The organism is Empedobacter sp. UBA1574 (assembly GCF_002322895.1).
In the GTDB taxonomy this organism is placed as follows: Bacteria; Bacteroidota; Bacteroidia; order Flavobacteriales; family Weeksellaceae; genus Empedobacter; species Empedobacter falsenii_B.
This window is the reverse complement of the sequence record NZ_DCOI01000037.1, coordinates 57,672-115,342: the sequence shown is the minus strand read 5'-3', so window position 1 is coordinate 115,342 and position 57,671 is coordinate 57,672. Positions and strand designations below refer to the sequence as shown.

The window sequence follows — 57,671 nt, the reverse complement described above, 5'->3', positions numbered from 1 at the left end:
ACCAAAATTATTAATTAAATTAATACGTAAAAATTAATCCATAGAAAAATTGTTTTTCCCCCTTATAGTCTTATAACTCATCATTACAGCGATAAGCGAAATAATTGTAACCGAGAAACTGATGTTCAAGATAAAATCCGCATGATCTACATTTAACATTTTTAAAAAGACAGAAACAAGAAGTAAAATACTACTTACAAGGAAGAACTTAATTGTGTTCTTAAAAATCAATTTATTCATATTGTGTTAAATTTTGGTTAAATAAAAATAAATAAAAAATTATATAATCCAATTTTTTTTTGACTTATTCAATATTAAATTTTAAATAACAAACGTTAGTAAAACTTTATTTATCTGCACATTACATTAACTGAATTAAATCTAAATTCCTTATTTTTGATCATATAAAACTATAAATGGATCTTTTTAACGATTTATTTGACGGACAACAAAATCTACTTCCAAAAGATGGAACTGTAAATTATTTTGGACAAATTATGACCGATGAAAAAGCGCATCATTATTATTCTATATTATTAAATGAAATTGAATGGAAAAACGATCAAGCAATAATATTTGGAAAATTGATAGAAACTAAACGAAAAATTGCTTGGTATGGAGATTTTCCATTTGCTTATACCTATTCCAAAATCATGAAAACAGCTTTGCCTTGGACTGATACTTTACTTGAATTAAAAAAATTAGCTGAGGAAAAAACTGGCGAAACTTATAATTCTTGTTTGGTAAATTTATATCACGATGGTTCCGAAGGGATGGCTTGGCATAGTGATGGTGAAAAACAATTGAAACGTCATGGCGCAATTGCCTCGCTAAGTTTCGGCGCTGAACGTAAATTTGGTTTTAAACATAAAGAAACTAAAGAAGTAATTGCTTTAAATCTTGCAAGTGGTAGTTTATTAGTTATGAAAAATGAAACACAAGATTATTGGCTGCATCGCTTACCTCCTACTAAAAAAGTAAATTCGCCACGAATTAATCTAACATTCAGAACAATAGATTTGGAGCAATAATTATTTTTGCTTGGAGATTTCAGCTTTATAAAAAGTCAAACTTTGTTGATTAAATTTATTCAGAAATGCATCATTAAAATCATTCAAAGAAATAACATCCAAATCAATTTTAGTTTTTAGCGTTGGTAAAGCAATCACTTTATTTGATGATTTATCCAAACTATTCCATTTCGCAATAAACTCTTTTGTAGCTGTAATAAAAGTTGATTCGCCATTTTCTTTCGAATAATCATCCGAAACTATTGAACGTTTTATGGCAGATAATTCAATCTTTTTTGTCTGACGATTGTATCGAAAATAAGATGTAAACAAAACATCTCCTATTTTATTGATAATCTTGAAACCTTTCTTTGTTTCCTCAATCTTCGTATTACGATCCAATTCATTAAAAGCTAAACTACTCTGCTTTTTATATTCAGTATCAGAAAGTAAAAACTCTATTTTATTCGTTTCAAAATTAATTGAAACCTTGTCAAACTTTCCATCGCCATCCAAATCTTTCACAATCGATTGTTTGGCAAAAGTTAGTAAACTCATGCTCAAAAATAACGATATGAAAAATGTTAATCTCATCAGAAAGTATAATCTCTTAAATTTTATTTAAAGATACCACAAAAAAAGCTCCAAAAAGGAGCTTTAACTATTTAATAACAGGATTTATATCCAAAATATTTTCTTTTCGATATTTTTCGATAAAATCATCTGTAAAATTTTCGCTTCCTAACAATTTATTTTCTTGTAAAACCTTTTTAATATCAAGCTTTTTATAAGCTTGTAACATCGGTTCAGAAATCGCTTTATACGTAAAATGCCACGGTTCATATTTGAATCCTTTTCTCGCTGAATTATCCGTGTACACCAAATAAAAACCATATTTAGATGCATTTTCATCTAACCAAAGTTTAAATTTATGCATTGATCCTCCTTCGTTAAAATGTTTCTCATTCAACGGATCTGCTGGTATTCCGCGCGTTCCGTCTATAATATCCAAATCAGTTCCCCAATGGTGACGAGAAGTTCCTGGAATGGTAGAATATTCAATAATCTTTTCGATGTTTTCTTTCGCTGCAATTTTCTTCGCTTGATTTGCTTTATACTTGCGCTCCCAAATTCCGTTTTGATACGTATAATTTCTATAGCTCGAAATCACTTGTATTTTAAAACCTGCTTTTTGTGCATCAGCTTTCATTAATTCAAATTGTTTTGCAACTTCTGGCAACAATTTATACCCATTTCCAACCATCGTAGGGTTGCCTTTACCAATCAATTCAGCCGTTGTAAAAGTAGGTAAAATAGTATCTGTTTCTTCTGGAGTTTGATCGCTGTTACCGAAAGCACAACCAGCATTTAGCATAAAAGCAAGTAAAATTAAATAAGAAAATTTCATAATATTAAATTGAGACATTATGGTAAGTATTAGATTTTGGTTTATTTTTATCAAAATTAAAGAATAAAAGTGGAGATTGTTATAATAATCGTATTGATTTTATTGAACGGAATTTTTTCCATGTCAGAAATGGCACTTGTTTCGTCAAGAAAATTCAAATTAGAAAATCAAATGAAGAAAGGAAGTTCTGGTGCTAAAACGGCTTTAGAACTTGCTGAGAATCCGAACAAATTTTTATCAACCGTACAAATCGGAATTACCCTTATTGGTATCTTATTAGGGGTTTTCTCGGGTGATAAACTAACTGCAAATTTAACAGAATTTTTAACATCTATTTCTTTCATTGCACCTTACGCCAAAACACTTTCTCCAATTATTATGGTAGTAATCATCACTTATTTTTCGATTGTATTTGGCGAATTATTACCAAAACGTTTGGGAATGAAATTTCCTGAAATGGTTTCTACTATTGTTTCGAAACCGATGAAATGGTTATCTATCATCACTTCTCCATTCGTTTGGTTGTTAACAGTTACCAATAATTTTTTCTTAAAATTGTTTGGTATTAAAGACGATAGCAGCGAAGTTGTTTCGGAAGAAGAAATTAAAAATATCATCAAAGAAAGTACAGAAGGTGGTGAAATTCAGGAAAAAGAACACGAAATCTTAGAACGTGTTTTCGAGCTTGGAGATCGTCGTGTGAACACGTTAGCAACGCATCGTTCGGAAATTGCTTCATTAGATATTTCGGATGATTATGAGAAAGCACGTGCAAAAGTTAAGAAAAATAAATATTCAGCCTACCCTGTTACGAAGAACAATAATCTGGACGAAATCGTTGGTATCTTGAAACTAAAAGATATGTTTGGTGTAAGTAAGGAAGATTTTAGCCTGAAAAAATTTATACACAAACCTATTTTTGTCAATGAAAATTCGTTTAGTTATCCTTTGTTGGAAATGTTACAGAATTCACAAGCACATTTTGCCATTATTTTAGACGAATATGGTACGACGGCTGGAATTGTAACAATAAACGATATTTTGGACGAATTGGTTGGTGATACACCAGAGAACCAAGACGAAGATTACGAAATCGTAGAACGTGAAGATGGTACATGGTTGATCGATGGGCAATTTTCGATCTATGAATTCGAGAAGTTTTTTGAGATTGATATCGACGAAGACATCGAAAATAGATATGTTACCGTTGCTGGAATTTTCTTAGATAAATACGAAACCATTCCAAATGTTGGTGATAAGGTAGAAGTAGAAGATTTGACACTAGAAATTGTAGACAAAGACGGTAATCGTATTGATAAAATATTGGCATATCGTAAGAAATAAAAAACTCAACCAAATGGTTGAGTTTTTTATTAACTCACTAATTTATTTTTTGAGCAGTAATATAATTTTCTCCATTAGCACTAATCCCTAGACCAGTAAATAGATTTATAGCGATGCTGTCTGGGTAGTGGTATTTGAATTATTCTAATTAGAATATTTTCTAGAACCTTGTCAAAATGTTGTAATTTGTTGTTTCTCTTGTCCCTTCACCTATTATATTAATTCAATAACTGAAAAGGCTGTTTTATAATAAATTATAAAACAGCCTTTTATTAAATTACTAAATATTAAATCTTCCTAATGTCCTCCTTCAGATTTAACTTCACCAAGATTTATTCCTTGTTTTTTAAGAATTTTAGGCGTTGCAATTGCATAAAATACAAGATACACAAAACATAAAATACAAACAATATAACTAGAATGAACAGTTGATAAATCTGCAATATACCCTTGGAATATACTTACTAATCCTCCTCCCATAATCATCATAATTAAGAAGTTACTTCCTTGCGAAGTGTTTTTTCCTAAACCATTAATTGCTAATGCAAAAATACAAGGCCATAATGTACTACAGAACAAACCAACACTTGTAATAGAATAAATAGAGACTAAACCAGTTGTATTCATTCCGATTAATAATGCTACAATTCCAATAATTGAGAAAGTTAATAACATTTTAGCAGGGTTTCCATTTGTCCATAAAGAAGCTAAAATCATTATTAAAATAATTACACTATATAGATAAAATGGTTTCAAATCATGCCCTGCAATGTAATTAACTAATAAGAAAATCCCAAAAGCTAAATAAGGTGCTATAAATTTAAGAGCCAATGTTTTTGTCTTATCTAAACCAAATGCTTCTGCTGCACCACCCCAACGACCAATCATCATACTTGCCCAATATAACGAAACATATGGTGTTACTCCTTGTATATCGAACCCTAATTCATTGTGCATATATGCTGGTAAATTACTTACAGTAGAAACTTCTACACCTACATATAAGAAGATCGCAAGCATTCCTAATAATAATTGAGGATATTTTAAGGCTGATGATTTATCATTTTTTGAAGTTGCAATCGCACTATCCTCTTCTTGTTCTGGATGATTTGGTAAAGACGAAAATTTCAAGAAAATAGCAACAGCTAAAAAAGCAACACCCAAACACAAATATGGAATTTTAACTGCTTCTATACTCAAAGTTGTTTCTCCTTCTCCTCCTGCACCAAAAATTGCATAAGCAACAATTAAAGGTCCAATTGTAGTTCCTAAGTTATTAATACCTCCAGCTAATGTTAAACGTTGAGATCCAGTACTTGCATCTCCTAAAGCAATTGCAAGCGGATTAGCAACAGTTTGTTGCAACGAAAAACCTAGACCTACAGTAAACAAACCTGTTAACATTAAAGGAAATGATCCTGTATTGGCTGCTGGAATAAAAAAAAGCGTTCCAATAGCTGATAAAAGAAGTCCAAAAGATAATGAATTCTTATACCCAAATTTATTGATTAAATCTTGTTTAGCTAATAATGAAACGCCCATATAAATTAAAGCTCCAACCGTATAAGCGATATAATAAGCTACTGCGACTAATTGACTTTCGGCTTGGGATAAATCAAATGATTTTTTAAAAACTGGAATTAAAATTTCATTACTTGCCGCTACGAATCCCCAAAAGAAGAATACTGTAACCAGTGGGATAAATTGACCCCAATTAGTTTTTTGTGATTGACTCATGTGTTTTGATATAATTTTTTTTTAAATATTGGTTGATGATTGCCTAAACAACCAGCTTATAAATATAGGTTATTTATAGTTTAATTTACAAATAGGTGAATGCTTAAATATTATACAGCACAAAGAAAAAAACTATATATTCAATAAATAAATATTATTTTTTTACAGATCAAATAATAATTAATAGATTATTTTTAACAAAAACATGTTAAATGTATTTAAAATTTAATTTCTCACTTTTTTATAAATCAAAAAAAAACTGTCCGATTAAGACAGTTTTCATTGTGTATTTATTCTTTATTTCACAGGAGTTTCTCTCGCAGCTTCGTATATAATCGAATCTCTTTGCTCTTGCGTCAAGTCATATTTGTAATCAAATATTGCAGATTCCCAATCTCCATATCCAACATTCGGCAATACAATAAATCGTTTTCCAAATTCAGATTTTAAAGTTTCTACAGCTGCCGCTCTTTCTTTTTCAGATTTATGATTATCAAATAAAGAAGAAAAATCTGTTAAACTATCTCCTAACAATAAAACAATGTCATAATCTTTCGAAATATTTTGACGACGTGCTTCTTTGCTACTTTCTTTACTTCTCAAAATCAAATTCTGAGCACTTTGAATTGGATAATTGTATTTTTCTAAATTTGCCAAAGTTCCAGGACGCTCTACTTCGTATCGATTTGTAACGTAAAAAATCTGAACACCTTTACTCGCTGCATACTGAAAAAACTCTTGAGAACCAGCCAAAGGAGTTGCAATTCCTTTCGACGTCCAATTTGCCCAAGTTTCTTGCGACCACGTTTTTCCTTGACGCGCCATTTCTACTGCATAGTACGAATTATCCAAAAAAGTTTCGTCAATATCCGTTACAATCGCTAAAGGTTTTGCGCCTTTTGTCGCAATTGCTTCATCCAATCTCATTTTAGCAACATTATAAGCTTGCTGGCTTAAGGCTTGATATTCAGCAGCACGTTGTTGAAAAAATGCAGCATAAATTTTACCATCAACTTGTAAACTTTTTTGCTGAACTGGTTGTTGTTCAGTAACTATTTTTGGTGTTTGACAAGCTGTTAATCCAAAAAGCATCAAGCTTCCAAGCATCAATTGTATATGTTTCATATCTCTAAATTCTGAAATGCAAAATTAAGCCTTACAATTCAAATCAAAAAATCAGATTACTGAATGTATTTAATCGATTCGAAAGTTGTTTGATGAAAATAGTTTTTGAACTGATGATGTTCTCCATTAATTTCTATATCAATTTCCAGATAATCGTTTTGATTAAAATGAATTAAATCTGTTTCGAAAAAATAAATATTTCGGATAACGTGAGAATCAGGTAAAATGGTATTTTTCAATAAAATATCATTTGTCCCCATTGCCAATTCTCCATAAAATGTAACATCAGCTTTGATTTTTTTTTGAGAAAAATTTGAATAAAAATCAGCTTCAACGATATTTATACGAACTGTTTTTTCGGTATTATTTTGAATAGAAATTAAGAATTCTAATGTATTTTTTTTCTTTGTTACCGAATCTATTTTTACTTGAAATTCTGAAATTTGTTGATTAGAATCATCAATCAAATCATCATTTTTTTCAATTTTTAAAAACGATATTTTTGGTTCTTCTTCTTTCGGAAGTGGTTTTTCAATTGGAACTGTTTTTAATTTTTTGTAAATAACAAACAGCACTAACAATACAAGTAAAATGAATAAATATTTCATTTTACAAATTTAGAAATTAAATCGTTTTTCTGATTTCGAAAAAATGATTTGTTTCGTTTTAGACAATTTTTTTTCTGAAACGAAAAGCACAAAAAGCTAAAACAAATACACTTCCTGCTACAGCAAAACTAATAGGATTTGAAGATTTAGAGCTATTTTCAGTAAAATTTGTTTGTATTAATTGACTATTTAAACCAGAAGATTGAGCAAATGAAATAGTTGTACTTGCAATGAATAGTAATAAAAATTTGAAGAGAGTTTTCATAATAATGAATTAAATAAAAAGTTTGGTTTTGATATTAAGAATCGATAAAACAAATACAATGCCTAATTTTCTTAAAATTAAATAATTTGCAATTTAGTAATGCCACTCAAATTCAATAATCAATTTTTTGGAGCATAACAATTAGGAGATAAAATATAAACTATTTATCAAAACCCTATAAACAAAATAACTCAATTCATTTTCAGAATTGAGTTATTTATTAATGATGTAAAAACTTTAATCTAGTTCTATTTTCACGAAATGATTGTCCAATAAATGATCAATTAAATCTTGCGATTTATAATCAATCGGATCTTTTATTTGTTCTTTTGCTTTTGTATGTTCTTCAATTCGATGCAAAGCTTTATAAAAGCGTCGAACTTCGTTCAGATTCTTCAAAATTAATTTTGGAGCTTCTGCTTTTTCACCATTTTCTTCTTTGCATATCATCGTAAAATAAGACGAATTACAATGTTTAATTTCACTTGTTTGGATATTTTGACTTTCTACTCGAATTCCTACGACGATTGACGTTCTTCCGACATAGTTTACCGATGCTTTTAGCGTTAATAATTCTCCTACTTCTACTGGCGTTAAGAAATCTACTCTATCCACAGACGCCGTAACACAGTATTTTCCAGAATATTTGGAAGCACATGCGAATGCAATTTGATCGAGTAGAGAAAGAATGAATCCACCGTGTATTTTTCCACTAAAATTGGAATGTGACGGAAGCATTAATTGCGAAAAAGTTACCAATGAACTTTTTACCGTTTTGTAAATCATTTTATCTATTGTTGTGTGTGTGTTCAATTTGTAGTAATTAAGTTTAGACTGTAAAATTCATCTGCAATTTCGCGATTATTAGACAAACGAGGAACTTTATTTTGTCCACCTAATTTCCCTATCGATTTCATATAATGCTGAAAACCTTCTGTTTTAACTTCAGAAACGACAAGCGGACGCAAGATATTTCCCGTAATCAAATCATCGTAATACGTATTTTGGCGACGCATTTGTGTATCTAATTCTTGATTAAAAATAGTTATATCTTGTGGTTTTTGATCAAATTCTATTAACCATTCGTGATATGGCAAACCTTCTGCTGGATTAACTTGAGGCGCAACTGTAAACTCATTTACACTCGCTGGATATTTTTCTAAAGTTTTTTGCAACGCCTGTTCCACTTCGTGACCAATTACATGCTCACCAAAAGCAGATGTATAATGTTTAATTCGACCAGAAACAACAATTCTATAAGGTTTTATCGAAGTAAAACGAACTGTGTCACCAATATTATATCCCCACAAACCTGCGTTTGTATTGAGAATTAGAACATAATCTTTTCCTACTTCAACATCTTTCAATGAAATTCGGGTTGGATTTTCATCAAAAAACTCTTCAACTGGAACAAATTCATAAAAAATTCCATTATTCAATAAAAGTAATAAATCATCATTTTTTTGAGAATCTTGATACGCAATAAACCCTTCTGAAGCTGGATATGTCTGAATACAATCTATTTTTCGACCAATTAGTTGATTCACTTTATCGCGATAAGGTTCATAATTTACACCTCCTGTTACCATTAGTTGTAAATTCTTAAAAATCGACTGAACGTTTTCTTTTTCAGAAACTTTAATCAATCGTTCAAAATACATAATCAACCAAGGCGGAATCCCAGAAATCAGCGTCATATCAGCTTTCACCGTTTCATCCACTACCCTATCCACTTTTGTTTCCCAATCTTCAATCACATTTGTTTCATAAGATGGTAAACGATTTTTTTGCAAATAATTTGGAACAAAATGTGCGCTAATTCCAGAAAGTCGACCTACTTTCAATCCATTTTTCTCTTCAAGAATTGGACTTCCTTGTAAGAAAATCATTTTTCCGTCAACAAAATTAGAATTCTTTGTTTCATTAATATAAAACAATAAAGCATTTCGAGCAGAATTTATATGAGATGGAACAGATTCTTTTGTAAGCGGAATATATTTGGCTCCAGAAGTAGTTCCTGAAGTTTTAGCTAAATAAAGAGGTTTTCCAGGCCACAGAATATCAGGTTTCCCTTCAATTACTTCATCAAAATAATGTTTCAAACCTTCATAATCATTGATTGGAATTTGCGATTTGAAATCTTCATAATTTTTGATTGATTCAAAATGATGATCAACTCCAAACTTTGTATTTTTTGCAGCAATAATCAATTCATTTAGAATTTTGTCTTGTGTTTCTAGCGGATTATTTATCCACTTTTGTTCTTTGTTGACAATGTATTTTGCAAAAATTTTCGCTAAAAAAGCTTTCATGCTGTTCCTTTAAAACATTATTATTGGTCGAATTTAAACGAATATTCTAAATAATTTAACAACAATTGCAATGATTTTTCTTAGTCAAATCACTAATTACATTAAAGCTAAAACGTTAGCTATCATTTTATAATCATCCCGTAAAAAGTCGCTTCTCTATTATTTCTATTCCACATAAAATTATCTTATTTTTTCGAAGGATACAAGATTTTTTCTAATCGAACGTTTTATTGTAGATTTGTTTTTATTCGCTATCATGAAAAAGATTGTACTGAGTATCTTCGCCGCAAGTTTTTTAATCGGCTGTTCTACGCAAAAAAATAGTTTCAAAAACCGACAATATCACAAGATGACATCGTGGTTTAATGGAGTATTCAATGCTGAGGATGAGTTAGAAAAAAAGAACACAGAACTACAAACAAATTATGTAGAAAATTACTCGAAGATTTTACCTGTTGGAATAGAATATTTTTCTGTTTCGGACTCTGCTAATTTAGGTGAATTTAATACGCCCAATTTTGGTATTGGAAGTGGAAATCGAAATAATCAAGATAAAGTAGAAAAACCTGTTGGATTTGCTGCTGTAGAGGCAAAAGCTTCGAAAGCAATCGAAAAACATTCGATGTTAATTAAAGGAAAAGAAAATAATCCTTTGATGGGTCGCGCTTATTTATTGATTGGAAAATCATTATTTTATCAAAAAAAATACTTTGAAGCGCTTGATGCTTTAAACTATGTTGTCAAAAATTTCAAAGATTCTAAATACGCGCAAGAAGCGCATGTTTACAAAACTGTTGCCGAAATAAAAGGTGGAAATTACTTTGATGGAATCGAAACTTTACAAAAACTTTACGAAAACGATCCGTATAAAAGTAAAGAATTAAAAACAATGATTGCGCGTACCTATGCTCAATTTTTAATTGATCAAAAAAAGTACGAAGAAGCACTTGATCCATTGCAAAAAGCCGAATATTTTTCTACAAATAAAGATGAACGAGTTCGAATATTTTATACGTTAGGACAAGTTTTTTCTAAATTAGGAAAACAACAAGAAGCTGGTGAAGCTTTCACGCAAGTTTATAAAATGAAGCCTGGATTTGATATGGAAATCAAATCGCAGTTGGCGATTGCAGCTAATTTTGATCCAAAAATTAATAATTACGGAAATTACAAGCAAAACTTGTTGGACATCTCGAATAAAGGAATTTATGCATCGAAGAAAAACGAGTTATATTACGGAATTTCTGAAATGGCTTTTCGAGCTGACAAAATGGATGATGCTGTAGAATATGCAAAATTGAGTTTGAAGGAACCAATGTCTGATCCTTATATTCGTGGGCGCGCTTTCGAAAATTATGGTGATATAAAGTTCAAGCAAAACGATTATGTTTACGCATCGGCTTATTATGATTCGGCACAAACAAGTTATAATTTGCCAGAAGATCAAACGCGTATTCAGAAACGAAATGATGTTTTGAAAAAATTGATGGAAAAACATTATTTAGTTCAGAAAAATGATTCAATTCTAAAACTTGCTGCACTTCCAAAAGAAGATCAATCAAAATTCTTCACAGATTATATTGAAAAATTAAAGAAAAAAGAAGAAAAGCAAGCTATAGAAGAGCAAAAAGAAATGGAAACTTTTCAGTTAGAGAATAAAACAGCAAGTTTTACGACGAGTTTCAATAATGCTGATAAAGGAAAATTCTATTTCTATAATCAAAATTTAAAATCGACTGGACAGCAAGAATTCCAACGTATTTGGGGAGGAATTTCGTTGAAAGATAATTGGAGAAATTCGAATGCGATAAGTACTGTAATTGAGGACAAACAGAATGAATTGACAGGGCAAATTGCTGCTGGCGATCCAAGACGTTTTGAACTTGATTATTATTTAGATCAAATTCCAACTTCTCAAAAAGCATTGAATGAGTTGAAAGTTGTGAGAGATACAACGCAATTGTCTTTAGGTACTGGATATTTTGATATTTTCAATAACTCAGAATTAGCTGGAAAAGAGTTGAAAGCCTTGGTTGCTTCGCCTCCAAAATCGGAAGATGTGTTATTAAAAGCGACTTATCAATTGTATCGTATTTATAAAAATCGTGATCAAAAATTAGAAGATGAATACAAAAATATCATTCTAACAAAATATCCAAATACGATTTATGCAGGTTATATTCTTAATCCAGAAGTTGAATACATCACTGCTGAAACAAAAGAAGCTTTAGAAGCCTACAAAGTTGCATACACGTTGTATCAAGATAAAAAATATGATGACGTAAAGAAAAAAGTACAAGAAGCAATTGTGAAATTTCCGACAGAAATTATCGTTGCTAAATTTGCTTTATTAAATGCTTATGCAATCAAACAAACTGGAAAAGATAGCGATTTTGAGCAAGCTTTAGAAATTGTAGTTACCGCTTATGACGGAACTGAAGAAGCTAAGCAAGCAAAACGTTTGTTGGATAAATTGCGTAACACCAACCGAAAAACTACTGAAAATCAAAAGATTGAAGAAAACCAACCACAAATTAATGCTGTAGATAGATCACCTACACAAATCATTGAAAAAGAAATAAATCAACCGAAGAATAACAATGATGATAAAAATGTTCTTAAAAAAACTGTAAAAGAATCAAATACAGTTAGTCTTGAAGGAGGGGATACGAATTATTAAAATATAAATTAAATTAACACCATGAAAACAATTCATTACATCTTATTCTCTCTTTCCGTTTTGGTTGGAGGAAATGTAATCGCACAACAAACAAAAACTTATGACATTCCTTTGGTTGGAAATGCTTTTGAAGTCGGTCATAAAGAAGGATCATCTTCTACAGTTACAAAAGTGAATGCTTTAATTTCTCCACAAACTAAAAATGTAACAAAAACGTATTTCAAAGTTTTAGGAACTGGAAATGTTAATATTCAATTAAAGGGTGAAGCTAAAAATGACGCTCAATTAAATGTTGGTTTCAATAAAAAAACAAAAAAATACAATTGGAAATCTACTGATAAAACTATTTCTGTAGGTACATTCGCTATTTCAAAACCGGGTTATGTTTCTGTTGATTTAAGCGGATTGAAAGGCGAAATCCCTATTACAGATTTGATAGTTAGTGGAACTGCAGTAGACAACGGAATTATTTATAGCAACGATCCGCAGTACTATTATTGGGCGAGACGTGGACCTTCTTGCCATTTGGCTTACGAAATCCCTACAGAGAAAAATGTTTCATATTACTACAATGAAATCGTTGTACCAAAAGACGCTGATATAATTGGTTCTTATTATATGGCAAACGGTTTTGGAGAAGGATATTTCGGAATTCAAGCTAATTCACAAACGGAAAGACGTATTTTGTTTTCAGTTTGGAGTCCTTTCGTAACTGATGACCCAAAAAGTATTCCTGATGATGAAAAAATCGTTTTGTTAAAGAAAGGAGACAATGTGAAAACAGGAGAATTCGGTAACGAAGGTTCTGGTGGACAAAGTTATATGAAATACAATTGGAAAGCCGATACAACGTATAAATTCTTATTGAAAGGTGTTCCAAATGGTGATAATTCGACAACTTATACAGCTTGGTTTTTTATGCCAGAAACGAATAATTGGCAAATCATCGCAAGCTTTAAACGCCCTAAAACAAATACATACCTAAAAAGATTTCACTCTTTCCTATAAAATTTTATGCCAACACAAGGTTACTTAACTAGAAAAGTAAACTTCAACAATCAATGGGTTTATGATGGAGAATGGAAAAAAGTAAATGGAGCAAAATTAACTGTTGATGCAACTTATAAAGCAAATCAACGTATTGATGCAACTGGAGGAACAACATCTACTGGATATTTCTTGAAGATGGGAGGCTTTTTTAATGAAATTGAACAACCTGGAACAGCTTTCAAGTTTGATAACAAACAAACTGCACCACAAATTGATTTTTCGAAATTACAATAATCAATATTGTATAAACTAAATAAAAAATCGGTTGGAATTATCCAACCGATTTTTTATTTACCTCAACTTCATATCACCATCTTTTATCCAGTTTTTCTTTTTCATGAAAATGTAAATTAAATATGAAATAATTGCTGGAGCAATGATTTGCAAAATTAATATTGAAGTTAAAATATATGAAGTATCATATTTAGATTTCATAGCATTGAAAGTTCCTATTTGTCCAACCAAACCACAAGAACCCATCCCCGATTCTAGAGCTGTATTTTCCATATTGAAATAAATAATTGCAATTGGACCTATAATCGCTGAAGCTAAAGTTGGTGGAATCCAAATTTTCCAATTTTTATAAATGTTCGGAACCTGTAACATACTTGTCCCTAATCCTTGTGCTAAAACACCTTTCAAACCATTATCCTTAAAACTGATTGTAGCAAATCCAATCATTTGTGCACAACAACCTATTGTTGCAGCTCCAGCTGCTGAACCGTCTAATTCTAACATTAGACACAAAGCAGCTGATGAAATTGGTAAAGTCAAAACCATACCGACAATTACAGCAATTACAACTCCCATTATCAAAGGATTAGAATCGGTTGAAAATATAATTATTTCACCAATCCATTTCATCATTTGTTGAACAGAAGGACCAATGATTTGTGCTAAGATTACTCCAACCAAAACAGTAATAATCGGTGTAATTACAATATCTATACGTGTTTCGCCTGCTACCATTTTTCCCACTTCAACCGCTACAATTGTCGCTATAAAAACACCTAAAGGTCCACCTAATTGATATGCTGCAATTCCTATAACTGCTGACGAAAATAACACCAATTGAGGTGCTCGTAAACTATAAGCAATAGCCAATGCTATCGCAGGTCCTGTCGCTTGATTCGCAACTGGCCAAACAATATCAGTTAAAAAAGAAATATCTAACTCTTCACCAATAGTTTTCAAAATTGTACCAACCAATAAAGTCGCAAATAAACCATAAGCCATTGCGCCCATTGCATCGATAAAATATCGTTTTGCAGAAATTTGTATATCTTTTTTGAGTAGGAAATTTTTCATGTTTGAAATTAAAAAAATCTATTATTTGTATAAAAAACTAATCTATTTCATTCTCTTTTTTACACCAATCAAGCATATATTCATATAAATCAGTCATATTAATTGATGGATTTTCTTTGTACTTTGCAAGCATTACTTGATTAAAATCTGTAAATTTCGCAAAACCTCTCATATTACTCATCATTCCATTCAATTCTGGCAAATATTTATCCAAATCTGTTTTGCTATAATTATCATGAACATATAATATATAAACAGCAAAAGTCATGTATTCGTTAAAAACCTTGTAAGGTGATTCATACATATCAGTTATTGTAGGTTTCGCCCACTTTTTACGATTTGACAATGCTTCATTGATTTGTTTCACATATTTATCAGAAACAGGATTTACATAATTATGATCGATTTCAGTAAATACAACACGTGATTCTAACAATTCATTTTGCGTAGGAGTCAATTTTGAATCAAAATCTGCACGAGCAATGAACATAATAGTTTGTGTAAATCCGTTATCCTCAAAACGCGATGTAGAATGCGCTCCATAAATTAACGGCGAAAAATATACTGCGTATGAACCATAACCAAATCCGAACTTTTTATCCAACCAATTTTGCATTTTCTGAATTGGATTTAATTGATTATACCTTTGCAAAAGTTCTGTATAATACGGTTGGTTGTTCTTATAGAATACTCTAAAATTACTCACTTTTGCAAAATCTTGGAACACTTTTGCATCTTTCATCGGATCAAACGTATACCAGCCTTTTGCCATTTGACCTATGTTTCCATTATTTTTAATCTCTCCGTTTTTATCAAAATTATATGCACAAGCATTCATTTTCAAGGCATAATAATAGCGATAACTTGTATTAGAAAACATATTTCCTTTGTAATCCTCAATATACTGTAAATCTGTAATATATTTTTTAATCGTATCTATCGCAGGATGATTCAAATAAGGCTTAAAGTACTCTTTTACTTGTTTATAATATTCTGTTTTGGTGTCAAACATATTAATTTCTTTCTCAGCATCGGGATGCAAAGCCATTAAAATATTGACCAATTCACTCACTTCCGGAATCGCAACTTCAGTTTTTCCTTTATATTTATTGATATAATCTTTTGTAAAATTTACGTTAGGTGCAATTCCAATAATACGTTGATAAGCGGTATCTTTCTTATTCTGAATGATTAAAAAATCAATCGTTTCACCTTTTTTTAAATCAAAAGAAAGATTATTCTTTCCATCAGAATAAATCACTTCACTCTTTTCATTTGAAACTTCTGCCATAAAAACATCTGGCTTAATTTTAGAATTAATAGCCCAAGATTTGCTTGATATTTTACCATTTACTTTTATTTCAAGCATTTTTTCATTGGTATGTAAAACTTTTTGTGCAAAACTTGGCATTGCTAACAAGGTGAATAAAGCTACAATTACATTTTTTTTCATATTAGTTTATAAGTATTTTTAAAAGAAAACAACCCCATCAAAAGATGAGGCTGTTAAAGTATTATTAATAAAAAAATTACATATTTCTACGGTACTGTCCGCCTACTTCGAATAAGGCAGAAGTGATTTGTCCTAATGAACAAACTTTGGTTGCTTCCATCAACACTTCAAAAATATTTTGATTGTTAATAGCCGCTTGTTGTGCAGTTTCTAATGCACTTTCAGCTTGTTGTTCATTAATTTTATTCAAGTTTTCTTTAGTTTTAATTTGAAATTGTTTTTCCTCTTCTGTTGCACGAATAACCTCCGCAGGAACCACTGTTGGCGAACCTTTTGAACTTAAGAACGTATTTACACCAATAATTGGGAACGTTCCGTTGTGTTTCAATGTTTCGTAATACAATGATTCTTCCTGAATTTTAGAACGTTGATACATCGTTTCCATCGCTCCTAAAACGCCACCACGTTCTGTAATACGATCAAATTCTTGTAAAACTGCTTCTTCTACTAAATCCGTTAATTCTTCAATTATAAATGAACCTTGAATTGGATTTTCGTTCTTCGCTAAACCTAATTCTTTATTGATAATCAACTGAATAGCCATTGCACGGCGAACCGATTCTTCTGTTGGCGTTGTAATTGCTTCATCGTACGCATTGGTATGTAACGAGTTACAGTTGTCGTAAATCGCATATAAAGCTTGCAACGTCGTACGAATATCGTTGAAATCAATTTCTTGCGCGTGTAACGATCGACCCGAAGTTTGAATATGGTATTTCAACATTTGTGCACGTTCGTTAGCTCCGTATTTATTTTTCAAGGCTTTTGCCCAAATTTTACGCGCCACACGACCAATTACTGAATATTCTGGATCGATACCATTGGAGAAGAAAAACGATAAGTTTGGCCCAAACGCATTGATATCCATTCCGCGAGATAAATAATACTCAACATACGTAAATCCGTTAGCTAACGTAAACGCTAACTGCGTAATAGGATTCGCTCCTGCTTCAGCAATATGGTAACCCGAAATAGAAACCGAATAAAAATTACGTACATTTTGATTGATGAAATATTCTTGCACATCGCCCATTAAACGCAACGCAAATTCTGTTGAGAAAATACACGTATTTTGTGCTTGGTCTTCTTTTAAAATATCTGCCTGAACAGTTCCACGAACCTGAGCTAACGTATTTTTCTTAATTTCAGCATAAACTTCTGCAGGTAAAACCTGATCACCAGTTACACCCAAAAGCATTAACCCCAAACCATCATTTCCTTCTGGTAAATCGCCATTATAACGAGGTCTTTCCAAACCTTTGTCTTCGTAAATAGCTTTGATTTTTGCTTCAATTTCAGTTTCTAAACCATTTTCTTTGATGTATTTTTCACAATTTTGATCAATTGCGGCATTCATAAAGAAACCTAACAACATAGGCGCAGGACCGTTAATCGTCATAGAAACCGAAGTAGCTGGATGTGATAAATCGAAACCAGAATATAATTTCTTCGCATCATCTAAACAACAAATCGAAACTCCAGCATTACCAATTTTTCCGTAAATATCAGGACGATGACCTGGATCATTTCCATACAAAGTTACCGAATCAAACGCTGTAGACAAACGCTTTGCTGGCATTCCTTTCGATACATAATGGAAACGACGATTGGTACGCTCTGGTCCACCTTCACCCGCAAACATACGCGTTGGATCCTCACCTTCACGTTTAAATGGATATAATCCCGAAGTAAAAGGAAACTCACCCGGTACGTTTTCTTGTAAAACCCAACGTAAAATATCGCCCCAAGCTTCGTACTTTGGCAATGCAATTTTAGGGATTTGTAAATGCGATAAAGACTCAGAATGTGTCTGAATTTTAATTTCTTTATCACGCACTTTAAATGTATAAACTGGATTTTTATATTTGTTTACCTTTTCGTCCCAAGTCGTGATTACTTCCCAGTTGAAAGGATCTAAATTCATTTTTAATTTATCAAATTCAGCTAAAAGAATTTTAACTAAATCTGCATTTTCAGTTCCAGAAATATCAATTCCGTGTTGAGAAATTGTTGGCTTTTTTCCAGAAAGTGTTTCAATTGTTTTAAAGAAACCATATAGTTTTTGAGCTACATCTCTCTGTGCATTTGCACGAACATCATATCCACGATTATTTTCAGCAATCTCTGATAAATAACGCGTTCTTGATGGTGGAATAACAAAGATTTTCTCTGACATTTCTTTTGTAATTTGAAAAGAAGATTTCAAATCTGCATTTGTTTTTTCAACCACTTTATCAATGATTGATTGGTATAATTGATTGGTTCCTGGATCGTTAAATTGTGAAGCAATTGTTCCAAAAACAGGCATTTCATCAGGATTTATATCCCAAAGATTATGATTACGTTGGTATTGTTTTTTTACATCGCGTAAGGCATCTAACGCACCACGTTTATCGAATTTATTAATCGCCACAATGTCAGCAAAATCTAACATATCAATCTTCTCTAATTGCGTTGCAGCACCAAATTCTGGCGTCATGATATACAATGAAGCATCAGAATGATCTAAAATTTCGGTATCTGACTGACCAATTCCAGAAGTTTCTAAAATAATCAAATCATATTTCGCAGCTTTCAACACCTGAATCGCTTCCTCCACATATTTCGATAACGCTAAATTTGATTGACGAGTAGCCAGCGAACGCATATAAACACGAGGATTGTTGATAGAATTCATTCGAATACGATCTCCTAACAAAGCACCACCCGTTTTCTTTTTTGATGGATCGACAGAAACCAAAGCAATTGATTTTTCTGGAAAATCAATCAAAAAACGACGCACTAATTCATCTACCATAGACGATTTTCCTGCTCCTCCTGTTCCCGTAATTCCTAAAACCGGTGCAGATTTATCAGCTACTTTATCGAAATCAAATGCCTTCAAAAAATCTTCTTCACGATTTTCTGCCAACGAAATTAGTCGCGCAATCGTCGTGATATCTTTATCTTCTAATGATTGATAAACATCTTTTCCTTCTGGCAATTCTAATGGCCCTGTCGGAAAATCTGCTTTCTCCACCATATCATTAATCATTCCTTGCAAACCTAATTCGCGACCATCATCAGGAGAGTATAAACGTGTAATTCCGTAATCCATCAACTCTTTAATTTCTGACGGTAAAATTACTCCACCTCCACCTCCAACGATGCGGATATGACCCGCTCCTTTTTCTTGAAGCAAATCGTACATATATTTGAAATATTCGTTGTGACCTCCTTGATAAGATGTCATTGCAATTGCATTTGCATCTTCTTGTATCGCAGTATTTACAACATCTTCAACCGATTTATCGTGACCTAAATGGATTACCTCGCAACCCGTTGCTTGAATAATGCGACGCATAATATTAATCGACGCATCATGCCCATCAAACAAAGCAGCAGCAGTTACAATACGTACTTTGTTTTTAGGAGTGTATACTTCTTGTATTGGATGTACAAACTTTTCTTTCTTTTCTTCTTGAGTAATTTGTGACATTTATTTGTGATTTTGATTTTTTATGACTCTTGCTAAGATAACATAAATTTCAATGTTTTTCGTGCAGATGAAATTATCATATTCAGTAAAATATTGATGTTTTATTAATAAATCACTATAGTTTATATTGATTTATTTACAATATATTATTAACTTTAAAGAGAACTATTTTAGAATTCTACTTATGAATACTTATTCTCTAAAAGATCTATCAGATCTGTCAAGACTAGATGAACAAATAATTGTTTTATGGGATAAAAAGTTCAAATTGTTTAACGAGGATAAGATTGATAAAAATTCATTATTTAACCACGATCACTTAAAAAAAATTATTATTATTTCTTTTTTAATTGAATCAAACAAAAAATATACAGTAGAAAATTTAAGTGTAAAATCACTTTCAGAAATACAAATTTTATCCGAATTTGAAATTCAAAATTATATCCAGAAAAACAAAAGTTATGAACCAATTATTGTGTTATTAATCTGTTCTTGTTTTTCATATGATACACGTTTCTTTGACGCTATTCTTACACTTTGTTTCAATAAAATTGGAATCGAAAAATGTTGTATAGATATTGTTTTTCCTTTTTTAAGCAAAATGTCTATCATTATGGAAAAGTATACTATTCAAGAATCGGTTATTTCGTTTTCTAAAAACCTAATTAGAAAACATCTTTTTTATTTGATTAAATCAATTCCATATTCAGATCAAAATTCTCGTAAATGGCTTTTATTTTTACCTGAAAAAGAAAATGAAGATTTAGAATTAATTTATACCTATCTTCTTTTAAAAATTAATAACGAAAAAGGAATTTATTTAGGGGAAAATCAGAGTTTAAATTCTATTTTAGAATGTATTGAAAATACTCAAATAACACATATTTTTATTTATATCTCTAAAAATTATGATTCCACTTCTCTTGAAATTTATCTCGAATCAATCACGAAAAATCTTCCAAATGTTACCATTTTTGTAGCTACTTATACTATTCTAAAAGAAAAAATAACCGAAAAAGTTCCGTATATAAACGTAAACACCCCAACAGCTTTTAATTCTTATTTACAAAAAATTATGGCGATGTAAATTATTTACTTTTGATTTCCCAATTTATAGGTTGTAGATTCTTACTTTTCAAAAAATTATTAGTTTTCGAAAAAGGTTTACTTCCCCAAAAACCTCTGTAAGCTCCTAATGGAGAAGGATGAGCAGATTCTATAACAACATGCTTATTTCGGTCAATTTTTGCTCCTTTTTTTTGAGCATAAGCTCCCCAAAGTATAAAAACTAAATTTTCTTTTTGATCAGAAAGCTTCTGTATTACAGCATCTGTAAATATTTCCCAACCTTTTTTCTGGTGCGAACCTGCCTTAGAAGCTTCAACCGTCAATGTTGCATTTAATAATAATACACCTTGTTTAGCCCATGTTTCCAAATTTCCAGAAGTAGAAATTCTTATTCCTAAATCATCATTCAACTCTTTATAAATATTTTGCAAACTTGGAGGTAATTTAATTCCATCGACAACCGAAAAAGACAAACCATTTGCTTGTCCAATCCCATGATAAGGATCTTGACCAATCAAAACCACTTTAACATCATCAAAAGGCGTATAATCTAATGCAGAAAATATTTTGGATGCGGGAGGATATATTGTTTTTGTTTCATACTCATTTCGTACAAAATCTGTCAATATTTTAAAGTAATCTTTTTCAAATTCATTCTTTAAAACTTCTTTCCAAGAAGCATCTAATTTCACATCCATTTTCATATATTTATACAGAAACAAAATTAACCAATTTTAACCTCTATGAAAAAGTTTCTTTACCTAATTCCCTTTTTTATACTAAATTCTTGTATAGATTTTGCTGATGATGATCCTTATGATTTAGGCCGGAAAATTGAAAATAATATAAAAGTTTTGAATACAGATATGATATATAATGCAGACCGAACATACAACATAAGCACTGAAGTGAAGAATAAAAACAAGGATTTTTCAGTAAAAGTTAAATTAACTTTTGAATTTAAAAATCCAAATCCGACAATCAATTCCGAAACTTTAACTATTGATTTAAAACCAAATGAAACTAAAAAATCAGTTTTCAGAAGTAGCAAAGCAAATACTAACACAGATCAAATGACATATATTAATAAGGTCAAAATTAATGTCATTCACTTTGATCGGTCATAAAAAATCACGGATTTCAAAGTATTTTATGATTTTGAATTTGTCGAAATTTTATCCGTAATTTTGCGTTAATGCAAATATCAGAACAAACTTTAAAAGATTTAGAATTTAATGCGGTTCAAAAAGAAATCGCAGAATTTGCTTATACAGAAAAGGTTGAGGCACTTATTTTTAACTTAAAACCTTATCAGGATCACCAACTTTTGGTACAAGATCTACAAACGACAAACGAATATTTAACAAGTTTCGAGACGGGAAATCGTTTTCCGTTTTCAGAATATTATATTTTAGATGAAAATCTAAACCGATTAGAAATTGAGAATTATTATTTGCCTGCAGAAGAATTCTTCAAAATCAAGGCAAATACGCTTCAAGTGAAAGAAATCTTGAAATATTTGACAGCTTTCAACGAATATGCACCTGTTTTGTTTGAGAAAGCTTCAACGATTACTTACGAAAAAAATATCATAAAATTAATCGATCAAGTATTCAATAAATTTGGAGAAATCAAGGACGACGCAAGTCCTGAACTGAAAATTGTACGCGATCGTTTGCGTCATTTGAATGGACGAATTACCGAATTATTCAATAAATCGATGTCTTATCATTCGGATTATTTGGATGACATTCGTGAATCTGTTGTTGGAAATCGTCGCGTTTTGGCCGTTAAATCTGCTTTGAGAAAACGTGTGAAAGGGCAATTTTTAGGTACTTCTAAAACTGGATCGATTACGTTTATTGAGCCAGAAAGTGTACAAAATCCTCGTCGTGAATGGGAAGAATTAAAAGAAGAAGAAAAACATTTGGTTATTCAGATTTTATTAGATTTAACTGCTCAAATTGCAGAATACAAACCAAATCTTGAAGAATATCAAACGTTTTTAGAATACATCGATTTTACACAAGCGAAAGCAAATTATGCTTTTTTGATTAATGGAATTTTACCTCAACTTTCTGAGAATCGAATTATAAAATTAGTCGATGCTTATCATCCTGTTTTATTCTTAAACAATAAAAGAAAAGCTCAAAAAACGATTCCGCAGAGTTTAGAAATTAACGAAGATTGTCGTATTATCATTATTTCTGGTCCAAATGCTGGAGGAAAATCAATTACGTTAAAAACGATTGGTTTGCTTCAAATTATGATCCAGAGCGGTCTTTTAGTTCCTGTAAAAGATGAAAGTCAATTTGGATTCTTTAATCAAATTTTCACAGATATTGGAGATAATCAATCCATTGAAAATCACTTATCAACATACAGTTATCGTCTAAAACAAATGTCGTATTTCTTGAAAAATGCTGATGATAAAACATTATTGTTAGTTGATGAATTTGGGACAGGTTCTGATCCAGAATTGGGTGGAGCTTTGGCCGAAGTTTTCTTTGAAGAATTTTATGAACGTAATTCTTTCGGTGTTTTTACGACGCATTATACCAATATCAAATTGAGTGCAGAAAGTTTGCCAGAAGCGATCAACGCATGTATGTTGTTCGATAAAAAAAGTTTGGAACCGCTTTATCGTTTAGAAATTGGACAAGCCGGAAGTTCGTTTACATTTGAGGTTGCAGAGAAAAATAAAATTCCGTTTCGTTTGATTAATCGCGCAAAGAAAAAGGTTGAAAGTGAAAAAGTGAGTTTGGATAAAACCATTTTGAAACTTCAACAGGAAAAATTTGAGATTCAGAAAACAAAAGATCATGTTGAAGAGTTGCGCGAAACGAATATTGAACACAATGAAAAATTAGAACAAACAAACGAAAAAATTCAACAAAAACTATACGATTTTCAGCAATTATATGATCGTGAACAAAAACGTTTGAAACTTGGAGAACGTATTTCAGACATGGCGGATTCTTACTTGAAAACGAAAAATAAAAAGCAAATGATTTCGAATTTCTTGAAATTAATTGAAATGGAAAACTCGAAAAAAACGAAAGAAGTTCAACAATTAAAGAAAATCGAAAAGATTGTAGAGAAAGAAGTTAAACGCGAATTAAAAGAAAATTCAGAAACAATTTCTCAACAAAAAGAAGTCATCGAAAAGAAAGAAAAAGCAGCTACTCAGAAAAAAATTGATGCTTTGAAAGTTGGTGATCGAGTAAAAATTCATGGTTCGTCGAGTGTTGGAACAATTGATAAAATCAAAAAAGAAATTGTTTTTGTAAACTATGGTTTATTTACAACACAGATTAATGTCAATGAAGTTAATAAAATCTAATATGATCAATCAAAAAATAATAACATTCCTCCTATTCCTTATTTTTTCTAATTTAGGTTTTGCACAAACAAATCAAAATTGGAATTGGTTAATCGGAAATTGGGAAGGTATTGGAAACGGAAAACCAGGAGAAGGAAAAGGTGTTTTTTCTTTTGAATATCAATTAGATCAAAATGTAATTGTTAGAAAAAGTCGTTCCGAGTATCCTTCGCGAGATTCTAAAAAAATGACCGTACATGATGATTTATTGGTTGTTTATTTAGATGAAAATAAAAATTTATCGAAAGCCATTTATTTTGATAACGAAGGTCATGTTATCAATTATTCGATTACTTATACCGAAAAAACGATTACATTTCTGAGTGAAACAAAACCCGATCAACCTACATTTAGATTGATTTACTCACTACTCGAAAATAATGAAGTTAACACAGCTTTTGAAATTTCAATGGATGGAAAAAATTTCAAAACATATATCAAAGGAAAAAGTAAAAAAATATAAAAACGAAAAAGGTTAGTGAATTCACTAACCTTTTTCGTTTTATCTCTTAATCTTTCTCAACTACTTGAGAACGTAATTACTTTTGCCTTTCATTGATTTTTTAGCTTTTTCTTGAAAAACTTCTTTCTCAACTACTTTAGTATTTTTTGGTATTTCTATTTTCCCTGCGTATGGTTTTAAATCAATTGCCGTAAAACTAACATTTGTATCCATATCACTTGTAAATGGTAATTTGAATTTAATTTTTAAAATCAAACCTGGTAATCCATTAAAACGAGAAGGTCCATCACGAAAAATTAAATCTGGAGCGTACCATGCTTCTACTGTCTGTGTTGGATTTATAAGTGTTGCTTTTCTAACATTATAACCTAAAATTGTTGATTCTTCTTCACTCAAAATCCATGGAAAAGACTGAATTGAATCTTTAATAAACAACTTCGGTTTCATTATACTATTTTTCATATAACTCTTTTGCATTGAAATCTTTAAAAATAGTTGCGCTTATATTAGTTGTCAATCCAAAAGAAGTTCCTCGATTTTGTTCATTATTGATCCGTTCAATTTCTGTAAAATTAGAATTTGTAGCATTTACAAATAACTCAAAATAATATCGTTTATTTTCTGAATTGACAAGCATTTCTTCCATTCTAGCAGATGTTTGTTTTAAATTACTTCTATCAAATTCTTGACGAACTTCATATTCTACACGAACAGCATCTTGGGCAAATCCAATTATTGGAAGTATTAAAAATAAATATTTTAGCATTCTATAGTGTTTATTATTCTACTAATATAGAAATAAAATTTAATTCATTTTAAATAATCATCAACATAAGGAATATCATTCTTTAAGGTAAATAATCTTCGTAAATTAGCGTAGAGGTAAGATAAAAAGGCTTGTTGTATTGAATTTCAATAAAATATTAACTCAATAATTATTATTATTAATCATATATCATAAATATAATTTATAGTTTAATCTATATTTGAAATTGAAAATATATGGACAGTTTAAAATATCAGTCTAAATTTGCATCAGTAAAAGAGATAAAAACTATTATAAGTTTTATCTAATCGAGAAGTAAAAAACAAAATATAAAAAATTAAAATTATGTCATTAGTAGGAAAAAAAGCGCCTTTATTCACAGCGCCAGCAGTAATTGATGGAGACGAAATCGTAGAAAACTTTTCAATGCCAATCGGAGAGAAAAACATCGTTTTATTCTTCTACCCAAAAGATTTTACATTTGTTTGTCCAACAGAATTACACGCATTCCAAGCTAAATTAGCTGAATTCGAAAAAAGAGATGCTGTTGTAATCGCTGCTTCTTGTGATTCAGAAGAAACTCACTTAGCGTGGTTAAACACTGCAAAAGATAACGGAGGTATCGAAGGTGTTACTTACCCAATCGTTGCTGACTTAGCAAAAACTATCGCTATGGATTACGGAGTTTTAGCTGGTGAGTATGTTTACAATGAAGAAAATGATTCTTTAAAATTTGAAGGAGCTCCAGTTGCTTACCGTGGTACTTTCATCATCGACAAAAATGGTGTTGTTCGTCACGAAACAATCAACGATTTACCATTAGGACGTAACATCGATGAGTATGTACGTTTATTAGATGCAATTTTACACGTTGAGAAATATGGTGAAGTTTGTCCAGCAAACTGGGAAGAAGGAAAAGATGCTATGAACGCTACTAAAGATGGTGTAGCTTCTTACTTAGCTTCTCACTAAAAATAACTTGAAAATCTTTTGATTTTCAAAATTCACGAAGAGGCTGTCTAAAAAATTTGACAGGAGATTTTAACGAATTCATTTTCAATAAAAATCACTAAGCTCAACACTTAGACAGCCTTTTTTATACCCAATTTTTAACTTATAAAAATTAATAAAATGTTTGCAGAATTAGAACAAGATAACTTAGCACAAGTAGTTGCTGATAACAATATAGTAATTGTACAATATGGTGCTGGATGGTGTGGAAACTGCCGTTTAGTAAAACCAAAATTCAAAAAATTAGCGGCTGAATATGAAGGTCAAGCTGAGTTTTTATATGTTGATGCTGAAAAATTAGTAGAATCAAGAAAATTAGCTGAAGTTCCAAATTTACCAACTTTCGCGGTTTTCAAAGGAGGAGAAAATGTAGGACAAGTAACTGCGTCTAAAATTGATGCTGTAAAAGAATTGATCAATGAAGTTGCCGGTATTTAAGAATTTAGCAAAAAACGTTTCTATTGAAGCAATGGAAACAGCTTTAGAAGTTTTGGAAGTTTATGCTGATTCTCCAGCTGTAAAGGAGCCAGAACAAGAAGTAATTGGAGAAATGATTTCTAACATTTGTGGAGCTATGGAAATGAAGCAAATGATGGAAGAAGAAGGATTGGACGAGCGTACTGCTGCCAATACTTTTATGCAACGCGTAATGGGTTCGATTGATAAATAATTTTATCAATTAGTTAGTATAGAAAAAGGATTTCAATTGAAATCCTTTTTTGGTTTTATATAATTAATGTTGAATCCTATAAATAATCTTCAATATCACCCTTACCTTCACGTAAAACCTCTACTCCATCCGTCATATCAACAACAGTAGACGCAATATTATCTCCATAACCACTATCAATGACAGCATCTACAAGCTTCTCCCATTTTTCAAAAATCAATTCAGGATCTGTTGTATATTCTACAATTTCATCTTCATCATAAATAGAAGTTGAAGCAATAGGATTTCCTAATTTTTCGACAATCATTTGCGGAACAGCATGATCTGGAACACGAATACCAACCGTTTTTTTACCTTTGTAAGCAACAGGTAAATTGCGCGATGCATTCATGACAAATGTAAAAGGACCTGGTAAAGCGCGTTTCAAAATTTTGAACGTACTGTTATCAATTGGTAAAGTATATTGTGACAAATGGCTTAAATCATTACAAACAATAGAAAAATGAGATTTTTCAAGTTTAACACCTTTCAATCGAGCAAGTTTCTCCATTGCTTTAATATTCGTAATATCACATCCTAATCCATACACAGTATCGGAAGGATAAATAATTAAACCTCCATTTTGTAAAATCTTAACCACTTGATCAATCGCTTTTTCTTGTGGATTTTCTGGATGAATTCTGATATAATCTGCCATTTGTAAATCTTTATTCAAAGATACGAAATAGTTAACAATTCTTTTCGAAATCTATTCTATCTCCTAACCTTTAGCTAAACCTATTATTTTCTTAACTATTGTGACAAGTACCACAACCAATAATCCTGCAATCAAAGCAATCAAAGCTTCGCTAATCATCATTGGAATTGCTGTAGGTAAATGATGATGAATATAATCGATGTTATGAACAAATATCCCACCTGAAACCAATAAAAGTGCAACAGTCCCTACAAATCCTAAAATTTTGATCACATAAGGTAATGCGTCAACCAAAAAATGTCCTAATTTAGAAACAGCTCCTTTGTCGTGTGATGCTTTTATCAGTTTAAAACCTGCATCATCCATACGAACAATTAAGGTTACAATCCCGTAAACACCAATGGTTGCTAAAATTGCAATAAACGAAACTGTAAAAACTTGTGTCAACATTGGTTGTTCCAAAACTGTACTCAATGCAATAATCACAATTTCTATCGAAAGAATAAAGTCCGTAATAATTGCAGATTTCACTTTTGATTTTTCCGAGACTTGCTTCTTATCTTCTACTTTATCTTCATGAATAACTTCTGAACCTTTTTTTGGACGGTGAAAAATAAACTCGATTATCTTCTCTACACCTTCAAAAGCTAAATAAAAACCTCCCAAAATCAAAACATATTTTATGACCTCTGGCATGTAATGATTTAGTGTCAAAACAATTGGAACAATGATCAATTTATTGATAAAAGAGCCTTTTGTAATTGCCCATAAAACTGGTATTTCGCGCGAAGATAAAAATCCCGTTGCTTTCTCAGCATTTACAGCCAAATCATCTCCTAAAATCCCTGCTGTTTTACTCGCTGCTACTTTACTTGTAACCGCTACATCATCCATCAATGCTGCAATATCATCTAAAATTGCAAATATTCCTGAAGCCATATTATTGTTATTTTTTGGTTCGTAAAAGTAAAAAATAATGTCAAATCTTTATAGATTATTTTTATGTTCTTTCGACGATTCATTTCAAGCAAATTGCACTCCAAATTCTGACTATAAACCTGATTAATTTTAAACTAAATTAAGTCCTTTCGGAAACTAATCATTAATTTTAAAGAGAAATATATTAAGCTTATAAAATGGAAAATTCTTTCGGTCAGTTAAAGAAACATATTCAAATTTTCACTTCAATTTCTGAAGAAGAATTTCACGATTCAGTCCAATATTTTGAAAAATTTTCGGTGAAGAAAAAAGAAATGATTCATAAAGCTGGAACAGTTTGTACGTACAATTATTTTATTATTTCTGGATGTATTCGATTATTATTCATCAATGAAAAAGGTGTAGAACAAACCATTGATTTTGCTATCGAAAATTGGTGGTTGACAGATTCGTTTTCTTACATTAATCAACAAATTTCTGAGTTTTATATTCAAGCTGTAGAAAATGCAATTATTATGAAAATGAGTAAAACAAACGAAGAAATTTTATGCGAAAAACATCCTATTTTCAATTCGTATTTCAAACAAATTTATCAAAAAGCAAATGCTGCTGCTCAAATGCGTTCCAAATATTTGAAAGAGTTTTCGAAAGAGGAGTTTTATCTTCACTTCAAGAAAAATTTTCCTGAGTTTTTACAACGTGCTCCTCAATATTTATTATCTTCTTATTTAGGCTTCACACCCGAATATTTAAGCGAAATCCGAAAGAAAGAGTTTTCTTAAACCAGTTTAATTTTTTTGAATAAATAATCGACGAACTTAGTTAAAAATTAAGAAATGAAATCACGATTAAACATTCAAAAATTAGAACCAAAAACTTACGAAGCAATGTATGGTTTAGAGAATTTTTTAGCAAATTCTGAATTAGATAAATTGCATTTAGAACTTATTAAAATTAGAGCTTCACAAATCAATGGTTGCGCTTTTTGCATTAATATGCACACCAAAGACGCGATGAAATTAGGCGAAACAAATCAACGTATTTTTTTGTTGAATGCATGGCGAGAAACGACACTTTTTACAGAAGAAGAACGTGTAATATTGGCGATGACCGAAGAAATTACAAATATCAGTCAACATGGTTTATCAGAAGAAACTTATCAAAAAGCATTAACACTTTTTTCTGAAAATTATATTGCGATTATCATTATTGCAATTACCACGATTAATGCTTGGAATAGAATTGCAATCAGTTCTCATATGACGGTTTAAAATTTTAGCTTCAGAAATCTGAAGCTTTTTTTGTGCTAAAAATCGGCTTTCGGATTAAAATAGTTTATTTTTGAGTCTTGAAGTAAAATTGATATGAATATTTACGATTTAATTGTTGACGATAAGGAAGAAATTTCTTTGAATGATGTTTTTTTAGATGATCAAAATCTTGCTCAAGTAAAACAACTTATCAAAGAACATAGATATATAGAGGAATTGAGTAAATATAATTTACCTGTCAATAATAAAATTTTGTTGCATGGATTTTCAGGTTGTGGAAAAACAACAACTGCAAAAGCAATTGCAAATGAAATCGGAAAACCAATATTGATTTTGAATTTAAGTAATATTGTTTCATCAAGAATTGGTGAAACTTCGCAAAATATTCGAATGCTTTTTGATAAAGCTGCTCGTGAAAAAGCAATTCTATTTTTGGATGAGTTTGACCAAATCGGAAAAGCGCGTGGAAATGATGACAAAGATGTTGGCGAAATGCGTCGTTTAGTGAACACAGTAATTCAATTAATTGATTATTTGCCACAAAATTCGTTGTTGATAGCCGCAACAAATCATCCACATATTATTGATGTTGCATTGTTGAGAAGATTTCAATTAAAAATTGATTTCAAAATGCCAACTTCTGAAATGTTAGATGTTTATTATGATAAACTTTTAAACGATTTACCAAAAGATATTCAATCACTCAAACGAAAATATAACGTTTCATTTGCAGAAGCTAAAGATTATGCACTTACAAACGCAAAAGCATTACTGATTGAAAAATTAGAACGTCAAGCAAATTCTTAAAACCAAAATATGGAAGACGAATTAATTTATTTCAGAGAACTTTTGGACACTGATGTAGCACGACTTTTCGAAATTTATTCGAATGCAAAAGCCATGAAATACCGCGAAACCGCTCCAATGAAAACAATCGAAGATTCGTACAAAATGCTGGAAAGAGATAAAGAAAAAAAGAATTCTGGATATGAATTTCGTTTTGCTGTTATCGAAAAATCTTCTGAAACCTTGATTGGTACTGTGATGTTTCAACCTGTTCACGACAAAGCGATTATTGGCTATTCGATTGATGAACAATTTTGGAACAGAGGTTACGCAACACGAATCATCAATCTGATTTCGAAAGAGTTGAAATCGAGAAAATATATGCTGATTGAAGCTTGGGTGAAAAAAGAAAATATCGCCTCGTCTAAAGCCTTATTAAAAAATAATTTTCAACAGATTTCGCAAACAATTTATCCGAAAAATCATCTTTTTCAATTAAGATTTACTTATTCTTAAGTTTTACTTAAGATAAGTCTTTAAGCATTAATTTCTAAAATCATCGTCCTAATTTTGTAACAGAATAAAATTTCTGGTCATGATTTTTACTATTTTTCTCCTATTTATTGGAGCTATTTTAGCATTTTGGATAAGTGCAATTTGTGGCGGTGGCGCAAGTTTAATCTTAATTCCAATCCTCAATCTTATTATTCCAACTTCGTTAGTCCCTTTTTCTTTAACAATCGGAACATTTACAAGTTCTGCCTCTCGAATAGCGGCTTTCAGAAAATCTGTACATTGGAAAATCTTCTTTTGGTTCGTGCCATTTTCGATTCCAGCAGTTTTAATGGGCGCTTATTTAATCAAATTTATCAACCCAATTTATTTACAAATTATTGTAGCTGTATTATTGATTTCAAATGTTCCACAATTATTTCTAAACAAAAAACAACAAGACAATGAAGAAAAACCTTCACCAAAATATATTTTGGCCATTGTTGGTTTTTTAGCTGGATTCGTTTCTGGAATAACAGGAGCAATAGGTTTATTATTCAATAGATTTTATTTAAAATATGGATTAACAAAAGAAGAAATTATTGCAACGCGAGCTGCCAACGAAATTATACTTCATATCATAAAATTAATCATTTATATTGTTCTTGCTTTATACTCAAAGAACGCATTATTACTTGGATTGACGATTGCAATTGCCTCAATTATTTCTTCTTATACGGTCAAATATATTTTACCTTATTTTAGCGATTTTATTTTCAGAAAAGTTGGCTATGCAGCGATGGTTATTTCTGGAATTACACTTTTTTATACAAGTTCCCAAAAAATCATTCAAGAAGATAAAGTTCAACTTACAACAACAAGTAAAGGTGACGAAAATGAAACCACTTTAAAATGGCGAAACAGCGATTTTGTGATGGAATATTCGTTAGATGGTGAATTTGAGATTGAACGTCCAATTCAACCGAATGAATTACCTAAAAATTTATTAAAGAAATACAATGAAATTTTACCTAATTACGATAAAATCCATCTCGAAAAAGTATTCAGAATTGGAGAAGATAGTTATGAGTTTTATTGTTACAAAGACAATAAACTGACCAAATTTGAACTGAAAGAATAGAAGATTGAACAATTAATTTTTACGAAACATTATTTTTGATAAATTATTCTTAAGTTTAACCAACATTACTATAAAAAATTTATGAATACAAAAGATAATCCCAAACTAATACGAGCTTGGATTTCTTACGACTGGGCAAATTCTGTTCATTCTTTAGTTATTGCCTCTGCTATTTTTCCGGTTTATTACACTTTAATGACCTATGATGCGAACGATCACCCAATTAAATTTTTAGGATTATTACCAGAGTCCGCATTCAATTTTTCATTGGCAATTGCTTTCTTTTTTGTGATTGTTTTGTCTCCTGTTTTATCTTCAATTGCAGATTTAATCGGAAATAAAATAAAATTTCTTCGCTTTTTTTGCTATTTAGGATCTTTCTCATGCATCGGAATGTTTTTCTTTACATCAAGCGATTTAGTTTGGTTAGCTTTATTACTCAATATCACTGCAAGCATAGGTTTTTGGGGAAGTTTAGTTTTTTACAACGCCTATTTACCAGAAATTGTCTCAGACGAAAAAATGGACAAAGTTTCGGCGCAAGGTTATATGTTTGGTTATATTGGTTCTGTCATTTTATTGACGATTTGTTTGGCAATGATACAATTCGCCCCAGAAGAACAACAAGCAATGTTTACTCGAATAAGTTTCTTATTAACAGGAATTTGGTGGTTAGGATTTGGACAAATTGCATTAAGTAAATTACCAAACCACAAATATGATCGCGAAATTCCAAAAGATATCATCAAATCGAGTTTTAGAAATTTAAAACATACCTTCAAAGATCTTAATCAATACAAAAATATTCGTGTTTTTTTGGCTGGATTTTTCTTTTACAGTTTAGCAATGCAAACTATCTTTTTGATGGCGGCAATGTTTGGAAGTTCAGAAATAGGAATGGAATCTTCAGAATTGATTATGACCATTTTATTAATTCAAATTGAAGCTGTTTTAGGTGCATGGTTATTCTCTTTTCTATCAGGAAAAATAGGAAATAAGAAAACCTTATTAATCGGGATTTTTATCTGGATTATTACATGTATTATTGGTTATTTGATTAATAAAAATGATCCTAATGTAAAAACTCAATTTTACGTAATGGCTGCAATGGTTGGTCTTGTAATGGGAGGTTTGCAAGCTTTATCACGTTCTACATACGCCAAATTATTACCAGAAACAGAAGATACTACAACCTATTTTAGCTTTTACGATGTTTTCGAAAAATTTGCCTTATTTTTAGGTTTAGTTATTTATGGATTATTGATTGAATATTCTGGCGGAATGAAAGCTTCGGCACTTGCAATGGGCGTTTCGTTTGCGATTAGTTTCGTTATTTTATTGTTCTATAAAATGGAAAAGAAGTAAAGTCATTTATATCAAATAAAAAAATAAACCCCAATATTTTAAATCAATATTGGGGTTTATTTTTAACAATTTACAATCTTCCTTTTTCCGAACTACTTTTTGATTGTTCTATTGTGAATGATTTTCCGAAATTGTATCGAATTCCAACACGATAATAGCGAGCGGATTGTCCTGTATAAACAAATTTTGTATCGTTACTAAAACTTTGATCTTGCCAAGCTCTATCTTTAAATACATTGTTCACATTAAACGAAACCTCGAATTTTTTATCCAAAAATAACGCTCTCAAACCAAAAGCTGTACTCCAATTAGCGCGACTTCTTGACATGGCATCAATTGTTTTTGTTGTATAATTTGTGGTATGATTAAACAATAATGTTTTCGATTTATTCAATTCTAAATTATTTGTCAAACGAAATTCTCCATTAAATCCATCCAATACATAATTGTATTCAGGAATAATTCCTTTTGTTTTCTTGTAATACAAATCAATCGTTCCATTGACTTTCCACCATTTTACAAGCTTGAAATTTAGATTTTCACTAATTCCAAAACTCTCCGAATCAGCATAATTATATGGAATCCAATTTTGTGTATTTTCTGTTGGATTTACAACCACAATTTGATTGATTTCATCCGTAGAATTTCTGTAATATAATGTTGTAACTGCCAAATCTTTGTATGCATATTCCAACTCATAATTATACGAATAAGAAGGTTTTAATTTCGGATTTCCTTCGGCAAAAGAATAAGGAGAATAAATGGTACGAAACGGATTCAATTGTCCCATAAAAGGTCGATCAATACGACGCCCAACATTAATACTTAACGAATGATTTTCAGCAGGTTTATACATCAAATAAGCGGTTGGAAATAATCCATCATATTTATAGGTATCATGTTGATTTTCTTGCGGAGAAAAACCTTTTGCATCTGTATTTTCGTATCTCAAACCAACTTTTGCAGACCATTTTTCTGAAATATCTTTTTCAATACTCGCATAAAAAGCCAAAATATTTTCGTCATAATAAAAACCATTACTCAACTTTTCATCATAAACAGGCGACCCAGAAGATGTGTTGTAAAATAAATTATCGCTATTATTTTTCGTCCAACTATAACGTCCACCATAATTTAGTTTCCAAGTATTAACGGGATGTTCCATATCAATATTCAAACTATAATTATTTGCTTTTTGGTCGGACAAACTTTTATTTCCTTGATATTCTGTTTTATTTTCAACATCTTCTGAATTAAAAAATCGGTTTGAAGTTACACTTGTATTGTTATTATTAAAATTTACCCAATCAAAATCAAATGTCAGTTTTTTTCCGATCGTATCCATTTTATAAATCACATGATAATTCAGCGTATTGTATTTCGTGTTTCCTTTGCTTCCATTTCGATCATTCAGAATATAACTCAACAATTCATTTTTATCCAAACTATTTATCGTTGTTTTCGTGCCACCAGTTCCTTTTCGATTTCCAGCATATAAATCAACCGTAAAACCAGTCGTCAATTTATCTGAAACTTTATAATCCAATCCTAATTTTCCGCCAATATTTCTATTTTTTCCACTATTTTTTTCTCTTTCAGTCCAAACTTCATTAGTCTTTCTAAAATAAATATCAGATTGTCCAATTCCATCATATTCACCAAAACCACCAAAAATATTCGAAACTAAAGTCCATTTATTTTTTCGGTAATTAAACGATGCACTATTGTTCCAATATGGTTTGTTATAATGTTGCAATGATGACGACAAACTTCCATTCCACGAGTCTTTTTTGCCTGATTTCAGTACAATATTGAGAATTCCACTATTTCCTATTGCTTGATATTTTGCGGGTGGATTTGTAATTACTTCAATTTTCTCAATATCATCTGCACGAAGCGTTTTTAAATAATTTGTCAATTGATCACCAGACATTTCCAATAAACGATCGTCCACCATCACACGCAAATTACTTTTACCAATTATCGAAACTACATCATTATCAACCTTTACACGAGGCGCCAATTTTAGCAAATCTAATGCATCTCCGCCTTTTGCTCCCTCCGCTAAATCAGCATTAAAAACAAGTCGATCAACTTTCTTTTCTATTAATTTTTTCTGACTCTTTACAACTGTTTCATTTAATGTAATATTTTCAGTTTTAGGAAGAATAATAACGCCTAAATCCTGATTTTTTCCACATAAAATCGTTTGAGTATGAAGCAAAACACCAGCTTCTTCTATTCGAAACATATAATTTCCTTCGGCTAAATCAACTGTAAAACTTCCTTTATCATCAGTTGAAATTTCTTCAATAATTTGATCATCTTTCAGAATAATCACATCTGCTAGACTAACAGGCATTTGATTCGTATATTGCAAGCTTCCTTTATATTGTTGTTGCGCAAAAATCGAGGTCGAGGCAAATAATAAAATTGGTATATATAATTTAGACATATTAGGTTTGTTTACTATAATGACGTGTGAATTACAGAAAAGTTACATAGAAAATGAATAATAATTGAATTTGTCTTTAAAAAATAAATTAACAATGATTTAATATTTAAAGAATTTTACTACATTTCAAAAAATAATTTTAACCGATTAAAAAAATATAAATGAATGGATTTTAATGAATTAAAAAACAAATTAGTGCAATCAACCAAACAAGCCTTTTTGAAAATTTATAACGAAAATCCTTCCCAAGACCTTTACGCTTTTGCCTTGTGCAATAACGACTCGAAAATAGCTATTCATCCTTCGGCAAATTCTGTAGAACATTTGGAAAAAGTTTCGGATGAAGACGATTTTTGTTACTACAAATACGAGCCTTCTGAATGGAAATATGATTATTTAGGAGCTGAAAATTCTTTTCAAGAAATCAATCAAATGTGTAAAGAAATCGTTGATGAACACGACGATGACGAAGATTGGTTTTATCAATTTCAGAATAAAATTAATGAAAAATGTATCGAAGTTTTAGAAGAATTAAAGAATGAAAATTTCTTTTCTAAATTAATTGGTAAAGATATTTTCTTAAACTTTTCTGTAATTGATGATGATTTGAACAAAGAAAAACAACAAAAAATTATTACGCAATTGAATGATAATTCGTACAAAGAAGATTATTTTGAATGGATGACAACTTGGGGTAAAAACAAAAAAAGAGCTTTATAAAAAGCTCTTTTTTTGTTTGATAATATTTCTTCTAAAAGTTTAGATTTCTTTTCTCAATCTCGCAACCGGAATATTTAGTTGTTCGCGATATTTTGCAATTGTACGACGAGCAATTGGATAACCTTTTTCTTTTAAAATTTCGGTTAATTTTTCGTCTGTCAAAGGTTTACGTTTGTCTTCATCTGCAATTACATCTTGTAAAATTCGTTTAATTTCGCGCGTCGAAACTTCTTCACCTTCATCATTTGTTAACGATTCTGAGAACAAATCTTTTATCAAAAATGTTCCGTAAGGCGTTGTGACATATTTAGAATTCGCTACACGAGAAACTGTCGAAATATCCATTCCAATTCTGTCTGAAATATCTTTTAAAATCATCGGTTTAATTTTCGTTTCATCTCCTGTTAAGAAATACTCTTTTTGAAATTTCATAATCGCTTCCATCGTGTATAAAAGCGTGTTACGGCGTTGCTGAACCGCATCAATAAACCATTTCGCAGAATCTAACTTTTGTTTGACAAACATCACAGCTTCTTTCTGTTGATTCGATTTATTTTCGGTTTTTTTGTATGTATCTAACATTTCTGCAAACGCACTCGAAATTTTCAATTCTGGTACATTACGTCCATTTAACGACAATTCTAAATCGCCATCGTTGATATGAATCGTAAAATCTGGCGTTATTTGCTCTACAATTTTACTACTACTCGAAAATGATTTTCCTGGTTTTGGATTCAAACGTTCAATCTCCGAAATTGCATCACGCAACTCATCATCATCCGCATCATATTTTGCCATCAATTTCGAATAATGCTTTTTCGTAAATGCATCAAACGATTCTGAAATTAATTTTTCTGCTAACTCTACTGCTTCTGTTTGATTTTTATTTTCTAATTGAATCAATAAACATTCTTGCAAATCACGCGCACCTACACCAACTGGATCCATTCGTTGAATATAATTAATCAACAAATTTTCGACCTCTTCTGGCGAAGTGTAAATATTTTGCGAGAATGCTAAATCGTCAACCAACGATTTAATATCACGACGCATATAACCATCATCGTCAATATTTCCTAAGATAAATTCAGCAATTTGAAATTGTTCCGAAGTTAATCGATTCGTATATAATTGTGATGTCAAAAACTCGATAAAGCTCTCTCCTTGAGCGTAAGGAACAGATTTATCTTCGTCATCATCACTATAATTATTCGTATACGTTTTATAATTTGGGATGTCATCATCGCTCAAATAATCATCAATATTGATGTCACTTGTGTCAATCACTTGCTCGTCGCCAAAATCATCACTCTGATTGTCCCATTCTTCCTGTTCTCCTCCGTAATCTTCATCATATTCAGAAGATTGATCATCCAAAGCAGGGTTTTCTTCCAACTCTTCCTTTACGCGTTGTTCAAAAGCAACCGTAGGAAGTTGAACCAACTTCATTAATTGGATTTGTTGTGGCGATAGTTTTTGTTGTAATTTTAAATTTAATTCCTGCTTTAACATATTTTGGGTTTTGGCTTATATAAAAAACGGATTTAGCTTAAAGTTACAATTTTTAAGCATAAATCCGTAAAAATATTTTGATTAAAATTCAGCGTTATTCGGTGTTCTAGGGAAAGGAATTACGTCACGAATGTTACCCATTCCTGTAACGAATAATACCAAACGCTCTAAACCTAAACCGAAACCTGAATGTGGCACAGAACCGAAACGTCTTGTGTCACGGTACCACCATAATTCTTCTTTATCAATTCCGAATTTTTCCATTTTTTCGTCTAAAACTTCTAAACGCTCTTCACGTTCAGAACCTCCGATAATTTCTCCGATTCCAGGGAATAAAACGTCCATTGCGCGAACTGTTTTTCCATCATCATTCATACGCATGTAAAATGCTTTGATTTCTGCAGGATAATCAAATAAAATAACTGGCGTTTTGAAATGTTTCTCAACTAAATAACGTTCGTGTTCTGATTGTAAATCTGCTCCCCAACCTTCGATTGGATATTTGAATTTACCTTTTTTATTTGGTTTAGAATCTTTTAAGATATCTATTGCTTCTGTATAAGTTAAACGAATGAATTTGTTATTTAAAACATATTCTAAACGCTCAATTAAACCTAATTCAGAACGCTCTGCTTCTGGTTTTTGTTTTTGTTCTTTGTCAAAACGTTCAGCTAAGAATTTCAAATCATCTTTACACGTTTCCATTGCATAAGTGATAACAGATTTCATAAAATCTTCTGCCAAATCCATATTTTGATCTAAACGGAAAAACGCAACTTCTGGCTCAATCATCCAGAATTCAGCTAAGTGACGAGAAGTATTCGAGTTTTCTGCACGGAAAGTAGGTCCAAATGTATAAATTTTCCCTAATCCCATTGCTGCTGTTTCTCCTTCTAACTGTCCAGAAACCGTTAAGTTAGTCGATTTACCAAAGAAATCTTGTGTATAATCTACTTTACCTTCTTCATTTTTAGGTAAGTTTTCCATATCCAAGTTTGTGATATGAAACATCTCTCCTGCTCCTTCAGCATCAGATCCTGTAATAATTGGCGTGTTGATGTAAACGAATCCATTTTCGTTGAAATACTTGTGAATCCCGAACATTAACGCGTTACGAACACGCATAGTTGCAGCAAAAACATTTGTTCTGAAACGTAAATGTGCTTGCTCACGCAAAATCTCTAAACTGTGTTGTTTTGGTTGTAAAATTGTTCCTTTTAAATCATCAGATGGCGCAGTTCCTAAAATTTTGATTTCTTTCGCAACAATTTCAATCTCTTGACCAGCTCCTTCACTTTCTACCACTTCTCCTTTTACTTGTAAAGAAGCTGCTGTAGAAATTTGTTTTATAATTGATTCGTCAAAATTTTCGAAATCTACTACTACTTGAATATTATTAATTGTAGAACCGTCATTCAACGCGATGAAACGATTACTTCTGAACGATCTTACCCATCCATTTACAACTACTTCCTGTAGCAACAAATCCTTGCCTTTTTCTAATAAGGCTTTAATTCCGTACGATTGCATAATTTTTTAATTTATCCTTACAAATTTAGTTATTATTTAAAGTTATAAAAATTATAGGCATAATTTTTGCGAATATTTTTCAACCAACCTAAAAATCCTTTACAATTTCAATGAAAATGTAAAGGATTTTTGATTTTAGTTTATTTTTTGAAGTGAAATTATTCTAGTTCTTAGATTCAAAACGCAAAAGAAGTTCATTTATTCTTTGAATAAGAACTTTATCAGAATTATTATTTTGAATTAAATAATCTACATAATTTTTTAATTCGTAAAATTGACTATCAGTTTTAATTTGATCTTTCTCAATTATCTTTTCGATTCTTTTAAAATATGATTCAAAAATATCAATGTCATAATTGGTTGTCTTTATCAAATATTCATTAAAACCAAAATCTCTATCTTCGATAAAATCAGACGTTAAATCTTTAAACCAGTTTTTTAAAATAGTTAATTTTCTTTTTGAATAATACTCCTCTGTTTGAGTTTTTAGACGAATATATTCATCTTTCATTTCATTATTAAAAGCAAGATGAACAATATAATAATCTATAGTCGCAAGTACTAAATCTCTATATTTTTTAAGTTCAAACTCTTTATTCATAAATTTAAATCAATATATACGATTCTGAAACGAGTCCAGAATGACAAAATCTAAATACCTACAAAAAATTCAAATTTACAGTTAATTTTAAATAGAAATTATCTTGGAATTTTTCTTCTGAATAAGCACCTAAACGGTAAAATGCTCCCAATCCAAATGTTTTGAAAATTAAATTATTTACTTCAACTCCTGTTTCGTGGTAATAATGATTCAATGTTTTGAAATCTAAATTTTGATGATCTGTTTTATCTTTCATATCACCTAAAACTCCACGGTAAACGAATTGTGGGAAAATAATTTTGTTTCCGACTTTAACGCCAGCAAAAATATGTTTCAATTGAAAGGATACAAATCGATCCGAATAAAATTCTCCAGGACGCATTGTTTCGAAATTTGTTAAACCTCCTACTCCAAAGTTTGCAAAATCATTACGTTTTGCGTTTCCTTGTCCTTCGAACAAGTTCATCAACGGCATTTTTCCTTCAACCCAACCCGCATTTACATTGAAATTTGTTTTACCAACTCGCGTATCGAACACATCAAAATAAGAAATATTGAAACGAAGTGGATCATAATCAGAATTGAAAATATCCCAATATTTCGTCAACATTGCATAGAAAACAGATTTCCCGCTATTCACCGTCACTTTTCCGTAAGGCGTGCGGATAAACTTGTCTTTTGGTGCAAAACGGATCGCTAATTGCGTATTATACAAATCGTACCAACCTATATTATTCAGGAAAGAATAATCAAATTCTGCTTGTTGTTTTTCATAATTTGCCGAAATATTGAAGGTTACATTCTTGAAAATATCTTGCTCATATCCAAAAGAATAATGTTTATACGAAAAATATTCGTGATTATAAATATTACTAAAAGCTCCAGAAATTAGACGTGTATAATTCGATTGTAATAAAATTGGCGTTTTCCCAGAAGCCGAAACATCTTGCGAGTATTTTGCAAAAATTCGACCCGAATAAGGCTTATTTACATAATAATCTCCACCAAATCCAAACTTGAATGTTTCATCTTTGAAACCATAAGCTGAATACGCATTCAACGAATATTTATCGCTCCAATTTTCATTTGTATTAAACGCGGCACCAAGTCTAAAACCTTCGTAATCATTAAACGCTAAGATTTTTGTTAAATCTAAATCAACTTTTCCTAATGATAATTTCCCACCAGAATTGATGATTCTCATCAATTTCATTTGACGTTCTAACTTATATTTATCGCCAATACTATCAATTGTCGTATAAGTATTTCGCTCTTTGTTTGATAATGACGAATCGCGGTAATCTTCCATCACATTGTCCCATTTCTTTTCGTTCATATTTTGAAAAGAAATTTCGTCTTCGTAACCTAAAAATTCGTTGCGTTTGAAATGTGCTGGATTTTGAATATCCTTGAAAGTTGTTTCAAGATTAATCCAAATTTTTTCTTTTTTATCAATAAAATCATCATCGGATAATTTCTCTGTAATCTTAAAATTACCAGCTTCCATGCGATATTTTTGTTGATTTGGAATCCAAGAACCATTATTCAATTTCCAATCTGCTTCTAATTCTGCAACATAATTTGAAATCGTATTTTCTGCTTCAATTTTGATTAAAGCATACGTTCTATCATCAATCCAAAGTGTTCCTTTAATTTGTCTTTTATCCGTTTTGATTGAAGGGAAAAAGCTAATAACAGCCGTTTTTCGCCCATCAATAAAAATATCCTCTTTGAAACCATAACGGTAATGCGAAAGACCTTCTCGACTTACTGGATTAATAATTCCTTTGAAGAAAAAATTGATTTTATCTTGATCAAAATTGAACGCAATTGGTTGCATCGCCAAATATTCGTACAAAGGCGAACGCATTCCAGAAATACGAGAAGATTGCACGATATTTTTTAGTCCAAAACGCTTCGAAACTTTATGATCCATTGCACGTTCTCCCAAAAATAAATGACTGTTGTCTAACAATTTTTTCCATTGATTATTGACAGAATCTTTGTGATTTTGAGGTTGAATGATAAACGGAATCGAATCGTTATTTACTGTACTCCAAAATTTAGTGTATGATTTTAGGAAAATATTTCCTCCGTTTCTGATTGTATTTTTGGATTGATTGCGAATTGCTTTGATAATCAAATTACGACCAACAGAATCATTTGTCGTAAAACTAACCTCATCCAAACTAATGAAAGAAGGTTTCATCATAATTCCCACCAACTTTTTACCATCAGTCTGAATACTTTCTGAGAAATATCCGTTTTTGATTATATCAATAAAATGAACAGAATCATTGATATCCAATTCTCCTAATTCGTCTGTTTGACCAAGAAATTGTTTGGTATCGCTGTAAACATTAGCACCAGTTAAACGAAATTCGTCTTGAGCATCGAATACTCTCACTTTAATTTGAGCAAATGTGGCAATTGAAATACAGAAATTTAGCAGGAATATATAGTTCTTCATCTTTTGAAATTGATTATGCAAATAAATAAAAAAAGCAGCGAAACGCTGCCTTAAAATATTTTTTTTTCAAGAAAGATTAAACTTTCATGATTTCAGCTTCTTTTTTCGTTAAAGCTTCTTCTAATTTCTTAGAAAACTTGTCTGTTAATCCTTGAACACGTGTTTCGTAATCTTTCACCATGTCTTCAGAAGCTTCTTTTACAGCTTTTAACGCTTTGTTCGCATCTTGACGTGCATTACGAAGAGAAATTTTAGCAGTTTCCATATCCGATTTGGCCATTTTCACCAACTCTTTACGACGTTCTTCTGTTACTGGAGGAATACTGATAATAATTGTATCTCCATTGTTAGAAGGTGCAAAACCTAAATTAGCATTGATGATTGCTTTTTCAATTTCATGAATTAAATTTCTCTCGTATGGTTGAATGCTCAATGTCATTGCATCTGGTGTATTTACATTTGCAATTTGAGTTAACGGAGATAAACTTCCGTAGTAATCAACACGAACTGAACTTAACATTGCAGGAGTAGCTTTACCTGCTCTTAATTTGTCGAATGCAACCTCTAAGTGACTTACAGTTCCCTGCATTTGCTCCTTAGCCGTTTCTAAAATAATATCTAATTCTTCCATTTCGGGATTTATTTATTTGTTACTAGAGTACCTACGTTATCTCCTAAAATTAATTTTTTCAAGTTACCATCTGTATTCATATCAAATACAATAATAGGTAAATTATTTTCTTCACTCAAAGTAAAAGCTGTCATATCCATTACTTTTAAGTTTTTATCGTAAACTTCTTGATAAGAAATTGTTTCGAATTTCTCTGCTGTTGGATCTTTTTCTGGATCTGCAGTATAAATTCCATCAACACGAGTTCCTTTCAAAATAACATCAGCTTGCGTTTCAATTGCTCTCAAAACGGCTGCTGTATCTGTTGTAAAATATGGATTTCCTGTTCCTGCACCAAAAATTACGACACGACCTTTTTCTAGATGACGCGTAGCTCTTCTTTTGATAAATGGTTCTGCGATTTGCTCCATACGAATAGCCGTTTGTAAACGTGTATTAACACCAGCATCTTCCAAAGCTCCTTGCAATGCCATACTGTTAATCACAGTTGCCAACATTCCCATATAATCTCCTTGTACACGATCCATACCAGAAGCAACACCTTGTACACCTCTAAAAATATTACCACCTCCGATTACGATTGCCACTTCGCAACCAAGTTCAGCAACTTCTCTAATTTGTTGCGCATATTGTTTCAGCATATTTGGATCAATACCATATTGTAAATCTCCCATTAATGCTTCACCACTCAATTTAAGTAATATTCTTTTGTATTTCATCTTGTCAAAGGTTTTCTTTTGCAAATATAATTTTTCTATTCTGATTTATCCTAACGTTCGAAAATGTCAAACGCATTTTTTGTTGTAATTGCTGCAATTTCAGCTGGTGTTTGATGGTAAATATCAACCAACTTATCGCAAACATGTGTCAAATAACTACTTTCATTTCGTTTTCCACGAAACGGAACTGGCGCTAAATAAGGTGAATCTGTTTCGAGAACGATATGTTTGATATCAAAATCACCTAAAAATTGATCTATTTTACCATTTTTAAAGGTTACAACTCCACCAATTCCTAATTTCAAATTGAAATCTATTGCGCGTTGTGCATCTTCTTTTGTTCCTGAAAAACAATGAAAAATTCCGAATAATTTTTCATCTTTCACTTCTTCTAACACTTCAAAAACTTCATTGAAAGCATCTCGACAATGAATGATAATTGGTAAATTCTTTTCTTTTGCCCATTCAATTTGCATTTTAAATGCATCTTGTTGCGTTTGTAAAAATTCTTTTTCCCAATACAAATCAATTCCGATTTCGCCAATTGCTTTAAATGGTCGTTTATCAATCCATTCGCGCACATGAGCCAATTCGTCTTCTATTGTATCTGGATGAACCGAACACGGATGCAAACCCATCATCGCAAACATCGAATCTTGGTGAGCAGCTTCTAACGCCAACATTCTATCCGTGTAACTTTTATCAATTGCTGGCAAATAAAATCGCTCTACTCCATTTTGCTTTGCTCGCGCAATTACTTCATCTATATCATTCTCAAATTGCTCCGAATATAGATGTGTATGTGTATCAATTAACATGTTTTATTTTTGATTTCAAAAGTTCATTTTCAACTGAAAAATCAAGTTGATTTCCTTTTTCTAATTCATTCATCAATGTAATCGTTTTTACTAAAAATTGTTGATAATTGTCTGATCCTTCATTAAAAGGGCGATGATTAATTGCTGAAATAACTTTATTTATTTTTTGAATAATTGTTTGCGTTGATTGCTCGAAATAAGTTTCTGAAAACTTTTCCCAAATATAATCAACGGCTTGTTTCGATGGATGAATCAAATCTTCTTTGAAAAAACGATAATCTCTCAAATCATCTAAAACTAATTCATATGACGGGAAATATTCAACTTGATTATTTTGAAGACTTAATTGATATAAAGCATCCAACAGTCTAGCTTTACTTACATTATTTTCGATCATTCCATCTTTTGTATGACGAACAGGACTAACTGTTGTAATGATGCGAATAGTTGGATTAATTTTCTTCAAATCTGAAACAATCAATTCCAACGATTTTAGATTATCTTCTGTTGTTAATAATCTTTTTTCAAATTGTTTTGCCTCAACTTTATGACAATTCGCGACAACTTGATTTGAAGTTTTCCATTCATAAATCCACGATGTTCCCAATGTAATCATCAACACATCACAAGAATGAATGTAATCATGAACCTGATTGATTGTTGAATTTAATTCCTCTAAAACAGCTTCTTTCGTCAACGCATTAAACGACGAATGTACATCGAAACAGAAAAATTCTTCTCCGTTTTGATGTACATCAGTTATTGTAAAATATTTTTTATGAATGCTTCTTTCTATTAAATTTTGAATGGAATGTGAATTAAAAATCACTCCAAATGGATTAATTAATCCATCAAACTTTAAATCGGTCAAACGCTTTCCAATTTCATCTGAAAAACAAGAACCTATCGTCAATATTTTGTGTTGATGATTGAGTTTAAAATCAGAAGATTGAATTTGAAAAGACGTTCGAAATTGCATTTTTTATCCTTGTCGATCAATTAAAACTTCGCTTAATTCTCTCAAATAAGATTTACGTTCTTCTGGAACATCAATTTGATCCAAATAGCTGTGCGCTTTATTCGTATATTCTCTAATTAACGTTGAAAGTTTACGGTTAACATTCAGTTTTCTGAATAATTTTTCTACCGCATATACCTTATCGATATTATCTGTATTTGAACTATACCAATATAATAATTCCTCTTTTTCTTCTTCGTTTGCCGCTTCTAAAGCAGAAATGTAAAGAATCGTTTTCTTATTCTCGAAAATATCTCCAGCGTGTTTTTTACCTAAATGTTCAAGGCTACCAAAAACATCCAAATAATCATCTTTCAATTGATACGCGATTCCTAAATTCAAACCATATTGGTACAATTTATCTGAATCCTCCTCCGAAGCATTTCCAATCATTGCGCCTAATTTCAAAGCACAACCAAGTAAAACACTCGTTTTTAGAGAAATCATTTTGATGTAATCTTCGTATGAAACATTCAATTTTGTTTCATAATTCACATCCAATTGCTGTCCTTCACAAACTTCTAAAGCAGTTTTAGAAAATAATCTTGTCGAACGTTTAAATAATTCTGGTTCTAAATCTTCTAAATATTGATATGCTTTTACCAACATCGCATCACCAGAAAGAATCGCTGTATTTAATCCAAATTTTTCGTGAACTGTTGGTTTACTTCTTCTTAATGAAGCATTGTCCATAATATCGTCGTGCATCAACGAAAAATTATGAAAAAACTCAATCGCTAACGAAGGTTTCAACGCTTTTTCAACTTCACCATCAAACAAATCAGTTCCCAATAAAGTCAAAATTGGACGAATTCTTTTACCACCAATATTCAAAATATAATCCATCGGTTCGTATAATTCTTCTGGATTTTTAGAAAATGGATTTTTATCGATTGTTTCGGCAATTAATTCGTGAAATTTATCAAATGAGTACATAGTTTGATTTTTGTAAAAATTAAGTTTTGGCAAATATAACTAAGAATGATTGATTTTGGGTTGTTTTCTTTTATTTTTGATTGAACCTAAAAATTCGTTTCCGACAATCAAATACAAAAGAATTTGACCAATAATCGCCGCAATAAAATAAGGATGACCTTTTTGTAAAACAATCTCAGCACTTTGCAGCAAAGGAATTGTCCAAAAATAAGTGGAAACAATTACTAAAAGCAACGCATTAAGCCTAAAAATCCAGATTTTATTCATTTTATATGTTCCGAAATGGATAAATAAAGCGCCCAAAAAAGTATAAGCCAATACCTCAAAAAATTCATTCAGCACAAATTGTTCTCTAAATAAGCCAAAAATATCTTTGTGACTTACAAACAAAAATTCTTCAGGAACAAGATAACTCCAATGGTTTGCAATAAAAAATAAAACAAGATTTAGCATCAAAACAATCGTCAATTGATCTTTGAATTGATCAACAAACATTGAATAATACTTGAACTTTGAGATTGATTTCTTTGATTTCATTTAACGAAATAATTCACTTACAATTTGATACGATTTTCGTTTTGCTTTTTGATCAAAAACATTCGTAGAAACCATAATTTCATCAATTTTAGATTCAAAAATAAATTCATCTAAACTCTGCGCCAAAGCACCTTTACTTCCAATAAAAGACAAAGCTGTCATTCCTTTTAGCATATATTTTTGCTCAGGCGAAGCCAATTCTAATTGTGTTTTTTCGGGTGGAACAATTGGTTGGCGTTTATCGGTAATAATATTCAAAAATCCTTGGTACATCGACATCGATAAATAATGCGCTTCTTCGTCTGTATTCGCCGCAATTACATTGACACAAGCAATCGTATAAGGTTCTTGCAAAAATTCTGAAGGTTGAAATTGAGAACGATAAATCTCTACCGCATTATAAAATTGTTGTGGCGCAAAATGCCCCGCAAATGCATAAGGTAAACCTAATTTAGCCGCCAAAAAAGCCGAATCTGTACTTGATCCCAAAATATAAATCGGCACATTTGCTCCTTCTCCAGGAATCGCACGCACTTTACTTTCTTTATTATCTAAACTAAAATAGTTTTGTAGATTTTTGATTTCAGCTTCGAAATCGTAATTCATAAAATTATCTCCTCTACGCAAAATAGAAGCTGTTAATTGATCAGTTCCTGGCGCACGACCTAAACCTAAATCGATACGATTTGGATAAAGCGCATCCAAAGTCCCAAATTGTTCTGCAACTGATAAAGCAGTATGATTAGGTAGCATTATTCCTCCCGAACCAACTTTAATTCTTGAAGTTCCATTTGCTACATAGCCTATTAATAAAGAAGTTGCCGCGCTCGCTACATTCTGCATATTATGATGTTCAGATAACCAATAACGGCTATACCCTATTTCGTCTACAAATTTTGCGTTATCTAACGTGTTTTTGAACGTTTGATTTAATGTATCTCCTTCTCTTACATAAGCCAAATCCAACACTGAGTAGTTTATTTTTCTCATCCGTTCTTTTCTAATTAAAATATTAAACTAAATTACAAAGAAAAAAATTCAAAAAAAATTCCCCCATAACATACATTATGGAGGAGATAATTTTGTAATTGGATTTATAAATAGGTTTAAGTAGTTGAAGAGTCTAAAATTTTTAATTAATAGTTTGATGATAGATTAGTAATCTTTCGAGATACTTAATTCAAAAATAGATAATAAAAAAAATAAATACTCAATTTAGAGGGGGGACAACTGGGGGGACATTTCATATTCATCTAAATATCAATACTTTGAAAATGAAGTAAAACATAAAAATAATTCAATTTTTTGTTAAGATTTACAATTTTTTCGGTCTATATTTGAAAAAATAATATATTGAAAGTTTCTATTTTTTTTACGCTCCTACTCTTTCCTTTTTTATTTTTATCATCATTTAGTTCTATTAGTAAAAATGATGAACGTATTCTTATTGAAAAAATCATCGAACAGAATAAAAATGTGACAGATACTATTCAATTGCAAAATAATTTCAAGAAATTAGATATCTCATCAACTTCTTTTTTATCAAAAAGTCTAAAATCAATTTATCAAGTTTATTTAGCTAATCTCTATGCACAAACCAACGATAAATTAAACAAAAAAAGTAATTCGTTATTTGAGTCTGCATTAAAAGTTTCAAAAAATGTTAACTCACCAGAATTACAAATTTGGGTGAATACACAATATGGGTATTACTATTATAATTTTAGCCAATATCAAAATGCTTATCCATATTTTATGGAAGCATCAAAACTTCTCGACTTAACAAAAGATGAGGATATTTTTTCTAAAAGTGATGTTTACAAAAAGAATGCATTCTACTTTATGAATGTAAAAGAATTTGATAAAAGTGAAAAATATCTTTTGTTAGCTTTAAAATATACCAACAAAAAAGACCACGAATATGGAACAATTCTGAATGCGATTGGTCATGTTTTTATGAATAAAAATAATATTAATAAAGCAAATAATTACTTCGAATTAACAAAAGAATATGCAATTCAAAATAAGGACGAAATTCGATATGCAAAAGCTTTAGGTGATATTGCCTCTATAAATATTCTCAACAAACAGTACGATTTAGCGATTGATAATTTGAAAAAAGATATTGAAATTTCTAAAAAATTAAAAAACGCTCGAAATTTAATGTACGCTAATATTCAATTGGGAAAATTGTACTTGCAATTAAATCGAATTGATGATGCTAAAATAATTTTGAATGAAGCAAAAGAATATGCTTCTCAGAAAATTTATTTGAACAGTTTTGAATATGACATTTATAAAATCTTATTAGAAATTGCTGTAAAAAACAATAATATCAATGAGGAGTTAATTAGCCGAAGAAAACTAGATGAATTGGAGTTAGAGTTGCAAAAAACTGATGGCCAAAATGTGATTAATGAAATTAATTGGAAAATTCAACAAGATAATTTCAACTTTAAATTTGAAGCAGAAAAAGCAGAACAAGAGAAAACAACCATCCTAAAAAATGCATTATTTCTTATTTCTTTTCTATTAATCATTATCATTTTATTTGTAATAATTTCTTATCGTCGAAAAATAAAAATACAAAATTCTACATACGATAATAAAATATTATCTATTCAAAATGAAAAACTTAAATCTGAAAATAAATTAAATAAAACTGCTCAAACTTTAGAATCTTATAAAACTTATTTGTCTGAAAAGAATAAACAAATAGTTACATTAAAAAATGAAATCAATTCTATTTCCAATTCAAGTACCATAAACAAAGAAAAACAATATAATGAATTAGTTAATCTCTTAGATTCGCATTTAATGACAGACGAAAGTTGGGGAAATTTCAAAAATATTTTTGCTCATGAACAAAACGATTTTGTAAAATATCTTTCTCAAAATTTTCCATCTTTAACCGAATCTAATTTGAGAACTATTTATTTGTTAAAATTAGGCTTGAACAATTTAGAAATTTCGCAAATCTTAGGAATTTCGGCTGATTCAGTCAAAAAAGCGAAACAACGCTTAAAAAAGAAATATAAAAATTTTGATCAAATTTTTCAAGATTAAGAAAATAGGAGATAAAAAAGATGATTTACTAAATAGTAAATCATCTTTTCACTATTACTTCAACTCGAAGAAATCTCGTTTTCCTATTTTAATTTTAGTTTCGGTTTTTAATTCAAAATCATCAAAAGCATCCATTTTTTTCTCTCCATTAATTTGTACTGCACCGCTTTCTATCAAACGTCTGATTGCATTTCTCGATAAATCTTTCTTTAATTGATGACAAACATCTAACAATGTAATATTATCATTCTCAAAGTTTAAAGAACTAATTTTAACAACTTCGAAAACTCTATTTTCATCATTTCTTTTCTGAAATTGATTGTTAAAAAATTCTTCTGCTTGTTCAGCTTCATTTACAGAATGGTATTGAATAATAATATTTTTTGCAACTAATTTCTTAATTAACATTGGATTATCTGTTTTTAATCGCTCATTCAAATTCATTTTTTCTTCAATAGAAAAATCCGTTGCTAACGCAATATATTCTTCTAATAAATCATCTGGAATAGACATTGTTTTCCCAAACATTTCATTTGGTTCATCCGTCAAACCAATAATATTATTCAACGATTTACTCATCTTTTCTTTTCCATCGGTTCCTCTCAAAAGTGGCATAGACATTACAATCTGAGCAGCTTCTCCATTGGTTTCTTGCAATTGTCGTCCCATTGTACAATTAAATAATTGATCCGTTCCTCCCATTTCGATATCAGCACTTATCTGAACAGAATCGTATGCTTGTAAAATCGGGTAAACCAACTCATGCATTGCAATCGGCGTATTTTCGGTGAAGCGTTTATTAAAATCATTTCGATGCATCAGTTGTGCAACCGTAACTTTTGACAACAACTGAATAATATCCGAAAAAGGTAAATGATCTAACCAGTCTGAATTAAACACAATTTCAGCCTTATTCACATCAATAATTTTTGACAATTGATTAATGTAGGTTTCCGCATTGTTCTGAACTTGTTCTGCATTCAGCGGTTGACGACTTTTATTTTTTCCTGTTGGATCTCCAATCTGAGCTGTAAAACTCCCAACCAAAATAACTATTTGATGTCCCAAATCTTGAAATTCTTTCAATTTCTTCAATACAACGGCGTGACCAAGATGTAAATCTGGTGCGGTAGGATCAAAACCTAATTTGATTCGTAATGGTCGATTTTCTTTTTCAGCTAATTTTAATTTTTCTTCCAATCCATTTTCTGGTAAAAAAATAGCTACATTTTCCTTTAAACTTTTTAAATTTTCCATGATTTTTTTTAAATAAAAAAAGCCCGAGCAAAACTGCTCGGGCTTGTAGATTATGATTAAATTTTTGACGTACAAAATTAATACGAAGTATACACATAGTCTACCCGAGCAAATATTGTACGATAATAAGTGCTAAAAAACGGTAAACGTAATATGTGTTGCAAAAACTTCATTTATAATGCAAAGGTAAGAATAGTTTTGAGAATAGAAATTTTCGTTCAAAAAATTATCTTAGACAATAATTCTATAGAAAAACCTTTATAAAAGTTTTTCGTAATAACTTTGTGTAAATTATTATAGAATGAGCAATAAAACTGCTAAAACAAATGTAGTACGAATTTTAGACACACACAATATTTCGTACGAATTGCGCGAATATGAAGTTGATGAAGAACATATTGATGCTTTGCATGTTGCAAATTCATTGAACGTAAATCCGGAAGGAATTTATAAAACTTTGGTTTTGAAAGGAAATATAGAACCATTTTTAGTTGCCGTAATTCCTGCAAACACACATCTTGATATGAAAAAATTTGCGAAAATTTCTGGTAATAAAAACTGCGAAATGCTTCCTTTGAAAGATTTGCTGAATGTTACAGGTTATATTCGTGGTGGTTGCTCACCTATCGGAATGAAAAAGCAATTTCCTACTTACATAGAAGAACTGGCTGTTTTGCAAGATCAGATTTGTATTAGTGCAGGAAAAAGAGGTTTACAAATTATTCTAAACCCCGAAGATTTAAGAAATTTGATTGAGGCTAAATTTGAAGATATTACACAATTTGATTCATAATTTATTTACTATTCAGAATGATTTTTTCTAAAATAGTTGGAAATTTTGCTTCATCTTCAAACGTCAAATCTGGATTTGCATACACAATAATTCCATTTTTATCAATCACATAAGTTGCTCTATTATTGTAACCTAAACGATTATAAGAATTATACATCAACGAAATTGCATAATTCTCATCATTCAAATACGTAATATTATTTGTTCGCAAAGCTGATTTCCATAATTCTAACAACGGATTTGTAGAACTAGAAACTGCGTAATTTTTTACATTTTGTAACAATGGATTATGATCGATTAATTGAATTTGAGCAGCACAAGTCATTGCTGCTTTCGTATCAATTGACGTAAAATCAGGCAAAATTTGTCCACTAAACGCCGCAGGATAAAACGTTAAAACTTTAAAAGTCGATTTATCATTCAAAAATTTATCTGTCGAATTAGTCTTATAATTCGGTCCATTCAAAATAAAATCTGGTGCTTTATCACCAACCTTCAAGGTTTTATTTTCTGTGATATTTACTTCTATGTTATCGATTTTAGACGTTCTTTTAATCAATCTTTCCAAAGGTTTCAGATGTTCGCCTTGCGCACGATAATCATTATCTCGCATCAAAATTTTATTGTTTTGATCCACTAGAAAAAGAATCGAACTTTCTACTAAAACATTGTTAGAATTTGACGTTGGAATTATACTCGAAATTGAATTTTGCTTAAAAGGTTTCAACCCTATTGCATTGTAAATTTTTCCAACTTCATCATAAATTACCTTCGTTCCATCCAACTTATTTTGATTAGTCGTTTCATTAAAAGCAAACGTTTGCTGCGGTTCTTTACTCCATTTATTATCTTCATTTACAATATAAATCACATCAATTTTTGGTGGATTTTGAGACGAAAATGCCAAATTCTTCACAAAATAATAATTCAGCGAAGTTGTCATCATGCTCGCATACGGATTCGTTTTGTATAAACTTGGCGTAAATACAATAATTTTAAAGTTTGAAGATTGATTGATATTTTCAATTTTATTAATCGGAAACTGAGCGCCAACATTCAAATTTTGAGCTTTTGTAAAACAAAAACCACATATAATTAGTACTATCGAATAGATTCGTAACATAAAACGTTTATTTTAAATAAACTAATAAAAACTACCACAAGATAACTAAAATTCTACTTTCTCAAAAAAACTATTCATTAAATTCTCATTAGAATTGACGATTAACTTTTGAAATTATCAAGTTTTTTTTGCAGTAAATCAGTTACCTTTGTGTTGATTTTTAATTTAAAATTTACACAAATGGAATTCAATGTTAGCAATGCTTTGAAACAATTAAATAATGATTATTCAGAAGATAAGGCGTCAGAAATTATCGAAAATCTATTGTATAATTCAACTGATTTTTCTGATGAAGACCATGAAATAATCGATCAATTGGGTGATAAATTTCTACGAATTGCTGCACAAATTTTTGTGGAAGATTTGGCGTATGATTTCAATACTTTGGTGAATTATTGGGAAGCTTTTATTGGACAATTAACAGAAGAACAATCTCAAAACTTATTGAATTTCGCTATTGAACAAACAGATACAGAATTTGTAGAAGATTTTATTATTGGATACCGAAAATTTTATTCAAATCCCAAAGAAAGTATTACATTTTTCAATAAACTGAATGAAGACGAATTTTACGAAATTAAATTCTTCAAAGCACGTTGTTATGAGGTTTTAGGTGAAAATGAAAAAGCTGTGGAAGCTTATAATAGTTACTTAAATTCTGCACATTTCAAAAAAGAAGAAAATGCTGAACAAGCTGCTGTAAACGAGTTTTATATTAGTCATAGCATTGCGCCTTTGTTAGTGAGCATGAAAAAATATGATGAAGCCAAAACTTACTTTGATCGTGTTTTAGGAAATATCGATTTCGAAGATTATTTAGCTAATTTTGAAGGTTCTAATCAACAAGAAATCAAAAGTTTCTTAGAGGATTATGTAACAACTTTGGAAGAAACTGAAGATAAAACAACTGCTGAAAAAATTTCAAAAAAAATAATGCAATATTTTTCTTAGAATTACAACATTCGGAAATGTAGTATTGATTTTTTAGCAAATATTCATAAATAGGTAAATTTAATATTTTCTTAACATTAATATAAATTCTATCTATTTGAGTATAAAAAAATAAATATAAATTTATTTATCAAATTAAGAAATCTACCTACCTTTGTACCATAAATAATTTATTCATAGTTGTTAAGGATAATGAAGTTGATTTTCTGAAGAAGAATATCCTTAATCAAATAGAGTTTTTTTATAGTATTTTTAGGTTGGTTAGTGGTTCAATGTAAGTTGAACCATTTTTTATTTCTTATAACCATAAGCACAATGTCTGCAACCATTTTGGCAACATTTTCCTTTCTGATAATGGAAAAATTCTGTAAAAACCCAATACCCATTTTCGATATAATAATGTATATGAGGAACAAACTCCGAAGGCATTGTTGGATGTGGATATTCTTGATCTAATTCTACAAAATAATTCAGTTTTTCTATACAAGAATTACACAAACATTTGTAATGCGTTTTCTTCAAAAACTCTTTTATTTCATCTTTTATAACAATTGTAGTACAAGCACAATTCGAAATATCATCTACCTTACACTCCATTGTTTCGTTACAACGCGAACAATTTTCGATCATTTTTTTGGATTATTTTTTTGATTTTTCAAAATACGAAAAATTCATAAACTTATCTTAAATCATGTGATTGAAATTCTCTATAACCATCATAAATAAATAGTTATAAATTAATTCTATCTAGACATAAAAGAAATCATTTAAGAATAATAGATTTAAAGTCAAAACTTTAAGAAATTTGTAAAAGAATAAAAGATAGACATTATCATTATTCAATTAGTGTTTTTATAGTAGTTTTGATTGGTTAAAATCCTCGGAATAATTTTCCGAGGATTTTTTATTTTCTTAATCTATCAACTAATAAACCAATTACAAAACCGATAATCGAAGGTGCAATCCAACCTAAATCGTATTCGAAAAATGGAATTTTATTCAGATTTTCTATAGTCGATTCATCTAACTTTCCTAATAATTTCAATAATCCTAAAATTGCGATGATTGTAGACGCTATTAATGCAAAAATATAAGGAGTTTTGCTTTTAATTGTTTTTCCAAACAACACTATATAAATAACTAACGTGATTGTAATTGGATATACGAAAGCCAAAGGTGGATATGCAAAATTAATAATTTCGTCTACACCTTTTATTGATAAACCAAACGATATTACTGTACATAAAATCACTAAAGCAGTGTAACTTACTTTTCCATTTGTTAAACGTCCAAAAAATGTACCTACCGCAGATGTTAATGCGATTGAAGTGGTAAGACAAGCAAACGCCATACATAACGCAATTGCAATTAACCCATACTGTCCTAATGTATTTCGAGAGATTTCTATTAATAATTCTGCACGAGAAATTTCTGGATTTGTAATTCCAGAAGTAGCACCTAAATAAATCAATCCACCATATACAAATAACAAACAAGTTGTAGACAATAAACCTGATATAATTACAATTTGAGATTTACTTTTTGTATCAGTATACCCTTTATCTCGTGCTGCTGAAATAATAATTCCAGCAAAAATAACAGAAGCCAAAACGTCTAATGTTTGATAACCTTCTATAAAACCTTTCGAAAAAGATTGCATCATCGTTAAGTCTGAAGGTAAGAAATCAGCGGTTGGGTATATAATTCCAATGACTATTAATAAGGTCAATAAAATCAATAATACTGGTGTTAAATAATTTCCAATAACGTCTACCACTTTTGAGGGACGAATCGCTAAAATAAGTGTTACTGCAAAAAATAGTAACGATCCCCACATCGGATCCAATGTTGGAAAAAATGGTTTTAATCCCACTTCGAATGTTGTTGCGGCAGTACGAGGAATCGCAATTAACGGTCCGATACAAATCATAATAATTGTACCTAAAATAGCCGCCAAATGTTTGTTCACACGATGCCCTAAATCATTAAAATTATCACCCGAAAAAACAACAGATAAAATACCAGTAAATGGCAATAAAATACCAGTTAACCCAAATGCTATCATCGCGACGAAATAATTTGAACCCACTTCTAATCCTATCAAAGGAGGTAAAAGAAGGTTTCCTGCACCAAAAAACATCGCAAACAACGCAAATCCAAGTGTTAATACATTGGTTAACTTTTTACTTTTCATATATTTAATAATTCTATCTGTTTTAAAAAACGGTTCGCAAATTACTACAATTGCATTTTCAAGCCTTAAACTTAGTAGAATTATTCGATAATCACACAGCTAATTTATAAATTTGACAGATTTGAATAATAATTTTTATATTTATCAGATTTTAAACTTTATATATTATGAATGTTTTAATCATCGATATCATCAAATCTTAATTGATTTGAAATTTTATCTAAAGTGATAATTCGATTCGTTGGTGTATAACCTTCTCCTTTTGGCTGAAAATATTGAATATCTATCTTCATAGTTTCAAAGTAAACATTCATAACAAAAATTTTTAAGCTTTTAATTTTAAAATTTTTGTAATAATATTTATGAGGTAAATATTAAACATCATAAAACAGATTGATATTGAAGGATACTCAAAAACAGCGAAAAGTATTATAATCAAACTAAAAAATAG

Annotated in this window: 53 protein-coding genes and 1 pseudogene (1 of these 54 only partly in view); 21 read left to right on the top strand and 33 right to left on the bottom strand. The window is 30.5% G+C overall.

What is annotated here, in order from left to right; translation table 11 throughout:
- The first annotated feature begins 416 nt into the window (after positions 1 to 416).
- Positions 417 to 1,031 carry an alpha-ketoglutarate-dependent dioxygenase AlkB family protein gene (locus B3578_RS12860; protein WP_219035071.1) on the top strand — a complete coding sequence of 205 codons (615 nt, stop codon included), beginning with the start codon at positions 417 to 419 and terminating at the stop codon, positions 1,029 to 1,031.
- On the opposite strand, the gene B3578_RS12855 is transcribed toward B3578_RS12860, so the two are convergent.
- A complete protein-coding gene (locus B3578_RS12855) occupies positions 1,032 to 1,568 on the bottom strand; it encodes a hypothetical protein (RefSeq protein ID WP_219035070.1) in 537 nt (178 codons plus the stop codon).
- Between the two features lie 103 nt (positions 1,569 to 1,671).
- Positions 1,672 to 2,418, bottom strand: coding sequence for a M15 family metallopeptidase (locus B3578_RS12850; protein WP_280037621.1), 747 nt, complete (start codon positions 2,416 to 2,418; stop codon positions 1,672 to 1,674).
- 69 nt (positions 2,419 to 2,487) lie between these two features.
- Here B3578_RS12850 and B3578_RS12845 point away from each other — a divergent pair, with 69 nt between their 5' ends.
- Positions 2,488 to 3,762 carry a hemolysin family protein gene (locus B3578_RS12845; RefSeq protein WP_125350320.1) on the top strand — a complete coding sequence of 425 codons (1,275 nt, stop codon included), beginning with the start codon at positions 2,488 to 2,490 and terminating at the stop codon, positions 3,760 to 3,762.
- A gap of 297 nt (positions 3,763 to 4,059) precedes the next feature.
- Here B3578_RS12845 and B3578_RS12840 read toward each other — a convergent pair whose 3' ends face one another.
- The 6 genes from B3578_RS12840 to B3578_RS12815 all read right to left on the bottom strand — a co-directional run bounded on the left by B3578_RS12840 (position 4,060) and on the right by B3578_RS12815 (position 9,809).
- Positions 4,060 to 5,499 (bottom strand): MFS transporter, encoded by a 1,440-nt coding sequence (locus tag B3578_RS12840; protein WP_125350321.1) that lies wholly within the window; start codon positions 5,497 to 5,499, stop codon positions 4,060 to 4,062.
- Positions 5,500 to 5,796: 297 nt separating this feature from the next.
- Entirely contained in the window at positions 5,797 to 6,624 is an 828-nt protein-coding gene (locus tag B3578_RS12835; protein WP_125350322.1) for a 5'-nucleotidase, lipoprotein e(P4) family, read from the bottom strand.
- A 56-nt stretch (positions 6,625 to 6,680) separates the two neighbouring features.
- Entirely contained in the window at positions 6,681 to 7,232 is a 552-nt protein-coding gene (locus tag B3578_RS12830; protein ID WP_219035068.1) for a hypothetical protein, read from the bottom strand.
- A 58-nt stretch (positions 7,233 to 7,290) separates the two neighbouring features.
- Complete coding sequence (locus tag B3578_RS12825) at positions 7,291 to 7,497, bottom strand: hypothetical protein (RefSeq protein WP_125350324.1); 207 nt, start codon at positions 7,495 to 7,497, stop codon at positions 7,291 to 7,293.
- Positions 7,498 to 7,734: 237 nt separating this feature from the next.
- Positions 7,735 to 8,310: an acyl-CoA thioesterase gene (locus B3578_RS12820; protein ID WP_376741545.1), complete on the bottom strand. Its 576-nt coding sequence runs from the start codon at positions 8,308 to 8,310 to the stop codon at positions 7,735 to 7,737.
- The gene (locus tag B3578_RS12815; RefSeq protein ID WP_125350326.1) at positions 8,307 to 9,809 is read right to left on the bottom strand and encodes a GH3 family domain-containing protein; all 1,503 of its coding nucleotides are present in this window, start codon (positions 9,807 to 9,809) and stop codon (positions 8,307 to 8,309) included. The genes B3578_RS12820 and B3578_RS12815 overlap by 4 nt, the downstream gene beginning before the upstream one ends.
- Positions 9,810 to 10,158: 349 nt before the next feature.
- Between B3578_RS12815 and B3578_RS12810 the strand changes: the two genes are divergently transcribed.
- Both B3578_RS12810 and B3578_RS12805 read left to right on the top strand, forming a co-directional pair.
- A complete protein-coding gene (locus tag B3578_RS12810) occupies positions 10,159 to 12,489 on the top strand; it encodes a tetratricopeptide repeat protein (RefSeq protein WP_291049244.1) in 2,331 nt (776 codons plus the stop codon).
- Between the two features lie 21 nt (positions 12,490 to 12,510).
- Positions 12,511 to 13,773, top strand: a pseudogene (locus B3578_RS12805) (DUF3472 domain-containing protein).
- A 57-nt stretch (positions 13,774 to 13,830) separates the two neighbouring features.
- Here the strand turns inward: B3578_RS12805 and B3578_RS12800 are convergent.
- The 3 genes from B3578_RS12800 to B3578_RS12790 form a co-directional block, all read right to left on the bottom strand.
- Complete coding sequence (locus B3578_RS12800) at positions 13,831 to 14,847, bottom strand: PTS transporter subunit IIC (protein ID WP_125350329.1); 1,017 nt, start codon at positions 14,845 to 14,847, stop codon at positions 13,831 to 13,833.
- 37 nt (positions 14,848 to 14,884) lie between these two features.
- Positions 14,885 to 16,300 carry a DUF4932 domain-containing protein gene (locus tag B3578_RS12795; RefSeq protein ID WP_291049241.1) on the bottom strand — a complete coding sequence of 472 codons (1,416 nt, stop codon included), beginning with the start codon at positions 16,298 to 16,300 and terminating at the stop codon, positions 14,885 to 14,887.
- A gap of 76 nt (positions 16,301 to 16,376) precedes the next feature.
- Positions 16,377 to 19,838, bottom strand: coding sequence for a methylmalonyl-CoA mutase family protein (locus B3578_RS12790; protein ID WP_291049238.1), 3,462 nt, complete (start codon positions 19,836 to 19,838; stop codon positions 16,377 to 16,379).
- Between the two features lie 184 nt (positions 19,839 to 20,022).
- On the opposite strand from B3578_RS12790, the gene B3578_RS12785 reads away from it, so the two are divergent.
- Positions 20,023 to 20,925 (top strand): hypothetical protein, encoded by a 903-nt coding sequence (locus B3578_RS12785; protein ID WP_291049235.1) that lies wholly within the window; start codon positions 20,023 to 20,025, stop codon positions 20,923 to 20,925.
- 1 nt (position 20,926) lies between these two features.
- Here the strand turns inward: B3578_RS12785 and B3578_RS12780 are convergent, their stop codons facing one another.
- A complete protein-coding gene (locus tag B3578_RS12780; RefSeq protein WP_219034364.1) occupies positions 20,927 to 21,604 on the bottom strand; it encodes a uracil-DNA glycosylase in 678 nt (225 codons plus the stop codon).
- A 45-nt stretch (positions 21,605 to 21,649) separates the two neighbouring features.
- Here B3578_RS12780 and B3578_RS12775 point away from each other — a divergent pair, with 45 nt between their 5' ends.
- The 3 genes from B3578_RS12775 to B3578_RS12765 all read left to right on the top strand — a co-directional run bounded on the left by B3578_RS12775 (position 21,650) and on the right by B3578_RS12765 (position 24,751).
- Entirely contained in the window at positions 21,650 to 22,033 is a 384-nt protein-coding gene (locus B3578_RS12775) for a DUF5004 domain-containing protein (protein ID WP_115000084.1), read from the top strand.
- Between the two features lie 68 nt (positions 22,034 to 22,101).
- The gene (locus tag B3578_RS12770; protein ID WP_291049232.1) at positions 22,102 to 24,249 is read left to right on the top strand and encodes an endonuclease MutS2; all 2,148 of its coding nucleotides are present in this window, start codon (positions 22,102 to 22,104) and stop codon (positions 24,247 to 24,249) included.
- Positions 24,230 to 24,751 carry a hypothetical protein gene (locus B3578_RS12765; RefSeq protein WP_291049227.1) on the top strand — a complete coding sequence of 174 codons (522 nt, stop codon included), beginning with the start codon at positions 24,230 to 24,232 and terminating at the stop codon, positions 24,749 to 24,751. The genes B3578_RS12770 and B3578_RS12765 overlap by 20 nt, the downstream gene beginning before the upstream one ends.
- 60 nt (positions 24,752 to 24,811) lie before the next feature.
- On the opposite strand, the gene B3578_RS12760 is transcribed toward B3578_RS12765, so the two are convergent.
- Both B3578_RS12760 and B3578_RS12755 read right to left on the bottom strand, forming a co-directional pair.
- Positions 24,812 to 25,213, bottom strand: a complete 402-nt coding sequence (locus tag B3578_RS12760) for a GLPGLI family protein (protein WP_291049224.1) — start codon at positions 25,211 to 25,213, stop codon at positions 24,812 to 24,814.
- Entirely contained in the window at positions 25,203 to 25,517 is a 315-nt protein-coding gene (locus tag B3578_RS12755) for a hypothetical protein (RefSeq protein ID WP_291049221.1), read from the bottom strand. The genes B3578_RS12760 and B3578_RS12755 overlap by 11 nt, the downstream gene beginning before the upstream one ends.
- 345 nt (positions 25,518 to 25,862) lie before the next feature.
- Here B3578_RS12755 and B3578_RS12750 point away from each other — a divergent pair, with 345 nt between their 5' ends.
- From B3578_RS12750 to B3578_RS12740, 3 genes are all read left to right on the top strand, one after another.
- Positions 25,863 to 26,489, top strand: coding sequence for a peroxiredoxin (locus tag B3578_RS12750; protein ID WP_038336698.1), 627 nt, complete (start codon positions 25,863 to 25,865; stop codon positions 26,487 to 26,489).
- 159 nt (positions 26,490 to 26,648) lie between these two features.
- Entirely contained in the window at positions 26,649 to 26,966 is a 318-nt protein-coding gene (locus B3578_RS12745) for a thioredoxin family protein (RefSeq protein WP_286495177.1), read from the top strand.
- Positions 26,947 to 27,198, top strand: a complete 252-nt coding sequence (locus tag B3578_RS12740; RefSeq protein ID WP_038336694.1) for a DUF6952 family protein — start codon at positions 26,947 to 26,949, stop codon at positions 27,196 to 27,198. The genes B3578_RS12745 and B3578_RS12740 overlap by 20 nt, the downstream gene beginning before the upstream one ends.
- A 76-nt stretch (positions 27,199 to 27,274) precedes the next feature.
- Here the strand turns inward: B3578_RS12740 and B3578_RS12735 are convergent, their stop codons facing one another.
- Positions 27,275 to 27,895 carry an L-threonylcarbamoyladenylate synthase gene (locus B3578_RS12735; RefSeq protein WP_219034359.1) on the bottom strand — a complete coding sequence of 207 codons (621 nt, stop codon included), beginning with the start codon at positions 27,893 to 27,895 and terminating at the stop codon, positions 27,275 to 27,277.
- 63 nt (positions 27,896 to 27,958) lie between these two features.
- On the bottom strand, positions 27,959 to 28,834 hold the full coding sequence (locus B3578_RS12730; protein WP_115000953.1) for a DUF808 family protein: 876 nt from the start codon (positions 28,832 to 28,834) through the stop codon (positions 27,959 to 27,961).
- Positions 28,835 to 29,031: 197 nt separating this feature from the next.
- Here B3578_RS12730 and B3578_RS12725 point away from each other — a divergent pair, with 197 nt between their 5' ends.
- The 6 genes from B3578_RS12725 (at position 29,032) to B3578_RS12700 (ending at position 33,889) form a co-directional block, all read left to right on the top strand.
- On the top strand, positions 29,032 to 29,616 hold the full coding sequence (locus B3578_RS12725; RefSeq protein WP_291049211.1) for a Crp/Fnr family transcriptional regulator: 585 nt from the start codon (positions 29,032 to 29,034) through the stop codon (positions 29,614 to 29,616).
- Between the two features lie 54 nt (positions 29,617 to 29,670).
- Positions 29,671 to 30,105 carry a carboxymuconolactone decarboxylase family protein gene (locus B3578_RS12720; RefSeq protein ID WP_291049208.1) on the top strand — a complete coding sequence of 145 codons (435 nt, stop codon included), beginning with the start codon at positions 29,671 to 29,673 and terminating at the stop codon, positions 30,103 to 30,105.
- Between the two features lie 93 nt (positions 30,106 to 30,198).
- Entirely contained in the window at positions 30,199 to 30,912 is a 714-nt protein-coding gene (locus tag B3578_RS12715; protein WP_115000956.1) for an AAA family ATPase, read from the top strand.
- A 9-nt stretch (positions 30,913 to 30,921) separates the two neighbouring features.
- Positions 30,922 to 31,407 (top strand): GNAT family N-acetyltransferase, encoded by a 486-nt coding sequence (locus B3578_RS12710; RefSeq protein ID WP_286495182.1) that lies wholly within the window; start codon positions 30,922 to 30,924, stop codon positions 31,405 to 31,407.
- A 79-nt stretch (positions 31,408 to 31,486) separates the two neighbouring features.
- Positions 31,487 to 32,524 (top strand): sulfite exporter TauE/SafE family protein, encoded by a 1,038-nt coding sequence (locus B3578_RS12705; RefSeq protein WP_286495183.1) that lies wholly within the window; start codon positions 31,487 to 31,489, stop codon positions 32,522 to 32,524.
- Positions 32,525 to 32,605: 81 nt separating this feature from the next.
- On the top strand, positions 32,606 to 33,889 hold the full coding sequence (locus B3578_RS12700) for an MFS transporter (protein ID WP_280061172.1): 1,284 nt from the start codon (positions 32,606 to 32,608) through the stop codon (positions 33,887 to 33,889).
- Positions 33,890 to 33,959: 70 nt separating this feature from the next.
- On the opposite strand, the gene B3578_RS12695 is transcribed toward B3578_RS12700, so the two are convergent.
- Positions 33,960 to 36,344 (bottom strand): outer membrane beta-barrel family protein, encoded by a 2,385-nt coding sequence (locus tag B3578_RS12695; RefSeq protein ID WP_291049202.1) that lies wholly within the window; start codon positions 36,342 to 36,344, stop codon positions 33,960 to 33,962.
- Between the two features lie 165 nt (positions 36,345 to 36,509).
- On the opposite strand from B3578_RS12695, the gene B3578_RS12690 reads away from it, so the two are divergent.
- Positions 36,510 to 37,064: a DUF4303 domain-containing protein gene (locus B3578_RS12690; protein ID WP_084106915.1), complete on the top strand. Its 555-nt coding sequence runs from the start codon at positions 36,510 to 36,512 to the stop codon at positions 37,062 to 37,064.
- Between the two features lie 39 nt (positions 37,065 to 37,103).
- On the opposite strand, the gene rpoN is transcribed toward B3578_RS12690, so the two are convergent.
- The 11 genes from rpoN to B3578_RS12635 form a co-directional block, all read right to left on the bottom strand.
- The gene (gene rpoN, locus B3578_RS12685) at positions 37,104 to 38,576 is read right to left on the bottom strand and encodes an RNA polymerase factor sigma-54 (RefSeq protein ID WP_115000980.1); all 1,473 of its coding nucleotides are present in this window, start codon (positions 38,574 to 38,576) and stop codon (positions 37,104 to 37,106) included.
- Between the two features lie 81 nt (positions 38,577 to 38,657).
- Complete coding sequence (gene asnS, locus B3578_RS12680; protein WP_125349294.1) at positions 38,658 to 40,106, bottom strand: asparagine--tRNA ligase; 1,449 nt, start codon at positions 40,104 to 40,106, stop codon at positions 38,658 to 38,660.
- A gap of 163 nt (positions 40,107 to 40,269) precedes the next feature.
- A complete protein-coding gene (locus B3578_RS12675) occupies positions 40,270 to 40,707 on the bottom strand; it encodes a hypothetical protein (protein WP_280051165.1) in 438 nt (145 codons plus the stop codon).
- A gap of 58 nt (positions 40,708 to 40,765) precedes the next feature.
- A complete protein-coding gene (locus B3578_RS12670) occupies positions 40,766 to 43,177 on the bottom strand; it encodes a DUF5686 family protein (RefSeq protein ID WP_291049194.1) in 2,412 nt (803 codons plus the stop codon).
- Between the two features lie 76 nt (positions 43,178 to 43,253).
- Positions 43,254 to 43,808: a ribosome recycling factor gene (gene frr, locus B3578_RS12665; protein WP_115000990.1), complete on the bottom strand. Its 555-nt coding sequence runs from the start codon at positions 43,806 to 43,808 to the stop codon at positions 43,254 to 43,256.
- Between the two features lie 8 nt (positions 43,809 to 43,816).
- On the bottom strand, positions 43,817 to 44,527 hold the full coding sequence (gene pyrH, locus B3578_RS12660; protein ID WP_115000992.1) for a UMP kinase: 711 nt from the start codon (positions 44,525 to 44,527) through the stop codon (positions 43,817 to 43,819).
- A gap of 50 nt (positions 44,528 to 44,577) precedes the next feature.
- On the bottom strand, positions 44,578 to 45,345 hold the full coding sequence (locus B3578_RS12655) for a TatD family hydrolase (protein ID WP_221855403.1): 768 nt from the start codon (positions 45,343 to 45,345) through the stop codon (positions 44,578 to 44,580).
- On the bottom strand, positions 45,335 to 46,324 hold the full coding sequence (locus B3578_RS12650) for a GSCFA domain-containing protein (protein WP_221855401.1): 990 nt from the start codon (positions 46,322 to 46,324) through the stop codon (positions 45,335 to 45,337). Before B3578_RS12650 ends, B3578_RS12655 begins: the two co-directional genes overlap by 11 nt.
- Positions 46,325 to 46,327: 3 nt before the next feature.
- Positions 46,328 to 47,299, bottom strand: a complete 972-nt coding sequence (locus B3578_RS12645) for a polyprenyl synthetase family protein (protein WP_115000998.1) — start codon at positions 47,297 to 47,299, stop codon at positions 46,328 to 46,330.
- Positions 47,300 to 47,338: 39 nt separating this feature from the next.
- Positions 47,339 to 47,836, bottom strand: coding sequence for a hypothetical protein (locus B3578_RS12640; RefSeq protein ID WP_115001000.1), 498 nt, complete (start codon positions 47,834 to 47,836; stop codon positions 47,339 to 47,341).
- The gene (locus tag B3578_RS12635) at positions 47,837 to 48,826 is read right to left on the bottom strand and encodes an LLM class flavin-dependent oxidoreductase (protein WP_115001001.1); all 990 of its coding nucleotides are present in this window, start codon (positions 48,824 to 48,826) and stop codon (positions 47,837 to 47,839) included.
- A 363-nt stretch (positions 48,827 to 49,189) separates the two neighbouring features.
- Between B3578_RS12635 and B3578_RS12630 the strand changes: the two genes are divergently transcribed.
- Entirely contained in the window at positions 49,190 to 50,902 is a 1,713-nt protein-coding gene (locus B3578_RS12630) for a transcriptional regulator (RefSeq protein WP_286495188.1), read from the top strand.
- A 54-nt stretch (positions 50,903 to 50,956) separates the two neighbouring features.
- Here B3578_RS12630 and tyrS read toward each other — a convergent pair whose 3' ends face one another.
- Complete coding sequence (tyrS, locus tag B3578_RS12625) at positions 50,957 to 52,159, bottom strand: tyrosine--tRNA ligase (protein WP_291049184.1); 1,203 nt, start codon at positions 52,157 to 52,159, stop codon at positions 50,957 to 50,959.
- A 301-nt stretch (positions 52,160 to 52,460) separates the two neighbouring features.
- On the opposite strand from tyrS, the gene ybaK reads away from it, so the two are divergent.
- Positions 52,461 to 52,952 (top strand): Cys-tRNA(Pro) deacylase, encoded by a 492-nt coding sequence (ybaK, locus tag B3578_RS12620; RefSeq protein ID WP_125349287.1) that lies wholly within the window; start codon positions 52,461 to 52,463, stop codon positions 52,950 to 52,952.
- A 1-nt stretch (position 52,953) separates the two neighbouring features.
- On the opposite strand, the gene B3578_RS12615 is transcribed toward ybaK, so the two are convergent.
- Entirely contained in the window at positions 52,954 to 54,075 is a 1,122-nt protein-coding gene (locus B3578_RS12615) for a redoxin domain-containing protein (RefSeq protein WP_038331384.1), read from the bottom strand.
- 180 nt (positions 54,076 to 54,255) lie between these two features.
- Between B3578_RS12615 and B3578_RS12610 the strand changes: the two genes are divergently transcribed.
- Positions 54,256 to 55,026, top strand: coding sequence for a hypothetical protein (locus B3578_RS12610; RefSeq protein ID WP_286495190.1), 771 nt, complete (start codon positions 54,256 to 54,258; stop codon positions 55,024 to 55,026).
- Between the two features lie 291 nt (positions 55,027 to 55,317).
- Here the strand turns inward: B3578_RS12610 and B3578_RS12605 are convergent, their stop codons facing one another.
- The 3 genes from B3578_RS12605 to B3578_RS12595 all read right to left on the bottom strand — a co-directional run.
- Positions 55,318 to 55,656: a cysteine-rich CWC family protein gene (locus B3578_RS12605; RefSeq protein WP_038331257.1), complete on the bottom strand. Its 339-nt coding sequence runs from the start codon at positions 55,654 to 55,656 to the stop codon at positions 55,318 to 55,320.
- 274 nt (positions 55,657 to 55,930) lie between these two features.
- Complete coding sequence (gene brnQ / locus B3578_RS12600) at positions 55,931 to 57,220, bottom strand: branched-chain amino acid transport system II carrier protein (protein WP_286495192.1); 1,290 nt, start codon at positions 57,218 to 57,220, stop codon at positions 55,931 to 55,933.
- 325 nt (positions 57,221 to 57,545) lie between these two features.
- Positions 57,546 to 57,671, bottom strand: the 3' end of a protein-coding gene (locus B3578_RS12595; RefSeq protein ID WP_219034339.1) for a hypothetical protein. 474 nt of this gene lie beyond the right edge of the window; 126 of the gene's 600 nt are visible here — the last part of the coding sequence; the start codon falls outside the window, past its right edge — the gene reads right to left on this strand; its stop codon occupies positions 57,546 to 57,548.

What these genes read in the sequence shown, in the direction of transcription:
- B3578_RS12860 (WP_219035071.1), top strand. Translation starts at nt 417, where the DNA reads ATGGATCTTTTTAACGATTTATTTGACGGACAACAAAATCTACTTCCA.
- B3578_RS12855 (WP_219035070.1), bottom strand. Translation starts at nt 1,568, where the DNA reads ATGAGTTTACTAACTTTTGCCAAACAATCGATTGTGAAAGATTTGGAT.
- B3578_RS12850 (WP_280037621.1), bottom strand. Translation starts at nt 2,418, where the DNA reads ATGAAATTTTCTTATTTAATTTTACTTGCTTTTATGCTAAATGCTGGT.
- B3578_RS12840 (WP_125350321.1), bottom strand. Translation starts at nt 5,499, where the DNA reads ATGAGTCAATCACAAAAAACTAATTGGGGTCAATTTATCCCACTGGTT.
- B3578_RS12835 (WP_125350322.1), bottom strand. Translation starts at nt 6,624, where the DNA reads ATGAAACATATACAATTGATGCTTGGAAGCTTGATGCTTTTTGGATTA.
- B3578_RS12830 (WP_219035068.1), bottom strand. Translation starts at nt 7,232, where the DNA reads ATGAAATATTTATTCATTTTACTTGTATTGTTAGTGCTGTTTGTTATT.
- B3578_RS12825 (WP_125350324.1), bottom strand. Translation starts at nt 7,497, where the DNA reads ATGAAAACTCTCTTCAAATTTTTATTACTATTCATTGCAAGTACAACT.
- B3578_RS12815 (WP_125350326.1), bottom strand. Translation starts at nt 9,809, where the DNA reads ATGAAAGCTTTTTTAGCGAAAATTTTTGCAAAATACATTGTCAACAAA.
- B3578_RS12810 (WP_291049244.1), top strand. Translation starts at nt 10,159, where the DNA reads ATGACATCGTGGTTTAATGGAGTATTCAATGCTGAGGATGAGTTAGAA.
- B3578_RS12800 (WP_125350329.1), bottom strand. Translation starts at nt 14,847, where the DNA reads ATGAAAAATTTCCTACTCAAAAAAGATATACAAATTTCTGCAAAACGA.
- B3578_RS12795 (WP_291049241.1), bottom strand. Translation starts at nt 16,300, where the DNA reads ATGAAAAAAAATGTAATTGTAGCTTTATTCACCTTGTTAGCAATGCCA.
- B3578_RS12790 (WP_291049238.1), bottom strand. Translation starts at nt 19,838, where the DNA reads ATGTCACAAATTACTCAAGAAGAAAAGAAAGAAAAGTTTGTACATCCA.
- B3578_RS12785 (WP_291049235.1), top strand. Translation starts at nt 20,023, where the DNA reads ATGAATACTTATTCTCTAAAAGATCTATCAGATCTGTCAAGACTAGAT.
- B3578_RS12780 (WP_219034364.1), bottom strand. Translation starts at nt 21,604, where the DNA reads ATGGATGTGAAATTAGATGCTTCTTGGAAAGAAGTTTTAAAGAATGAA.
- B3578_RS12775 (WP_115000084.1), top strand. Translation starts at nt 21,650, where the DNA reads ATGAAAAAGTTTCTTTACCTAATTCCCTTTTTTATACTAAATTCTTGT.
- B3578_RS12770 (WP_291049232.1), top strand. Translation starts at nt 22,102, where the DNA reads ATGCAAATATCAGAACAAACTTTAAAAGATTTAGAATTTAATGCGGTT.
- B3578_RS12765 (WP_291049227.1), top strand. Translation starts at nt 24,230, where the DNA reads ATGAAGTTAATAAAATCTAATATGATCAATCAAAAAATAATAACATTC.
- B3578_RS12760 (WP_291049224.1), bottom strand. Translation starts at nt 25,213, where the DNA reads ATGAAAAATAGTATAATGAAACCGAAGTTGTTTATTAAAGATTCAATT.
- B3578_RS12755 (WP_291049221.1), bottom strand. Translation starts at nt 25,517, where the DNA reads ATGCTAAAATATTTATTTTTAATACTTCCAATAATTGGATTTGCCCAA.
- B3578_RS12750 (WP_038336698.1), top strand. Translation starts at nt 25,863, where the DNA reads ATGTCATTAGTAGGAAAAAAAGCGCCTTTATTCACAGCGCCAGCAGTA.
- B3578_RS12745 (WP_286495177.1), top strand. Translation starts at nt 26,649, where the DNA reads ATGTTTGCAGAATTAGAACAAGATAACTTAGCACAAGTAGTTGCTGAT.
- B3578_RS12740 (WP_038336694.1), top strand. Translation starts at nt 26,947, where the DNA reads ATGAAGTTGCCGGTATTTAAGAATTTAGCAAAAAACGTTTCTATTGAA.
- B3578_RS12735 (WP_219034359.1), bottom strand. Translation starts at nt 27,895, where the DNA reads ATGGCAGATTATATCAGAATTCATCCAGAAAATCCACAAGAAAAAGCG.
- B3578_RS12730 (WP_115000953.1), bottom strand. Translation starts at nt 28,834, where the DNA reads ATGGCTTCAGGAATATTTGCAATTTTAGATGATATTGCAGCATTGATG.
- B3578_RS12725 (WP_291049211.1), top strand. Translation starts at nt 29,032, where the DNA reads ATGGAAAATTCTTTCGGTCAGTTAAAGAAACATATTCAAATTTTCACT.
- B3578_RS12720 (WP_291049208.1), top strand. Translation starts at nt 29,671, where the DNA reads ATGAAATCACGATTAAACATTCAAAAATTAGAACCAAAAACTTACGAA.
- B3578_RS12715 (WP_115000956.1), top strand. Translation starts at nt 30,199, where the DNA reads ATGAATATTTACGATTTAATTGTTGACGATAAGGAAGAAATTTCTTTG.
- B3578_RS12710 (WP_286495182.1), top strand. Translation starts at nt 30,922, where the DNA reads ATGGAAGACGAATTAATTTATTTCAGAGAACTTTTGGACACTGATGTA.
- B3578_RS12705 (WP_286495183.1), top strand. Translation starts at nt 31,487, where the DNA reads ATGATTTTTACTATTTTTCTCCTATTTATTGGAGCTATTTTAGCATTT.
- B3578_RS12700 (WP_280061172.1), top strand. Translation starts at nt 32,606, where the DNA reads ATGAATACAAAAGATAATCCCAAACTAATACGAGCTTGGATTTCTTAC.
- B3578_RS12695 (WP_291049202.1), bottom strand. Translation starts at nt 36,344, where the DNA reads ATGTCTAAATTATATATACCAATTTTATTATTTGCCTCGACCTCGATT.
- B3578_RS12690 (WP_084106915.1), top strand. Translation starts at nt 36,510, where the DNA reads ATGGATTTTAATGAATTAAAAAACAAATTAGTGCAATCAACCAAACAA.
- rpoN (WP_115000980.1), bottom strand. Translation starts at nt 38,576, where the DNA reads ATGTTAAAGCAGGAATTAAATTTAAAATTACAACAAAAACTATCGCCA.
- asnS (WP_125349294.1), bottom strand. Translation starts at nt 40,106, where the DNA reads ATGCAATCGTACGGAATTAAAGCCTTATTAGAAAAAGGCAAGGATTTG.
- B3578_RS12675 (WP_280051165.1), bottom strand. Translation starts at nt 40,707, where the DNA reads ATGAATAAAGAGTTTGAACTTAAAAAATATAGAGATTTAGTACTTGCG.
- B3578_RS12670 (WP_291049194.1), bottom strand. Translation starts at nt 43,177, where the DNA reads ATGAAGAACTATATATTCCTGCTAAATTTCTGTATTTCAATTGCCACA.
- frr (WP_115000990.1), bottom strand. Translation starts at nt 43,808, where the DNA reads ATGGAAGAATTAGATATTATTTTAGAAACGGCTAAGGAGCAAATGCAG.
- pyrH (WP_115000992.1), bottom strand. Translation starts at nt 44,527, where the DNA reads ATGAAATACAAAAGAATATTACTTAAATTGAGTGGTGAAGCATTAATG.
- B3578_RS12655 (WP_221855403.1), bottom strand. Translation starts at nt 45,345, where the DNA reads ATGTTAATTGATACACATACACATCTATATTCGGAGCAATTTGAGAAT.
- B3578_RS12650 (WP_221855401.1), bottom strand. Translation starts at nt 46,324, where the DNA reads ATGCAATTTCGAACGTCTTTTCAAATTCAATCTTCTGATTTTAAACTC.
- B3578_RS12645 (WP_115000998.1), bottom strand. Translation starts at nt 47,299, where the DNA reads ATGTACTCATTTGATAAATTTCACGAATTAATTGCCGAAACAATCGAT.
- B3578_RS12640 (WP_115001000.1), bottom strand. Translation starts at nt 47,836, where the DNA reads ATGAAATCAAAGAAATCAATCTCAAAGTTCAAGTATTATTCAATGTTT.
- B3578_RS12635 (WP_115001001.1), bottom strand. Translation starts at nt 48,826, where the DNA reads ATGAGAAAAATAAACTACTCAGTGTTGGATTTGGCTTATGTAAGAGAA.
- tyrS (WP_291049184.1), bottom strand. Translation starts at nt 52,159, where the DNA reads ATGGAAAATTTAAAAAGTTTAAAGGAAAATGTAGCTATTTTTTTACCA.
- ybaK (WP_125349287.1), top strand. Translation starts at nt 52,461, where the DNA reads ATGAGCAATAAAACTGCTAAAACAAATGTAGTACGAATTTTAGACACA.
- B3578_RS12615 (WP_038331384.1), bottom strand. Translation starts at nt 54,075, where the DNA reads ATGTTACGAATCTATTCGATAGTACTAATTATATGTGGTTTTTGTTTT.
- B3578_RS12610 (WP_286495190.1), top strand. Translation starts at nt 54,256, where the DNA reads ATGGAATTCAATGTTAGCAATGCTTTGAAACAATTAAATAATGATTAT.
- B3578_RS12605 (WP_038331257.1), bottom strand. Translation starts at nt 55,656, where the DNA reads ATGATCGAAAATTGTTCGCGTTGTAACGAAACAATGGAGTGTAAGGTA.
- brnQ (WP_286495192.1), bottom strand. Translation starts at nt 57,220, where the DNA reads ATGAAAAGTAAAAAGTTAACCAATGTATTAACACTTGGATTTGCGTTG.